This window comes from Crossiella sp. NPDC003009 (assembly GCF_053591555.1).
On record NZ_JBSFUA010000013.1, the window covers coordinates 1 to 56,676 of the forward strand.

The following is a 56,676-nucleotide window of genomic DNA, read 5'->3' on the forward strand; positions in this document are numbered from 1 at the left end:
CTTCCCCGTCTTCGTGCTCGGCGGCTTCGGCCTGCTCTCCGGCTTCCCCGTGCTCGTCCTGCTGATCGGCACCCTGCGCGACCCCCGGCTGCGCGAGCCGCCGGGGGTCCGCGCCGCGGAAGGTGAACACCGCCTGGTCCGGGTCCCCGGCCAGCAGGCACTCCTGCGCCGCGTCGCCCAGCCGGCGAATGAGCGTGTACTGCAACGGGTCCAGGTGCTGCCCGTCGTCCACCAGCAGGTGCCGCACCCGGGCCTGCTCGGCGGCCAGCAGCTCCGGATCGGTCTGCAATGCCAGCAGCGCGGAGCCGACCAGCTCGGCCGCGTCCAGCGCGGGCGCGGCGGCCTGCGGACCGGCCGAGCCGACCACCCCGCGCAACAGCGTCACCTGCTCGTACTGCAACCCGAAGGTGCCTGCCGCCACCCACTCCGGCCGCTCGTGCCGCTCGCCGAGCTCGATCAGCTCCTCCGGCCCCACGCCGCGCTCGGCCGCCCGCAGCAGCAGGTCCCGCAGCTCCGCGGCGAACCCCGGCAGCCCCAGCGCGGGCCGCAACCGCTCCGGCCAGTCCGGCGCGCCGGCCTCGATGTCCCCGGCCAGCAGCTCCCGCACCACGGCGTCCTGCTCCGGCCCGGACAGCAGCCGCGGCGGCGGCAGCCCGTCCCTGGCGGCCTGCAACCGCAGCACCGCGAAGGCGTAGGAGTGCACGGTGCGCACCAGCGGCTCCCGGATGGTGCGCAGCCCCTCCGGCTGGTCGGCGGTCAGCCGGGCGGTGATCCGGGCCCGCAGGGTGATCGCGGACTTCCGGCTCGCGGCCAGCACCAGCACCCGCTCCGGATCGGCCCCCCGCCGGATCCGGTCCGCCGCCACCTCGGCCAGCAGCGTGGTCTTGCCGGTCCCCGGCCCGCCCAGCACCCGCAGGAACCCGCTGGTGTGCGCGAGCACCGCACGGGCCGCGTCGTCCCACCTTGGCGGCGGAACCGGCTCGGCCGTCCGGCGAACCAGCGCAGGCGGACGGAGAGGCACCGTGGCATCGAATCACGCCGGGTGGTCGGGCGGGTGAACTGACCCCCGGCGCGTTCCGCTCGCGGCCGCGGCCAGTAACCGGCCGGGCACGCGGGGGCGCCGCGGCGGGGGCGCCGCACGTCCGGCTTTGCCCTTTTGGGCACTGTTGGCTCACTGATTGCACGCACAAGCGAAAAAACAGGGGTGGCGGATCATGGGATGTGTCCGCTCGCGATAACACACGATTTGCAACGCCCTCTGCGACATAGATCACGAAAGCTCGATTGGCGTAAGGGGAACTCGTTCTGTGCACCGTCGCATTCGCGCGTCTGCGGCAACCGGGTCCGGACTGCGCCGACTGTTCGCACAAAATGCCGATTGCTGGTCACAGCGCGCTGCATGAACCCCCGAATCGTGTGGTCATCCACCTTGCAAAACTTGTCGCCAGACAAAGAACAAGTCGCCCGGTCAGGTGACTTCACGCGGGCGAACGCGCGGTGCTAGCTTCGCCATGACCGGACGTGAATGCGTAGCCCACCCCACCAGGACCCCTAGTCGAGTGGCTGCGCCACGCCATTAAGCAGCGCAATTTCCCCAAACGTTCCCTTTTCTTTTCCGATCTATTCTGCCCTTTTTCGCATGCATAGAAATTGGTGGTGTACGCGGTGACTGAATCGTTGGAGTCCGACGTCCGGACCGAGAGCAACGGCAACGGCAACGGGCACGCCCAGCTCAGCCTCGGCACGGCTGCGGCGCGGAACCTGGCGACGACGACCAAGTCCGTCCCGCAGATGCAGGCGATCTCCTCCCGGTGGCTGCTGAAAGTGCTGCCCTGGGTGGAGGCCAAGGGCGGCGCGTTCCGGGTCAACCGGCGGCTGAGCTACACCGTCGGCGACGGCCGGGTCACCTTCACCTCGGTCGGCGACCAGATCCGGGTGGTGCCGCCGGAGCTGTGCGAGCTGCCGATCCTGCGCGGGTTCGGCGACGAGGAGGTGCTCACCGCGCTGGCCCTGCGGTTCCAGCAGCGGGAGTACCAGCCGGGCGACGTGATCGTGGAGTTCGGCAACGAGTCCAACGAGGCGTTCCTGATCGCGCACGGCAAGGTCAACAAGCTCGGCCTCGGCGAGTTCGGCGACCAGACCGTGCTGGGCACCATGGCCAACGGCGACCACTTCGGCGACGAGTCGCTCACCGACCCCAGCAGCATCTGGGACTACACCGTCAAGGCGGTCACCCCGGTGACCGTGCTGGTGCTGGAGCAGCGCGGCTACGACGAGATCTTGGACCAGTCCCCCGCGCTGCAGGAGCACATCACGGCCTACGTGGCGGGCCAGGCGCGCAAGGGCAACCCGCACGGCGAGGCCGAGATCGAGGTGTCCTCCGGGCACGAGGGCGAGGTCGCCCTGCCCGGCACCTTCGTCGACTACGAGCTGAGCCCGCGGGAGTACGAGCTCAGCGTGGCGCAGACCGTGCTGCGGGTGCACTCCAGGGTGGCCGACCTCTACAACCAGCCGATGAACCAGCTCGACCAGCAGCTGCGGCTGACCATCGAGGCGCTGCGCGAGCGCCAGGAGCACGAGCTGGTCAACAACAAGAGCTTCGGCCTGCTGCACAACGCCGACCTCAAGCAGCGCATCCACACCCGCTCCGGCCCGCCCACCCCGGACGACCTGGACGACCTGCTGGCCACGGTGTGGAAGGAGCCCGGCTTCATCCTGGCCCACCCCAAGGCGATCGCCGCCTTCGGCCGGGAGTGCAGCAATCGCGGCATCTATCCGACCGCGATCGACATGAACGGCAACAAGGTGCCGTCCTGGCGCGGGGTGCCCATCCTGCCCTGCAACAAGATCCCGGTCACCCGGAACAACACCAGCTCGATCATGCTGCTGCGGGTCGGCGAGCACAACCAGGGCGTGGTCGGCCTGCACCAGACCGGCATCCCGGATGAGTACCAGCCCGGTCTTTCGGTGCGGTTCATGGGGATCAGCGAGAAGGCGATCATCTCCTACCTGGTGAGCGCCTACTACTCGGCCGCGGTGCTGGTGCCGGACGCGCTGGGCGTCCTGGAGAACGTGGAACTCGGCCGGCACGATGGCTGACCAGCCCTTCGAGCTGCCGGACTTCTACCTGCCGCACCCGGCACGGTTGAACCCGCATCTGGAATCGGCGAGGGCCCACGACAAGCGGTGGGCGCTCGAGATGGAGATGATCGGGTCCACGAAGGACGGCGGACCGGAGATCTGGAGCGAGGCCTACTTCGACGGCATGGACATGGCCGGGCTGTGCGCCTGGGCGCATCCGGACGCGCCCGGCGACCGGCTCGACCTGGTGACCGACTGGTACACCTGGGTCTTCTACTTCGACGACCACTTCCTGGCGTTGTTCAAGAGGACCAAGGACCAGCAGGGGGCCAAGGCCCATCTGGACCGGCTGATGGCCTTCATGCCGCTGGACCTCTCCGACCCTCCACAGTGGACGAACCCGGTGGAGCGCGGACTGGCCGACCTCTGGACCCGCACCGCACCGCACATGTCGATGGACTGGCGTGCGCGGTTCGCGGTGAGCACGGAGAACCTGTTGGTGGACTGCGTGTGGGAGCTGGACAACATCGCCAACGGCCGGGTGCCGAACCCGATCGACTACCTCGGCATGCGCCGCAAGGTCGGCGGCGCGCCGTGGTCGGCGGGCCTGGTCGAGTACACCGAGAGCGCGGAGGTCCCGGAACGGGTGGCGCACAGCCGCCCGCTCCGGGTCCTCCGGGACACCTTCGCCGACGGGGTGCACCTGCGCAACGACATCTTCAGCTACCAGCGGGAGACCCAGCAGGAGGGTGAGGTGAACAACGGCGTGCTGGTGCTGGAGACCTTCCTCGGCTGCGGCCCGCAGCAGGCCGCGGACACCGTCAGCGACATCATCACCTCCCGGCTCAAGCAGTTCGAGCACACCGCGCTGACCGAGCTGCCGCCGCTGTTCGCCGAGCACGCGCTCAAGCCCGCCGAGCAGCTCGCGGTGGCCCGCTACGTCAAGGGGTTGCAGGACTGGCAGTCCGGCGGGCACCAGTGGCACCTGCGCTCCAACCGGTACATGAACAAGAACGCGCCCGTGCCCGGCGCGCGGCGGGCAGGCCGGTTCCTCAGCGGGGTCGGCACCGGCTCGCTGCCGATCGGGGGCGGACATGCCTGACGCCACCACCATGCTCGGCCTGACCGGCCCCGGCATGGGCCTGACCCGGATGTCGGCCTTCGCGCCGCCGGTCAACACCGAACCGGTGCAGCCGCACGGGGTGCACTTCGGCGGCGGCGCGCTGCCGGAGTTCTACCTGCCCTACCCGGCCAAGACCAGCCCGCACCTGGAGCGTGCCAGGAGCTTCGCCGCGGACTGGACCAGGCGGATCGGCATCGGGCGCTGCGGGGTGTGGACCGACCACTGGGCCGACGCCCAGGACTTCGGGCTGTGGGCCGCGCTGAGCGTGCCGCACGCCCCGGTCCAGGCGGTGGAGCTGGTGGCGGCCTGGGGTGTCTGGGCTTCCCACTACGACGACTTCATCGACGACCGGTTCAAGCGCACCCGCGACCTGGCCGGTGCACGGTCCTATGTGGACAGACTGATGACCTTCCTGCCCGGGAAGCTGTCCGCGATGCCCGCACCGGCGGACCCGGTGCAGGCCGGGCTGGCCGACCTGTGGACCCGGATGGCACCGACGCTGCCGCCCTCGGGCCGGGCCGCCTATCCCGGTCAGCTCGGGGAGTTCCTGCGCGGACCGCTGTGGGAGATCCACAACGTGCTGCTGGGCCGGGTCCCGGATCCGGTGGACTACCTGGAGATGCGCCGGCAGACCGGCGGCGGGATGTTCGCCTACGGGCTGGCCATGGCGGCCCTGGGCGGCGACCTGCCCGCGGCGGTGCGCGAGCACCGGACCATGCGCGCGCTGGCCGAGATCTTCGCCGAGGCGCCGGGGATCCGCAACGACGTCCTGTCCTACGACAAGGAGGTCCGGGCGGGTGACACGCACAACGCCGTGCTGATCACCCAGCAGTTCCTGGGCTGCGACCGCGGCCGGGCGACCGCGATCGTGAACGACCTGCTCACCGAGCGGATCAAGCAGTTCCAGCGGCTGGCCGCGGTGGACGTGCCGCGGCTGGCCAGGGAGCTGGAGCTGGACGCCATCGATCGGGCGGCGCTGACCGGCGTGGTGGACGCGCTGCGCGACTGGCTGGCCGGCGACCACGTGTGGCAGTCGGGCAGCCCGCGCTATCGATGAACGAGTTTCCTTTGCACCAGAACGACAATGGAGGAGTCGCACGATGACCACAGTCCAGCCACGGGAATCCGAGACGGCCAAGCCGGTGCTGCGCAGCGCCTACCAGCGCTCGGTCGCGGAGTACTGGAACGCCGAGCAGGACCCGGTGAACCTCCGGCTCGGCGACGTCGACGGCCTCTACCACCACCACTACGGCCTCGGCGACTACGACCCCGCGGTGCTGGAAGCCCCCGCCGACCGGCGCGACCAGGCGATCATCGACGAGATGCACCGGCTGGAGACCGCGCAGGCGGAGGTGCTGCTGGACCACCTCGGCGATGTCAAGCCCACGGACAAGCTGCTGGACGCGGGCTGCGGCCGCGGCGGCACCAGCATCATGGCCAACCTGCGCTTCGGCTGTGAGGTCGACGGCGTGTCCATCTCGCAGAAGCAGGTGGACTTCGCCAACGAGCAGGCCCGCAAGCGCGGGGTGGCCGACCGGGTGCGGTACCACTTCCGGAACATGCTCGACACCGGGTTCGAGACGGCCTCCCGCAAGGCCATCTGGAACAACGAGAGCACCATGTACGTGGACCTGCACCAGCTCTTCGCCGAGCACGCGCGGCAGCTGGAGATCGGCGGCCGCTACGTCACCATCACCGGTTGCTACAACGACGTCACCGGCGGACGGTCCAAGGCGGTCAGCCAGATCGACCAGCACTACACCTGCAACATCCACGCCCGCAGCCAGTACTTCAAGGCCATGCAGGCCAACAACCTGGTGCCGATCAGCGTGATCGACCTGACCGCGGCCACCATCCCGTACTGGGAGCTGCGGGAGAAGTCCTCGGTCGCCACCGGCGTGGAGGCCCCGTTCCTGCAGGCCTACCGCGAGGGCAGCTTCCACTACCTGCTCATCGCGGCCGACCGGATCTGACGCCATGTCCGAGGCAGTGGCCCCCGCCCCGACGCGCCCGGCCTGGCCGGCCGGGCCGTCGGGACTGGGCACCTCCGCGGCCCGCGTCGCCGCCGTGTTCGGCCAGGAACCGCCGCCGGTGGCGGTGGCCGAACCAGCGCCACCCCCGGTCCCGGAACCGGCGCCCAGCGGCGATCCCGCCTACGCGTACCGGTCCTGGGGCGAGGGGAACTTCTCGCCGGTGTACGTGCCGGTGGTGGAGCGGATCAACCCGGCGCTGGGCACCGAGGTGGACCTGCGGGTGGTGGACTGGGCGCTGGAATGCGGGTTCTCCGACGAGGAGAGCGAGCTGATGGGCAAGGGCGGGTTCGGCAGGCTGGCCATGCTCACCCATCCGGACTCCGAGGCCCCGGACCAGCTGCTGATCTCGGCGCGGCTGAACGCGGCCTGGTGGGCCGCGGACGACCTCTACGCGGACAGCACCGAGCACGGGGCCACCCCCACCGAGCTGCCCGGCAGGCTGATGCTGGCCATGGCCGCGATGGACCCGGTGCCCGACGCCAGGGAGTTCACCCCGCCGCTGGCGGAGAAGATCGCCAGTGAGCGGGTGCTGGTGGCGCTGCGCTCGGGCATCGAGCACCTGGCCGCGCGCAGCACGCCCGCGGTGGTGCAGCGGGTGAACTACTCGACCTTCGCCATGTTCGTCAGCTGGACCGCCTACGCGGCCTGGCGGCACACCGACTCCTACCCGCCGGCCTGGGAGTACCTGGCCGCGCGGCAGCACGACAACTTCTACACCTCGATGACGCTGATCGACGCGGTCGGCGGCTACGAGGTGCCGGCCAACCTGTACAACGCCCCGGAGGTCCGGGAGGCCGCGTTCCAGGCGGGTCTGGCCAGCGTGCTGGTCAACGACCTGTTCTCGGTGGCCAAGGACGCCGCGGACGAGCTGCCGGTGTGCAACATGGTCCTGCAGATCGCCGCCGACCGGGGCTGCTCCATCGAGGAGGCCACCGAGGTCACCGTGGAGCTGCACAACGAGGTCGTGCGCGACTTCGAGGCCGGGCACCGGCGGCTGGCCGCGGTGCCCTCGCCGGAGCTCCAGCGGTTCCTGCGCGGCCTGCGGGCCTGGATGGGCGGCGGATTCGAGTGGCACCACACGAACCCGCGCTACCGGACCTGATCCCCACTGTTTTCTCCAAGTTCGATTCCTGTTGACCTGTAACGAGACTTGGCGGTGTGCACGGTGACAGAAGCGTTGGAGTCCGACGTCCGGACCAATGGCAACGGGAACGGCAACGGCGCTCAACTGAGCCTGGGCACGGCGGCGGCGCGGAACCTGGCGTCCACCACCAAGTCCGTGCCGCAGATGCAGGGCATCAGCCCGCGCTGGCTGCTCAAGATGCTGCCCTGGGTGGAGGCCAGCGGCGGCGCCTACCGGGTGAACCGCCGGATGACCTACTCGGTGGGCGACGGCAGGCTCAGCTTCAGCAACGTCGGCACCCAGATCCGGGTGGTGCCGCCGGAGTTGTGCGAGCTGCCGCTGCTGCGCGGGTTCGAGGACCAGGAGGTGCTCGCCGCGCTGGCCGACCGGTTCGAGCAGCAGGGCTTCGAGAAGGGCGAGGTGCTCATCACCCAGGGCCAGCCGGCGGACCGGGTGATCCTGGTGGCGCACGGCCGGATCACCAAGCTCGGCGTCGGCAAGTTCGGCAACACCACCTCGCTGGGCACCCTGGTCGACGGCGACCACTTCGGCGACGAGGCGCTGCTGGGCGAGGCCACCTGGCAGTTCACCGCCCGCGCGGCCACCCCCGGCACGCTGTTGTCCTTGCCCCGCACCGTCTTCCAGCAGCTGGTGGAGCAGTCCCCCGCCTTGCGCGAGAAGGTGACCGCCTACCGGCTCAGCCCGCGCAAACCGCAGAACGCCAAGGGCGAGGCGGAGATCGACCTGGCTTCCGGGCACGAGGGCGAGTACGACCTGCCGGGCACCTTCGTCGACTACGAGCTCTCGCCGAGGGAGTACGAGCTGGCGGTGGCGCAGACCGTGCTGCGCGTGCACACCAGGGTCACCGACCTGTACAACCACCCGATGAACCAGCTGGACCAGCAGCTCCGGCTGACCATCGAGGCGCTGCGCGAGCGCCAGGAGCACGACATGCTCAACAACACCAGCTTCGGCCTGCTGCACAACGCCGACCTCAAGCAGCGGGTGCCCACGCACAGCGGCCCGCCCACCCCGGACGACCTGGACGACCTGTTGTGCCGCAGGCGCAAGACGAAGTTCATGCTGGCCCACCCCAAGGCGATCGCCGCCTTCGGCCGGGAGTGCAACAAGCGCGGGGTCTACGCCGAGACGGTGGACTTCGAGGGCACCAAGGTGCAGGGCTGGCGCGGGGTGCCGATCCTGCCCAGCAACAAGATCCCGATCACCGAGACCGGGTCCACCTCGATCGTGGCCATGCGCGTCGGCAAGGAGGACCAGGGCGTGATCGGCCTGCACCAGACCGGCATCCCGGATGAGTACCAGCCGGGGCTGAACGTGCGGTTCATGGGCATCAACGACAAGGCGGTCACCTCGTACCTGGTCAGCACCTACTACTCGGTGGCGGTGCTGGTGCCGGACGCGCTCGGTGTGCTGGAGAACGTCGAGATCGGGCACTGACGAACATGGCGAGTGTGGAAACGACCCCGGCTCTGGGCACGGACACCATCGGTGAGGTGCTCGCCTGGAGCCGGGGCATGATCGAACCCGCCATGCGGGAGGCGGTGGAGCGACTACCGCAGTCCATGCGGCGCATCGCCGGGTACCACTTCGGCTGGTGGGACGAGCAGGGCAGGCCGAGCGAGGGCAGCAGCGGCAAGGTGATCCGGCCGGCGCTGGTGCTGCTGACCGCGGAGGCGGTGGGCGGCATCCCGGCCGCCTCGGTGCCCGCCGCGGTGGCCATCGAGCTGGTGCACAACTTCTCGTTGCTGCACGACGACGTGATGGACGGCGACACCACCCGGCGGCACCGGGCCACCGCGTGGAGCGTGTTCGGGCTGAACGCGGCGATCCTGGCCGGGGACGCGCTGCTGGCGGTGGCGATGGAGGTGCTGGCCACCAGCAGGCAGCCCAGCGCGGCGGAGGCCAGCAAGGTGCTCAGCGGGGCGGTGCTCGACCTGCTGGACGGGCAGTACAACGACCTCTCCTTCGAGGACCGGGCCGATGTGGACGTGGCCGAGTGCGTGGCGATGGCCATCGGCAAGACCGCCGCGCTGCCCAGGGCGGCCTGCGCGCTGGGCGCCATGTTCGGCGGCGGCAGCGCGGAGGAGGTGGCGCACCTGGCCCGCTTCGGCGAGGACGTCGGGCTGGCCTTCCAGCTGGTGGACGACCTGCTCGGCATCTGGGGCGATCCGGCGGTCACCGGCAAGCCGGTCTACTCCGACCTGCAGAACCGCAAGAAGTCGCTGCCGGTGGTCTTCGCGCTGACCTCCGGCACCCCGGCGGCCCGCGAGCTGGCCGCGCTGTACCAGCGCACCGACCCGCTGGAGTCCGCCGAGCTGGCCAAGGCGGCCGGGCTGGTGGAGACCGCGGGCGGGCGGGCCTGGGCGCAGGAGAGGGCGGACGGCCTGCTCGCGCAGGGGTTGCAGCACCTGGCGGCCAGTTCGCCGCGGTCCCGGGCGGGCGGTCAGCTCACCATGCTCGCCCGATTGATCACCCAACGGGACCGGTGAGGCTTTTCGCCGCACACCAACGATTCTGGGCCGTTCGCGCGCTATCACCGCGCGGACGGCTCAGTTCCGTTTTGTCCCCCGATAGAGTGGATGGATGCTCAACGAGGCCGCGCTCGCGGTGGGGCGGCAGGTGGTCCGGCACACCGTGCGCACCTGGCTGGACCAGCGCAAGGCGCAGTCGGACCGGCACACGCCGCTGTCCGAACTGATCGCGGTCGCGGTGCCGGACGCCTTCACCCGGCGCAAGCTGGAACGTCGGCTGGCCGACATCGGCGACCAGGCCGCGCACCGGCTGCGGCCCTGGTACGACGTGGAGTTCCGGGACCTGCCAGAGCACGAGCGGCGGGCCGCGCTGGACGCGGTGGCCGACGCGCTGGCCGAGGCCGACCTGTCCGACCGGACCCTGTTCGAGGCGGACCTGGACCCGGCCAAGCTGGCCAGGCTGGTGCGCGACCGGGTGCCCTCGGCGGTGGTGCGGGCCGGGCTCAGCGACGCGGCCGCGGACCTGTACTCGGCGGTGCTGGACGAGAGCTGCATGGCGCTGGTCAGCGTGGTCCGGGAGCTGCCGGCCTTCAGCCAGCGCGCGGACGCGGAGTTCCTCAGCCGGTTCACCGCGGTGGCGGAGAAGATCGAGCTGGTGCTGCACCGGCTGCCCAGGACCTCGCTGGATGCCCCGCAGGGCAGCGCGCACGACGCGGAGTTCCGGCGGCGCTACCTGGGCTACCTGAGCGAGACGCTGGACGAGCTGGAGCTCTTCGGCGTGGACACCCGGCGGTACCGGCCGCACACCTCGGTGTCGGTGGCCTACCTGAGCCTGAGCGTGACCAGCTCCGGCGGGGAGGACGAGGACTTCTCCGCCTCGGGCTGGCGGGCGGCCGACGGCGGGCAGCGGGTGGAGTCCGCGCTGGCGGACCGGTCGCGGACGCTGCTGCGCGGGGACGCCGGGTCCGGCAAGACCACGCTGATGCAGTGGCTGTCGGTGTCCGCGGCCCGCGGCACGTTCACCGGGAAGCTGGCGCCGTGGAACAACCTGGTGCCGTTCCTGGTGCGGCTGCGCGGTTACGCCGACACCGAGCTGCCCGAGCCGCAGGACCTGGTGGCCGCCAACGCCGGGCCGATCGCCGGGCTGGCGCCGACCGGCTGGGTGCACCGGCTGCTCTCCGACGGCCAGGCGCTGCTGCTGGTGGACGGGGTCGACGAGCTGACCGCGGACCGGCGGCCCAGGGTGCGGCGCTGGCTCAAGGGCCTGCTGGCGGCTTACCCGGACCTGCGGGTGGTGGTCACCGCGCGGCCGAGCGCGGCGGACCGGAGCTGGCTGGACGCCGAGGGTTTCCGCGCGGTGCGGCTGGAACCCATGACGCCGCTGGACATCGCCGAGTTCACCCGCCGCTGGCACGAGGCCATCCGCGGCGCGGCCCTGCCCTGCGAGCCGGAGGAGCTGGACGAGTACCGCACGACCCTGTTGCGGCACTTGGAGTCCCGGCCCGCGCTGCGCATGCTGGCCACCAACCCGTTGCTGTGCGCGCTGTTGTGCGCGCTGAACCTGGACCGCCGCAAGCAGCTGCCACCGGACCGGATGAAGCTGTACGAGGCGGCCCTGGAGCTGCTGCTGGACCGCAGGGACGCCGAACGCGAGGTGCCCGCGGCGCAGGAGCTTTCACTGGAGCCGGCGACCAAGCTGGGCGTGTTGCAGTACCTGGCCTGGAGCCTGAGCATGTGCGGCCGCACCCAGCTGGACCTGGCGGATGCCTCGGGTCATGTGCAGCGGGCGCTGGCCAGGATGCCCTCGGTGGAGCTGCACCCGGCGACGGTGTTGCAGCACCTGCTGGAGCGCAGCGGGGTGCTGCGCGAACCGGTGGAGGGCAAGGTCGACTTCATCCACCGGACCTTCCAGGAGTACCTGACCGGCAAGGAGATCGCCGACCACCACCTGGTCGGATTCCTGGTCCAGCAGGCACATCTGGACACCTGGCGGGAGACCGTGGTGCTGGCCGCCGGGCACTGCTCGGTGCCGCTGCGGGCCGAGCTGCTGGACGGCATCCTGGACCGCGCGGACGCCGAGCGGCGGCACGCGCGCAAGCTGCGGCTGCTGGCGGCGGCCTGCCTGGAGACCACGCACACGGTGCCGGAGCAGGTGGCGGCGCGAGTGGACGCGGTGCTGGACCAGCTGGTGCCGCCGAGGGACAGCCGCGAGGTGCGCTCGCTGGTGCTGGCCGGGGAACAGGTGCTGCGCAAGCTTCCGTCCACTTTGGACGGTCTGAGTGACGCGGTGGCCACGGCCTGCGTGGAGACCGCGTCTCTGGTGAACGGACCGGCCGGGCTGCGGGTCCTGAGCAGGTACGCCTCGGACCCACGGCTGTCGGTGCAGCGGGACCTGGCCTGGGCCTGGCGGCACTTCGACCCCGAGGAGTACGCGGTCCAGGTGCTGGCCAACGCGCCATTGGCCGACGGCAGCGTGCTGGTGACCGAGTACAACCAGCTGCCGCACCTGCACCACCTGCGGCACCTGCGCTGGACCCGGATCAACGTGATCGGCTCGAACCGGACCGACCTGGACTTCCTGGCCGGGGTGCCGCACCTGCGCTCGCTCAGCCACACCAACGATCCCGGGGCCGACCTGCACGAGCTGACCGAGCACCCGCAGCTGGCCTACCTGCGGCTGCACGAGCGCTGCCACAGCCTGGACTTCCTCGCCGCGTTGCCCAGGCTGCGCACGCTGAAACTGACGCCGCCGGAGGGCCTGACCGACCTGTGGTTCCTGGCCGACCTGCTGGAGCTGCGCGAGCTGGACCTCAACGGCTGCCGCCAGCTGACCGACATCACCGGACTGGCCACCTGCAAGGACCTGGACACGCTGAGCCTGAGCCACGCGTGGGCGCTGACCGACCTCAGTCCGCTGGAGCTGCTGCCCAAGCTCACCGACCTGACGCTGGAAGAACTGCCCGCGCTGCCCGATCTGTCCGGGCTGAGCCCGCTGCTGCCCAGGCTCACCCGGTTGTGGCTCTCGGAGCTGAACGTGCCCGATCTCGAACCGCTGGCCGGGAGCTCGTTGACCGAGCTGTACCTGCTCGAGCTGCCCGAGGTGGACCTGAGCCCGCTGGTCGAGCTGCCCGGCCTACGGCTGCTCGACCTGGCCGACAACGTGGTGGTGCACGACCTGGCCCCGCTGGCCGGGCTGACCCAGCGGATGACGCTGCGGCTGTTCGTCCACCAAGAGGTCCGCAACGAGGACAAGCTGGGCCCGAACATCCGCGTCGTGCGGCACTGAGGCTGTCGGTGCCGTGCGCCAGAATGGCCGCGTGGACGAGGAAACCATGGAACGGGTGCGCAGCGCCGTGCAGTCCATCCCGGCCGGACAGGTGGCCACCTACGGCGATGTGGCCGATGTGTCGCGGGCGCCGTCGCCGCGGCTGGTGGGCCGGGTGCTGGCTGAGGACGGGCACGACCTGCCCTGGCACCGGGTGTTGCGCGCCAACGGGACCTGCGCCCCGCACCTGGCCCGCGAGCAGCTGGAGCTGCTGCGGGCCGAGGGGGTGCTGGCCGACGACGGGAAGGTCAACCTGCGCAAGTACCGCTGGGAGGCGGTGCCGGGGCCGGAGGAACCTCCCGGCCTGTTCTAGCTCCGTTCGTCGGTCGCGCCCAGGTGCGGCACGTGCTGCGGCTGGACCGTGGCCAGGCGACCCGCCTGGTAGTCCTGCACCGCCTCGATGATCTCGGCGCGGGTGTTCATCACGAACGGGCCGTAGCGCGCGACCGGCTCGTTGATCGGCCTGCCGCCGAGCACCAGCACCTCCCAGCCATGCCCGCTGGCCGGTGGCTGGGTGTCGGCCGCCCGCAGGGTGACCGCGGCACCGTGGCCGAGCACCGCGAGCTGACCCTCCTCGAGGGGCTTGGCCTCCGCGCCGACCGTGCCGCGGCCGGAGAGCACGTAGACCAGCGCGTTGAAGTTCTCCGGCCAGGGCAGGTCGAGGCGGGCGCCGGGGCTGACCGTGGCGTGCAGGTAGGTGATCGGGGTCCAGGTGACGCCCGGACCGGCGTGCCCGTCCAGCTCACCCGCGATCACCCGCACCAGCGCACCACCGTCCACACTGGACACCAGGCCGACGTCTCGCGCGCCGATGTCCTGGTAGCGCGGCGGTGTCCACTTCAGCGAGCGGGGCAGGTTCACCCACAGCTGCACCCCGTGGAACAGCCCGCCCCTGGTCACCAGTTCCTCGGTGGGCAGCTCGCTGTGCAGCACCCCGGCGCCCGCGGTCATCCACTGGGTCTGGCCGTCCGCGATAACCCCGCCGCCACCGGTGGAGTCGGCGTGCTGCCAGGCCCCGTCGATGACGTAGGTGACCGTCTCGAACCCGCGGTGCGGGTGCCAGGGCGCGCCCTTGGCCTCACCCGGCGCGTACTCCACCGCGCCGAGGTGGTCCAGCATCAGGAACGGGTCGGCCATCGCCAGGTCCACCCCGGGGAAGGGCCGCCGGACCGCGAAGCCCTCGCCCTCCACCGAGTGGGTCGCGTGCACCGTGCGCAGCACCGGCCGCCAGGCGGTGAGCTCCTGGGGCAGCTCGGGCAGGCGGGGCAGAGTCAGGGTGTCGGCGGTGACGGCTGGCATGGCTGCCTCCTCGGTCCCCGGCCGCCTGATCCGGCGGCCGCTGCCCCCGTCAACTAAGTTGATGGTTCAACTATTCCATCCTGGTCTGGGTGAGCCGCCAGTGGTTGCCGAACGGGTCGCGCAGGCCGACGTCGATGCCGTACTCGTGCTGTTCCGGCTCGCCGATGAACTCCACGCCCTTGGCCGAGAGCTCCCGGTAGGTGGCCCAGACGTCCTTGGTGCCGAAGCCGCCCGGACACAGCAGGCCGGCCGCCATCAGCTCGCGGAGCTGGACGGAGCTGGCCTCGTCCACCAGCGGCGGCACCGGGAGGTTCAGCGCGATCGGCACCTGCGGGGCTTCCGGGGCGGTGACCGACACCCAGCGCATGTGCTCGAACTGGACGTCGCCGTGCGGCGCGAAACCCAGCTTGTTGACGTAGAAGTCCAGGGCCTGGTCCTGGTCGGCGACCCAGACGTGCACCATGTTGACGGCAGTGATCATGCGGTCACGGTAGCCAGGCCGGGTGCGCCGGGGCTTCTCCAAAACTGCTCTTCGCGCGGACGGCTCATGGCCCGGACGAAACAGCCGGGCACCGGGCCGTAGCCGGGGTGCGCGCGGGCACGGTAGGCGCTCGGGCTCTCCCCGACGAAGCGGCGGAACTGGGTGCTGAACGAGCCGAGGCTGGTGAAGCCAACCGCGAGGCAGACCTCGGTGACGCTGGTCCGGCCCGCGCGGAGCAGGGTTTTCGCCCGTTCCATCCGGCGGGTGAGCAGGTACCGGTGCGGGGTCTCGCCGAAGGCGGCCTTGAAGCGGCGGCTGAAGTGGGAGGGGGACACGGTGGCCGCCCTGGCCAGGGCCGGGATGTCCAGCGGCTCGGCGTAGGCGGTGTCGATCAGGTCGCGGGCCCGCAGCAGGTGGCGGGTCAGCGGGGCGTCCATGCGGGCATTGTCGCGCCGGGGTCAGACAGTCGCGGCCAGGTAGCGCTGCACGACCAGGTCGACCACCCGGTCGTGCGCGCCGAGTGGTTGTGCCACCACCGCGTGCCCGGCCACCCGCAGCGCCTGGTGGAACAGCCCGGGGGCGAGCAGCCAGGAGGCCACCGAGACCCGGCGGCCGGTGCGGCGGGCCGCCTCCAGCGCGGTGCCCAGACCGGGGGCGGCGGTGGTCACGTAGCCGACCTCGACCTGATCACCCAAGCGGTCGCTCAGCTGGGCGGCGGCCGCCCGAACCTCGGTCAGCGCGCCCTCGTCCGAGGAGCCTGCCGCGCCGAGGACCACCGCGTCGCCTGGTCGCCAGCCCGCTTCGACCAGGCGCAGGGCGGCCAGTGCGACCAGTTCGGGGGCCGCGCCGAAGGCCGGGGTCACCGTGACGTTCCGGCAGCCGCTGGCCACCACTTCGGCAGGCACGTCCACCCGGACGTGGTAGCCACTGGCCAGGAACGCGGGCACCACCACCGCGTCGTCCACCAGCACCTCGGACAGGCGGGGGTCGCGGACGTCGGCGTAGGCGACGGTGACCGGCTGCCCGAGCCTGCGCGCGGTGGCGGCGGCCAGCGCCTCGGTGACCAGTGCGCCCGCCGGGTCCTTGGTGCCGTGCGCGATGAGCACCAGGGGTCTCATCGCAGCGCTCCGGCCGGGGTGTCCAGCGGGATCCGGTAGCCGCGCTTGACCACGGTCTGGATCAGGCGGGGTTCGCCGAGGGCGGTGCGCAGCCTGCCCACCGCGGTCTCCACCGCGTGCTCCTCGCCGCCGGTGGGCAGCGCGGCCAGCAGCTCGGCCCGAGGCACCACCTTGCCGGAGTGCCGGACCAGTGCGCGCAGCACGGCCATCGGGGCGGGCGCCACCGGGCGGTACTCGCCGTCGACCAGCACCGCCTGGCCGCGCAGCTCCAGGTCCTTCCCGGCCGCCCGGAGCCGGGGCGCGCGGGCGGCCAGCTCGGTGCCGAGGTGACGGGCCAGCGCGCCGATCCGGCCGCGGTCGGGGGCCACCACCGGGACGCCGGCGGCGACCAGTGGGGCGGCGGTGATCGAGCCGACGCAGGCGACCAGCACCTCGGTGCGCAACGCGTCGATCAGGTCGGCGCGGCGGCCGCGGAGCTCGGCGTGCGCCAGCAGGTTCGCCGCGGCCGGTGCGCTGGTGAAGGCCAGCGCGTCGACCTGGCCGAGGCCGATCGCGTCCAGCAGGCGGTCCAGCGGGGCCAGGTCGGTGGGGCGGGACCAGCGGTACACCGGCACCGGCACGACTTCGGCTCCCGCCGCGCGCAGCGGTTCGACCACCTCCGGCACGGGCGCGCCGTGTTCCTGCACCGCGATCCGGCGGCCGCGCACGCCAGTGGCCAGCAGGTGGGCCAGCAGGTCCGCGTTGGACTCCGAGGCGGGCGAGAAGGCCTCGGTCAGTCCGGCGGCCCTGATCGCGCCACGCGCCTTGGGGCCGCGGGCGAGCACGGTGGCGCCGGCCAGCCGCTGCCGCAGCGCGGCGGCCAGGCCCCAGCCCTCCGCGGCCTCCAGCCAGCCGCGGAAGCCGATCGCGGTGGTGGCCACCACCACGTCCACCGGGTTGTCCAGCACCGCCCTGGTGGCACCGATCAGCTCGGCGTCATCGGCCAGCGGGGTGATCCGGATCGCCGGGGCGTGCAGCACGGTGGCGCCCCGGCGTTCCAGCAGTGCGGCCAGTTCCTCGGCCCGGCGAGCGGCGGTCAGGCCGATCGTGAACCCGGCGAGGGCGGGCAGCGCACCGTCCACAGAGGACGGTGTGCTGTTCACGGCAGCTCCACGTAGACGGTGCCCGCGTCCACTTTCACCGCGTAGCGCGGCAGCGACACCGCCGCGTTGTCCAGGCACTCGCCGGTGCGCAGGGCGAAGGGCTGCTTGTGCATGGGCGAGGTGACCACCGGCTCGCCCGCCCGGTCGCCGACGATGCCGCGGGAGATCACCGCGGCCTGGCTGAACGGGTCCACGTTGCCCAGCGCGTGCACCTCCCCGTCGTGCGTGCGGAACAGCGCGACCTGCGCGCCACCTGGCAGCAGGGCGGCGACGCCGCGCTCGGGAAGCAGTGCGGTGTAGCGGCACACCGGCACCCAGGCGTCGATAGCGGTCATCGTGCAGTCACCTCCGGTATACCCAGCCGCACGGGCACCGGCTGCCCGCGCTCGCTGCGGAACGAGATGCTCGGATCGGGTGTGCCGGGCGCGTTGACGAAGGAGGCGAAGCGGCTCAGCTTCTCCTCGTCCTCCAGCACCCCGCGCCACTCGTCCGCGTAGTTCTCGACATGCCGCGCCATCGCGGTTTCCAGCTCCTCGGCGATACCGAGGCTGTCCTCAACGACCACCGCGCGCAGGTGGTCGAGGCCACCGTCCATGGCCTCGATCCAGCCCGCGGTGCGTTGCAGGCGGTCCGCGGTGCGCACGTAGAACATCAGGAACCGGTCGATCAGCCGGATCAGCGTCTCCCGGTCCACGTCGGCGGCCAGCAGTTCGGCGTGCCGGGGCGTGAAGCCGCCGTTGCCGCCCACGTAGAGGTTCCAGCCCTCCTCGGTGGCGATCACGCCGAAGTCCTTGCTCCTGGCCTCCGCGCATTCCCTGGCACAGCCGGAAACCCCGGCCTTGATCTTGTGCGGGGAGCGCAGGCCGCGGTAGCGCAGCTCCAGCTCCACCGCCAGGCCGACGGAGTCCTGCACGCCGTAGCGGCACCAGGTGTCGCCCACGCAGGACTTCACCGTGCGCAGCGCCTTGCCGTAGGCGTGCCCGGACTCGAACCCGGCGTCCACCAGCCGCCGCCAGATCAGCGGCAGCTGGTCCACGGTGGCCCCGAACAGGTCGATCCGCTGGCCGCCGGTGATCTTGGTGTAGAGGTCGAAGTCCCTGGCCACCTCGGCGATGACGAGCAGCTTGGCCGGGGTGATCTCGCCGCCGGGGATGCGCGGCACCACCGAGTAGGTGCCGTTGCGCTGGATGTTGGCCAGGAAGTGGTCGTTGGTGTCCTGCAAGGAGGCCTGCTCGCCGTCGAGCACGTGCGGGGAGCCCAGCGAGGCCAGGATGGAGGCCACCACCGGCTTGCAGATGTCGCAGCCGCGGCCGGAGCCGTGCTTGCCGACCAGCTCGCTGAAGGTGCGGATGCCGGTGGCGCGCACGATCTCGAACAGCTCGGCGCGGGAGTGCGCGAAGTGTTCGCACAGCGCGGTGGACTGCTCGACCCCGCAGGCGGTGAGCAGCTGCTTGAGCATGGGCACGCAGGAGCCGCAGCCGGTGCCCGCCTTGGTGCAGGACTTCAGCGAGGGCACGTCCGCGCAGCCATTTTGTGTGATGGCGCAGCGGATCTGCGCCTTGGTCACCGCGTGGCAGGAGCAGACCTGGGCGTCCTCGGGCATCGCGCCGATGCCGACCCCGCCGCCGGAGTTCGGCCCGGCCAGCAGCGCGCCGGGTTCGCCGGGCAGCGCGCGGCCGACCAGCGGGCGCAGCAGCGCGTAGGCCGAGGCGTCGCCGACCAGCACGCCGCCGAGCAGGGTGGACGCGTCGTCGGAGACCACGAGCTTCTGGTAGCGGCCGGACACCGGGTCGCTGTGCACGACCTCCAGGGCGTTCGGCGCGGTGGCGTGCGCGTCGCCGAAGCTGGCCACGTCCACGCCGAGCAGCTTGAGCTTGGTGGAGGTGTCCGCCCCGGTGAACTCGGCCGCGCCGCCGAGCAGCCGGTCCGCGACCACCTCGGCCATCGCGTAGCCGGGCCCGACCAGGCCGTAGACCTGACCGCCGGCCAGCGCGCACTCGCCGATCGCGTAGACGTGCGGATCGCTGGTGCGGCAGGCGGAGTCGACCGCGATCCCGCCGCGCGGGCCTACTTCCAGTCCGGCCGCGCGGGCCAGCTGGTCCCTGGGCCGGATGCCTGCGGAGAACACCAGCAGCCCGGTGTCCAGCTCGCCGCCGTCGGAGAGGGCCAGCCGCAGACCGGGTTCCACCCGCTGCACCGACACTCCACAGTGGACGGTGATGTCCAGGCTCTCGATCTTGCGCCGGAGCAGCGCGCCGCCGCCCTCGTCCACCTGCACCGGCATCAGCCGCGGCGCCAGCTCGACCACCGAGGTGGCCAGGCCGAGGCCGCGCAGCACGTTGGCCGCCTCCAGGCCGAGCAGCCCGCCGCCGACCACCACGCCGGAGCGCACCCCCTCGGCGGCGAGGCGGATCTCGTCCAGGTCGGCGATGGTGCGGTAGACGTAGCAGCCGGGCAGGTCGTGGCCGGGCACCGGCGGCACGAACGGGGCCGAGCCGGTGGCCAGCACCAGCGCGTCGTAGCCGATGATCCGGCCTGCGCTGGTGACCACCGTGCGTTCGGCGGTGTCCACCGCGGCCGCCGGCTCGCCGAGGCACAGCTCGACGCGGTCGTCGCCGTCGAACTCCGCGCCGGGCAGCCGCAGCGCCAGCTCGTCCCAACCGTCCACATAGGACGAAAGTGCGACCCGGTCGTAGGCGGGGCGCGGTTCCTCGGCGAGCACCACGATCCGCCAGGTCCCGGCCAGGTCGCGTTCCCGGACCGCCTGCACCAGGCGGTGGCCGACCATGCCGTTGCCGACGACGACGAGCGTGCGAGTCATGCACTTCCTCCTCATCCGCCGGTGCCGGGTCCTGCCGCCATGGTCACGAGCGGCCGTGTCGGGCCCGGGTCACCGGTGTTGCACCCGCGTTACGAAAAGCTCCCGCTCCAGGTCAGAGCGGCGTGCGTCACACTCCGGCGTGCGCGAGGCTGGGCACCCGCACGGCGAGCACCCGTCGCCGCAGGTAGCACCACCAGGTCACGGCCAGGCAGAGCCCGTAGAAGGCCAGGAAGGTGTACAGCGCCGGGGCCAGCGAGCCCGAGCCGGTCAGCGACATGGCGAAGGCCCTGGTGATCAGGAACCCGCCCAGCGCGCCGACCGCGCCCGCGATGCCGATCACCGCCGCGGCCTGCCGTTTCGCCTGTGCGGGCTCGGCCACCCTGGCCGCGAAGATGGCCGGGATCATCCGGTAGGTGGAGCCGTTGCCCACGCCCGCGGTGACGAAAAGCCACAGGAACGCGCCCAGGAACAGCGGGAAGCTGTGCTGCGCCAGCCCGGCCAGCACCCCGGCCACTCCGATGCCCATCGTGACGAAGGTCCACAGCGTCACCCGCCCGCCGCCCCACCGGTCGGCCAGCCAGCCGCCGAAGGGCCGGGACAGCGAGCCGACCAGCGCGCCGAGGAAGGCGAAGTACCCGGCCTTGGACTCCGGGAAGGTGGAGTTGATCAGCAGCGGCAGCGCGGCCGAGTAGCCGATGAAGGAGCCGAAGGTGCCGATGTAGAGGAAGGACATCACCCAGGTGTGCGGCTGGAACACCGCGGCGGCGTAGGAGCGGAAGTCCGAGCGGGCCACGGTCAGCGAGTCCATGAACAGCCAGGCGCAGGCCGCCGCGATGATGATCACCGGCAGCCACATCAGCCCAGCGTAGGCCAGGTTGATCCCGGTGCTCGCGGAGATCACCAGCGGCACCGCCAGCTGCACCACGGCCACCCCGAGGTTGCCGCCGGCCGCGTTCAGCCCGAGCGCGAACCCCTTGCGCGACTCCGGGTAGAAGAAGGAGATGTTGGCCATCGAGGAGGCGAAGTTGCCGCCGCCCAGCCCCGCGGTGCCGGCCACCACCAGGAACATCCAGTACGGCGTGGTCGGGTCGGAGACGCACCAGGCGAGCAGCCCGGTGGGGATGAGCAGCAGCGAGGCGCTGATCGCGGTCCAGGCCCGCCCGCCGAAGCGCGGCACCGCGAAGGTGTAGGGCAGCCGGAGCAGCGCGCCGAGCAGGTTGGGCACCGCGACCAGCCAGAACAGCTGGTCGACGGAGAAGTCGAAGCCCGCGGCGGGCAGGCTGACCGCCACCACGCTCCACAGCAGCCACACCGAGAAGCCCAGGTGTTCGGCCAGGATGGAGAAGACCAGGTTCCGGTTCGCCACCCGGCGCCCGGTGCGCGCCCAGAACCCGGGGTCCTCGGGTTCCCAGTGGTCGATCCAGCCTCGTCGGGCGGTGCGGTCAGCGGTGGTCACGGCGGCCTCCGGTGGTTGGGGACGCGCCGAAGTTAGGCAGCGCGGGTTACCCGGGGCGTCGCCGCGTGTGACACGGCCGCGAACTCCTCCGCACGGCAGCGGGGTGCCGGGTGTGAGGTCGGCACGGCACGATCAGGTGATTCAGCCAGGTTTGAACTCGTTGCCGAGGCCGCTGCCGGTAGTGATACTCGCTGACTGTCCATTGTGTACACAGCAGATGAGGATCTTGTGATGATGCGGAACCTGGGTCGCCTCGGCGCCGGCCTGGCCCTGCTCGCGGCCTTCGCCGGCACCGGCGTGGTCTCCGGCGGCGAGGCCGCCGCGGACCCGTGCGGGCACTGGCGCAAAGAGACGATCTTCACCATCGACCACTACTACACGCACTGCGGCCCGACCAGGGTGTGGGTGAACATCAACGACCAGAAGGTCGGCATGCGCCCGAGCACCTGCTTCGACGCGTGGGAGACCCGCTACATCGGCAAGCTGGTCACCTACGCGCACTCCACCGGCGCACCGTGCTGAGGTAGCTCCTGGACAGGCCCTAGGCCTCCTTGGCCGGGGCCTGCTCCTCCACCACCTCCTCCAGCGGACCCGGCTGGCGCTGCCACTTCAGCTTGACCTCGAAGTGCCCCTGCACCCCGGTCCGCGCGATCACCGCGCCGGCCTGGGCGTCCAGCTTCACGCCGAACTTCAGCTCCACCTCATCCGGCCCCAGCTCCTGGAACTGGCGCAGCGCCGCCTCGGCCGCGGTCCGCACCTCGCTGAGCGCGTCGGTGAAACCGGCCCGCGCCTTCTGCAGCACCTGGCCCGGCCGGGCCGCGCGGACCACGCCGGGCTGCTCCTCCAGCTCCACCGTGACCTCGCCGCCCCCGGCCAGCTCGAAGCGCACCAGCTCGCTCATCCGCACTCCCTCGTCTCACCGTCCACAAGAGACGGTAACCCAGCTGTAACGGCGGTCCTGGTCGTCCTGCAGGGTCCGGCGCACCTGTTCCAGCCGCCTCAGCAGCTCGTCCAGCTTGGTCCGGTCGGCAACGTACTCCAGCGCCGCGCGGTAGAACATCGTGCGCAGCTCCACCGGCATCAGGTCGGAGCCGTCGAAGCACAGCGTGTCCGGACCAGCCAGCCGCTCGCGCAGGCGGTCGGCCAGCGCGGACGGGCCCGGTTGCGGCCAGGAGTGCTCGGCCAGGTGCTGGAGCAGCAGGGTGGCCGCCGGGTTGTCGGTGAAGCGGGCGGCCAGGTCAGCGGAGAACGGGCTGGCCGACGCCGCCCCGGGGAAGGCGGGGAACGGGCGGAAGTCGAAGTGCTCGCCGTAGACCGGGGCCGGGGCCGGGCGGCCGCTGTAACCGGTGGCGATAAAGGAGGCCTGGTGTTCGCGGCGGCAGCCGGGCGGATCGTCGAACATGGCGCGGCCGGCGTCCCAGAAGTCGGTGAACAGCGCGGCGGGCGCGCGCGGGCCGAGCACCCGGCCGAAGTCGGTCCAGGCCTGGCGCACCCGCTGGTCGGTCCACGGCAGGTCACCGGCCACCCAGCGCTGGTAGACCTCCGCGCCGGCGCGTTGCAGCAGCAGGTTCTCCACCCAGTCGGTGCCCGGCCAGCCCGAGGTGGCCCCCGACTCCAGGCCGAGGCACCAGTCACCGGCGGCCAGCAGCTCCTCCGCGCGCTCCGGGCCGGGAGCCCGGGAGAAGACCAGGCCCTTGAGGTCGATCTTGACCGGCACCGCGTACTGCTTGGCCAGCCCGCCCTGCCGCAGCCGCCGCCACTGCTCGTTGTCCGCCGCGGGCGCGGTCTCCACCGGCCGGACCTGCCCCTGGCGGATGTAGGGCATGAGATCGCCGAAGCCCGGCAGCACCGCGATGTCCGGCGGCCGCCCACCCGCGACCTCGGCCTTGAGCACCTGCCCGAGCGCGCGGGTGCCCCGGTACTCGACCCGGATGCCGGTGCGCTTGCGGAACTCCCCGAGGATCTTGGTGAAGGTCGCCTCCTCCGGGCCGGTCCAGGAGGCGAGCAGGCTCACCTGCACGTCGACGCGCGGCGCGGTGCAGCCCGCGGCCAGCAGCAGGGTCGCGAGGAACAGCAGCAGTGCCCTGGTCATCGGCGCACCCACGTCCCGTACTCGGCCAGCCTGGCCCGGAAGCCCAGCGCCACCAACAGCATCACCAGCACGGCCAGCCCGGGGATGGCCGGCCACCAGGCCCCGCGCCCGCCGACCTCGCGCACCTCACCGGCCAGCTCACCGGCCTTCCTGGTCAGCTCCGGCTCCTCAAGGCCGTCCGGGGGCTGGCGCTGCTTGGCCAGGAAGGCGCGCACGGTGGGGCCGCAGTCGGGGCACTGCCGCTGGACCAGCTCGGCCAGCCAGCGCTGCCCCTCGGCGTCGATCTCCTCGTCGTGCCGCTTCCGGTCCTCGGTGAGCCGGTCCAGCCCAGCCTCGGCGGCGTCCATCCGCTGCTGGGAGCTGAACACCACGCTGGTCAGCGTCAGCAGGGCGAGCACGGCCAGGCTCGCGCCGAGCAGCCACGGGTTGAGCCTGCGGCGGAACCGCCTGGCCAGCACCAGCTGGGTGGCCAGCAGCAGCAGGAACAGCAGCCCGCCCGGCACCGCCCAGGACAGCACCCGGACCGCGGTCGGCTCGGCCGCGTCCAACGCGGCGCCGAGGGCCTGCCGCTGCAACTCCGCGACCTCGTCCAGCTGGCCCAGCACGCCGTCGCGGCTGTGCAGCAGGCGCGATGCCTGCCACAGGTCGGCGGCGCCGAGCACCGGTCCGTTGCCGGGCAGCCGCTGCTGGGTGGCGGCCTGCTCCACCGAACCGGAGTAGGCGGCGAGCAGGCTGTCCACCAGTTGCAGCTGCCGCAGGCCCTCGTCCCCGGCCAGGTTCAGCCCGGCCACCCTGGTCAGGCTCTGCGCGGCGATGGCGAGCTGGTCCCGGTAGCCGTCCCCGGCCCCGGTCAGCGCGGCCGCGCCGGTGCGGAAGCTGCGCATGGCCTCCCGGTCGGCGTTGAGCAGCGCGGTGCGCGCGGTGCCGACCTCGCGCAGCACCGGCACCGCCTGGCCGCTGGCCCGCTCGGCCGCGGCGTGCACCTCCAGGTAGGCCAGGGTGGCGGCGAGCAGGGTGAGCAGGGTCAGCCCGAGCAGCGCCGAGCGCAGCGCGAGCAGCAGTCGCCGGGTGTCCAGCCGCATCAGCCCAGCGCCCCCTTGCACTCCTCGCAGAACCGGTGCGAACCCGGCCAGACCAGCTCGCACACCGGGCAGGCCCGGTCCGGCAGCTGCTCGCTCGCGGGTTCGGGCAGCCGCTGGCCGGGCGCGACCGAGATCCCCGAACCGCCGTCCAGCCAGCGAAGGTCCACTTTGGACAGTTCGTCCGTCAGCCTGATCCGCCCGGCCACCGCGTCCTCGATCTGTGCCACCTGGCCGATCCGGTCCAGCTGCTCGGTGTTGCCGGAGGCGGCGGCCAGCCGCACCGCCTCGCCGAGCAGGTCGGCGGCCGCGGTCCGGTCGCCGGCATCGAGCGCCTCGCAGCCCTCGATGACCAGCCGCCGCAACCGCTCCTGCCCCCGGTAGTGCCCGACGTAGTGGTCAACCTGGCTGAACCGGGCCTCGTCCTCGGTCCAGTGCACCAGCAGCGGTTCCGGCTCGCCGACCTCCTCGGCCGCGGTGGCCCCCGGCGGGACGGCCAGCAGCCGCACCGAGCCGACCGGGATGTCCTGCTGGTGCGGCGCGCCTGCCGGGTTCACCGTGAGGCCGAGGTTGAAGTGCCGGAGGTCCGCGCTCCACGAGCCGGTGCTGAACTCGGTGACGCCCTCGCCCACCACCACCGCCTCCGCGGTCAGGTCGGCCGCGACCGGGAACACCTGCCGCAGGAACCGGATCTCCGTGCCGGGCCTGGTCTGCACCCGGATGCGCACCTCGGGCACCACCTTGCGCATCGCCTCGGCGACCATGCCGGTGAAGTCCTCGGCCAGGTCGGCCTCGGCGCGCACCGCGTCCGCCCGGCCGCGCAGCGCGGCGGTGATCCGGCGCAGCTCCGCGGGTTTCCAGTCCGCGCCGATTCCCCTGGCGTCGCAGGTGAACTCGCCCGCGCACGCCCGCAGTGCCGCTTCGAGCTGCTCGGGGGTCTCGCCGACGTTCTGGCCGTCGGTGAGCAGGATCGCGTGCCGGATCGCGCCGGGATGGGCGGCGAGCAGGTCGCGGGCCAGCAGCAGCCAGCTGCCCATCGCGGTGCCGCCGCTGGCCACCATGGCCGCCGCGGCTTGCCGCGCCTCGGCTCTGCTCCGCGCGTCGGCGGTGGCCATCCTCGGCGCCAGCGGGTACAGCAGGCTGGCCGTGTCGGTGCCCGCGACCAGGGCGAAGCGCACGCCGTCGCGCAGCGCGTCCACCGCGGCCGCGGTGGCCCGGCGGGCGGCGGCGATCTTGGTGGGCGGCAGCGACATCGAGCCGGAGCAGTCCACGATGATCACCTCGGCCGCGGCGGGCGGGGTGTCCGGGCCGGCCAGTCCGGTGCCGTCCACCACCAGCACCACCGAGAGCAGGTCGTCGGTGCTGGACAGCCAGCGGTGGGCGTGCACCGTGGTCCGGAAACGCATGCTCACCTCCAGGATCTCGGTCGGACCGCGTTGGCCAGGTCGACCAGCCGGACCACCTCGGCGGTGCTGCCCGCGTGCCCGGCCAGCCGCCGGTAGGAGCTCTCCAGCATCCGGCGCAGGCTGGCCTCGGTGGGCGCGGGGCCCAGTGTCCTGCTCTCGCCCAGTTCGGCGAACTCCTTGCCGCGCAAGGCAACCGCCTGCACCAGCGCGGTGAGCCGGGTCCGGCCGGAGCCGGTGGGCTCGCCCGCGTCCAGGTACAGCTCGGGCAGCCGGGCCGCCGCCTCGCGCACGTCCGCCGCGGCGGGCGGCACGGAACCGATGACACCGCACAGGATGCGCAGCGCGGCGATCCGGGCGGCCGCGTGGTGCTGGGACACCTGCGGCACCTCGTCCAGCACCCGCACCGCGTCCGCCCGCTTCCCGGCCCGCAGCCGCAGCCTGGCCAGCCCGAAGGCCGCGCTCACCCGCAGCCGGTCGCGCTGCCACACCGCCTGGTAGCGGCCCTCGGCCTCCTCGGTCTCGTCCTGGTGCTCGGCGCAGAAACCCAGTGCCAGCTTGGGTGCGGCCTCCCCTGCGAGCAGTCCGGTGATCTCCCGCAGGCAGGCGGTCGCGGCCGGCAGGTCGGCGCGGGCCAGCGCGACCAGCGCCTGGTGCCAGGTGATCCGCCAGTTCGCCCCGGCCGGCCGGTCGTCCGCGCGCACCGCCTCGGCCAGGGTGTCCGCGGCCAGCTCCGCCCAGCCCAGCTCCAGCTGGGCCCGGCACTCGGCGAGCAGCACCCCGGCCGAACGGTGTTGCGCGGTACCGAGCTTGGCCAGCAGCGCTCTCGGCTCCTCCGCGCGCACCGCGGTGAGGAAGGCGGCCGCCGGGTCGGCGGGATCGGGCCGCGGCACCGGCAGCCTGGTGGCCCCCTCGGCCAGGGTGGGCAGGCCGAAGTCCAGTGGCGCCAACGGATCCTGCCCGGGATCGGTCCACACCGCCAGCAGCGGCACCGCGCCCAGTCCGGCGTCGAGCACCCGGGGGCTCGGCCGGAACAGCGACCCCGGCAGCGAGCGCTCCCGGCCGTCCCGCAGCGACTGCACCTCGAACAGCAGCCCGGTGAGCTGGTCGGCCAGCTCGGCCGCGGAGCCGAACCGGCGCTCCGGCACCGGATCCGCGGCCCGCCCGATCAGCGCGAGCAGCGAGTCCACCGGGTGCGCCAGCGGCCCGCGCGGACGGCGGCGCGTCTCCAGCGCCTTGCCCTCCGGGGTCACCTTGAACAGGCTCTCCAGGGTCTTGCCCACCGAGTACAGGTCGGAGGCGACGCTGAGCCCGCGCGTCAGGCGTTCCTGCTCCGGCACTTGGTACCCGCTGGTGCCCACCTCGGGCGTGCTGTGGTCGCCGATCCGTCGCACCCCGCCGAAGTCGATCAGCTTGATCCGGTCCACCCCGCGGATCACGTTGCTGGGCTTGAGATCGCAGTAGAGCAGCATCCGGTCGTGCAGGTAGCGGAAGGCGGCCAGCACCTCCAGCAGGTACATCAGCACGTGCTCCAGCGGCAGCGGCTCCTCCTGCCGCAGCGCGCGCAGCCGCAGCTCGTGCAGGGACAGCCCGCCCACGTGCTCCATCACGATGTACTGGTTGTCCTGCCCGGCAACGGGATCGGGGTGCCGGACGAAGTTGATGATGCGCACGATGTTCGGGTGGTCCAGCACGGTCAGCGCGTGCCGTTCCCGCTCCGAGAGCGCCGCCGCCGCGGCCGCCGCGCCCCCGGTGTTGATCAGCCCCTTGAGCACCACGTGGCAGCCGAGGTGGTTGTCCCAGGCCAGGTACACCCAGCCCTGGCCGCCGCGGGGCAGGCAGCCGCGCACCTCGTAGCGCTGCTCCACCACCACGCCAGGGGCCAGCTTCGGCGAGAAGGAGTAAGGCGCCCCGCAGCTGCCGCAGTAGCCCTCGGTGCGGCCGGGCCTGCCCGCGTAGCCGCGGCCGACCGGTTGGTGGCACTTCTCGTTGCCGCAGTGCCGATCCTTTTCGGGCACCGGCCGCGGCTCGGCCAGGGTGGACTCCGGGTCCGGCACGCTCAGCCGGGGCAGCTGGAGGAAGTCGCCGCTGGTCCAGCGCATGCCGGGATCAGTCATCGCGCACCCGCCGCACCACCGCGCGCAGGTAGTCCTGCACCGCGGCCTCCGCCTCGGCCAGCACGCACGGCCGGATCATGGTGCGCCGCAACGCCTCCCGGTACCGCGCGTCCAACCCGGTGTCCTCGGCCAGCCCGTGCTCGGCGGCCATCCGCTGGTAGGCCTGGATGAGCCCGCGCAGCTCGCGCAGCCGCTGCCGCAGCACCAGCAGCCGGTTGCGCGCCTCGGTGGCCTTGCGCAACGCCCGGTCCACCCTCGGCGCGCACTCGGCCAGCCGCGGTCCGCGCTCGGCTTCGGGCAGCCTGCGCACCGCGCTCAGCCAGGGCCGCAGCCGCCCGGCCCGGTCCGGCGGATCCGGCTCCCCGGCGAACCGGGGCCCGTCCTCGCCCCACAGCCGCCGCACATCCGCCTCCAGCGCGGCCAGCGCGGCGATCCGCGCGCCGAGGGTGTCGGTCCGCGGCGGGGAGACCTGGGTGCCGGAGACCGTGCCGGGGGCGCGGATCGCGGCCAGGCTCGGCGAGTCCGCCGCCCGGTACCCGGCGACCACCGCGACACCCCGCTCCGCCAACGGGTTCAGCACCTCGGTGACCAGCGCTGCCGGCTCGGCGGAGGCGTCCACCCCGACCAGCACCACGGTGATCCCGCCGACCGGTGGCTGCCCGGTCCGCTCGGCGATCAGCTGGGCCGCCTCGGCCGCGGTGAGCCCGGCCACGTCGATGACCACCAGCGCCGAGCCCAGCCGGGCGGCCAGCGCCAGCAACGCCTCCGACCGCGCCGAACCCGCCTCGCCGGTGATCACCACCAGCACGTCACCCGGTCCCCGGTGCGGCAGCCAGCCGTCCAGCTCGGGCAGGCGCACCGGCGGCAGCGGCGCGCGGTCCACCCACTCGGTGACCACCGGCAGGTACCGGGCGATGGTGCGCACCGGCTGCATCCAGGCCACCACCGAGCCCTCCGCGCTGTACTCGCTGACCACCAGCCCGACCACATCGCCACTGGCCTCGTCCAGCACCCCGGCCCCGCTGAACCCGAGCCGCACCCGGTTGCCCGGCTGCAGCGCGTCCAGCTGCACCCACTCCGCGCCCGGCCCGGCCGCCCTGGACAGCTCGGCCCGCGCCCACATCCCGTGCGGGGCGCCGACCGGGAACCCGTAGGCGGCCACCGGACGACCGGGCGCGAGGTGTCCGTCCCGCAGCCGCGCGCCCCAGGCCGCGGGCAGCTCCTCGGCCAGCTCCAGCAGCGCGAGGTCGCCGGTGCCGTCCTCCTCCAGCGGCGCCAGCTGGTCGTCGACCACCGTGGCGGGCAAGGGCTCCCGGCCGCCGTGACCGCTGAGGTCGACCAGCACCTGGCGTCCTGGGAGGACGTGCGCGCAGGTCAGCACGTACCTGCCGCCGAGCAGGGCGCCGGCGCCGAGCACCCGGCCGTCCTCGGCACACAGGCGCAGCCGCCAAGGCTGCTCCGCCCGTGTGCCGACCGCCTGGTCCCCAGTGCCAGCCCCCACTCGCCTGACAATACGTTGGGTAGCCGACCGATGTCGGTCGGTCAGCGAAACCGCAACACTCAGGCGGCCACCGGCATGCCGGTCAGCCCCCGGAACGCGGCCGATCGGCGGAACACCGGCTGGCCGGTGCGCCGCAGGTTCGGCATCCGCTCCACCAGCGCGCGCAGCGCGATCTCCCCTTCCAGCCGGGACAGCGGCGCGCCGATGCAGAAGTAGCGCCCCGCGGTGAAGGTGAGGTGCTCGGCCGCGTTGGCCCTGGTGATGTCGAAGCGCTCCGGCTCGGCGAAGACCTCGGGGTCGTGGTTGGCCGCGGCCAGCAGCACCAGCACCGGGGTGTCCGGTGGCAGCACGTGCCCCTCGATCTCCACCTCCTGGTGGGTGAGCCGGGGGACCATCAGCGTGGAGGAGTCGAACCGCATGGTCTCCTCCAGCGCGTTCGCCGACAGCGCGGGATCGGCCTTCAGCCTGGCCCACTCCTCGGGGTGGTCCAGCAGCGCGTTGACCGCGTTGCCCATCACGTTCACCGAGTTCTCCGAACCGGCGATCAGCGCGGTGACCAGCAACGCCTGCATCTCGCTGACCGGCACATCCTGCTTCGTCGCGGCAAGCAGGAGACTGCCGATCATGTCCGTGGGCTTGTCCTCGACGCCCTCGGCCCTGCGCTCGGCGATCAGGGTGGCGAAGAGCTCCTTCAGCTCGACCAGCAGCGCGCGCAGCTCGCGGATCTTGGCCACGCCGTTGAGCTGGTCGGTGACCAGGCCGACCCGCATCGCGCACCAGCCGAGCCGTTCGCGGTGCCGCTCCGGCACGCCGAGCACGTCGGCGATCACCAGCAGCGGGATGGGCTGGGCGAAGTCGCGGACCAGGTCGAAGGAGCCCTGGCGCTGCGCCTTGTCCAGCACCTCGGTCACGATCCGCTCGATCCGCGGCCGGTACATCGTGTTGGCGCTGGGCGAGAAGCTCGGGTTCATCAGGCCGCGCATCCTGGTGTGCACCGGCGGATCCACGCCCATGAACGGGTCGAGGTCCAGCCCTTCCAGCGCGGTGGCGATGGTCCCGGCCGAGGACCGGTTCTGGGTGTCCCGGACGCCGAAGCGCCGGTCGCGCAGGATCGAGTTGGCGGTGCCGTGCCGGGCCGTGGTCCACAGTCCGGCCTTGCTGCGCACCAGCGGCGCCTGCGCGCGCAGCCGGGCGAAGTAGGGATAGGGCGAGTCACCGGCGCGCGGTCTGGTCAGTTCACCGGCCGGATCCCCGAACTGGCGTAGCAGCCAGGCCCCGAAGCGGTCGGTCTGGAGACCGGCGGCAAGTCGGAGGTCGGTCGCGAAAGTCATCTGGCTCCCCTTTTTCCAGGCAGCTGCCAGCGCTGGACGTGCTCCCCAGAAAACGTGTCAGAATCGGCGGAAGAAATCGTACGCAAATTGACCCGGATTGGTGTAAATGCGTACTACTTCTGTATAGCAGGGGAGCCTGAAGCTAAAAATGGCACGGAAGAGTGGGACCCGGGACGATCTCCGGCCCGGGTCCACTCGGGTGTGTCACACCTTTCGTCGGTATCAGGCTGCGACCGGAAGTGCTTTGAGGCCGCGGAAGCCCACTGAGGTCCGGTACACCGGGCTGCCCGCCCGCCGCAGGTTCGGCATCCGCTCGGCCAGCACGCGCAGCGCCACCTCGCCCTCCAGCCTGGCCAGCGGCGCGCCGATGCAGAAGTACCGCCCGGCGGCGAAGGTCAGGTGGTCGCTGGCGTTGGCCCTGGTGATGTCGAAGGTCTCCGGGTCGGCGAAGACCACGGGGTCGTGGTTGGCCCCGCCGATGAGCGCGATCACCGGGTCGTTGGCCTTGAGCCGGAAGCCTTCGATCTCCACGTCCTCGTGCGGGTAGCGCGAGGTGAACAGCGTGGTGGAGTCGTAGCGCATGGTCTCCTCCATCGCGCCCAGCGCCAGCGAGGGGTCGGCCACCAGCTTCGCCCACTGCTCCGGGTGCTCCAGCAGGTTGTGCACCGCGTTGCCGAGCAGGCTGACCGTGTTCTCGGTGCCCGCGACCAGGGTGGCGATCAGCAGCGCCTGGATCTCCCGCAGCGGCACCTCCTGCTTGGTGGCGGCCAGCAACAGGGTGCCGATCATGTCGGCAGGCTTGTCGTCGATGCCCTCGGCCCTGCGCTTCTCCACCATCTCGCCGAACATCGCCTTGGTCTCGGTCATCAGCGTGCGGATCTCGCGCAGCCGGGAGAACCCGACCAGCGGGTCGGTCAGCAGGCCGATCTGCTTGGCGATGCAGGCCATCCGGGCGTGGTAGTTCGCCGGCGCGCCGATGATGTCCGCGATCACCGCGTGCGGGATGGGCTCGCCGAAGTCCTGGACCACGTCGAACGGGCCGCGGCTGGGCACCCGGTCGAGCACCCGGCGCACGATGGCCTCCACCCTGGCCCGGTAGATCTTGTTGGCGCTCGGTGAGAACGAGGGCGCCATCAGCGCGCGCATCCTGGTCTGGCCGGGCGGGTCCAGGCCGAGGAACTCGTCGATCTCCAGCTCGGCCAGCGCCTTGGCCAGCACCGCCGCCGAGGACTCGCCCTCGTTGGTGCGGACGCCGAACCGGCGGTCCCGCATGATGGCGTTGGCCGTGCCGTAACGCCCGGTCACCCAGATCCCCGACTTGCTGCGCACCAGCGGCGCCTGTTCCCGCACCGTGGCGAAGAACGGATACGGGGACTCGCCGGTCAGCGGCCTGGTCACTTCCCCGAGCACATCGCCGAACTGGCGCAACAGCCAGGCGCTGAGCTGCTCGGCCCGCAGACTGGCGGCCAGGCGTGCGTCACCCATGATTGTCATGCATTCCCCCAGAGGAAATCAGCCATGGGCGGGCTGAGTCCTGTATAGCACGGGGAAAGTCGCGCGGAAAATAACGCGATTAGGTTATGCGGACCTTTCTGCCGGTCCGCCGTCCTGGGCGCCGAGCCAGTCCAGGATGCCGCAGACCGCGTCCGTGCAGCCGCCGCAGCCGGTGGTGGCCCTGGTGCCCTTGGCCACCGCGCCCAGGGTGCGCGCGCCGGTTTTCCAGGCGGCCACGATGCGGCCCTTGCTGACCGTGTTGCACCGGCACACCACCGCGGCGGCCGGCAGGTCGGCCGGGCTGGCCGCGCGCGGGGTCTCCAGCGCGGCGCGGCCGAGCAGCAGGCCGAGCCGGTCGGCGGGCGCGGGCAGGCCGCGGTCGTAGAGCTGGGTGATCAGCGCGGCCGCGTCCGGCGCGCCGAGCACGATCGCGCCTGCCACCTTGTCCTCGCGCAGCACCAGCTTGGCGTAGCGGCCGCGGGCCGGGTCCTCCAGCCGCAGCACCTCCGCGCCGGGCGCGTCCACCTCGCAGTGCACCTCGCCGAGCGCGGCCAGGTCCACGTCCCTGGCCTTGAGCCGGGTGACCACCGGGGTGCCCCGGTAGCGGGCGGCCGGATCGGTCCCGGTGAGCAGGTCGGCCAGCACCGCGGCCTGTTCCCAGGCGGGCTGGACCAGGCCGCCGACCGTGCCGGGATGGCTGGCGCAGTCGCCGATGGCGTGGATGCGCGGATCGTTGGTGCGCAAGGAGTCGTCGATGAGCACGCCGCGGTCGCAGGCCAGTCCGGCCGCCTCGGCCAGCCTGGTCTCCGCGCGCACCCCGGCCGAGACCACCACCAGGTCGGCGGGCACGCTGGTGCCGTCGTCCAGCTTGAGCCCGTCGCCCGGCACGTAGCCCGCGGCCAGCACGCCCAGCCGGAACTCGATCCCCAAGGCCCCCAACGTCTTGCTCAGCACCCGCCCGGCTCCCGGGTCGAGCTGCCGCTCCATCAGGTGGCCGACCGGATGGATCACGGTGACCAGGTTGCCGCGCCCGGCCAGGCCCCTGGCCGCCTCCAGCCCGAGCAGGCCGCCGCCGAGCACCGCGACCGGCGCGCCGGGCTTGGCCGCGGCCACGATCCGGGCGCAGTCGGCCAGCGTGCGGAAGGCGACCACACCTTCGGCGGGCCTGCCGTGCTCGTCGGTGAGCCCGTCGGTGGGTGGCAGCCAGGCCCGGCTGCCAGTGGCCAGCACCAGTGCGTCGTAAGGAAGTTCCGCGCCGTCGGTCAGCCGGACCACCCGGTTCGGGCGGTCGATCGCGGTGACCGTGACCCCGGCGCGCAGGTCCACGTGGTGGGTGTGCGCCCAGTCCTCGTCGTGCAGCCGGACCGCGGCGGCATCCAGCGAACCGGCCAGCACGCTGGAGAGCAGCACCCGGTTGTAGGCGGGCTCGTCCTCCTCGCCGACCACGGTCAGCGCGATCCGCTCACCGGCGGGGTCGCGGCGGCGGATCTCCTCGGCCACCCTGGCCCCGGCCATCCCGTAGCCGATGACGATCACCCGGCGTGCGTTCATGTCAGGGCCTCCAGTCGAACCGCACAGACCTTGAACTCGGGCATCCGGCTGGTCGGGTCCAGCGCGGGGTTGGTGATCAGGTTGGCGCGCTGGTCGCCGGCGAAGTGGAAGGGCAGGAACACGGTGTCCTGGCGCAGGCTGGGCACCGTGCGCACCGCGGCCAGCACCACGCCGCGCCGGGACACGATCCTGGCCCGCTCGCCCTCGCGCAGCCCGGCACGGGCCGCGGTGTCCGGGTGCACCTCCACGAACACCTCGGGCACCGCGTCGTTGAGCTCGGGCACCAGCCGGGTCTGCGCGCCGGACTGGTAGTGCTGCAACACCCGTCCGGTGGTGGCGTACAACGGGAACTCCTCATCCGGCGGCTCGGCGGGGCCCCGGTGGTCGACCGGGATGAAGCGGGCCCTGCCGTCCGGGGTGTTGAACCGCTCCAGGAACATCCGGGGGGTGCCGGGGTGCCCGGCCGAGGGCACCGGCCAGTACAGCTCCTCCCCGGCGCGCAGCCGGTCGTAGTCCACGCCGGAGTAGTCGGCCGGTCCGCCCTTGCTGGCCGCGCGCAGCTCGGTGAACGCGGTCTCCGCGTCGGTGGGGAAGCGTTCGGCTGGCTGACCGAGCCGGATGGCCAGCTCGGCCAGCAGGTCCTGGTCCCCGCGGACCCCGAGTGGCGGGCGCAGTGCCTTGCGGCGCAACAGGATCCGGCCTTCCAGATTGGTCATGGTGCCGTCCTCCTCGGCCCACTGGGTGACCGGGAAGACCACGTCCGCGCGGGCCGCGGTCTCCGAGAGCACGAAGTCGGCCACCACCAGCAGATCCAGCGCGGCCAGCCGCTCGGCGACCCGGTTCGAGCGCGGCGCGGAGACCAGCACGTTGCTGCCGAAGACCAGCAGCGCCTTGGGTCCCTCCGGTTGACCGAGCGCGTCGAGCAGCTCGTAGGCGGAGCGGCCGGGTCCTGGCAGCTCCTCGGGGTCGATCCCCCACACCCCGGCCACGTGCGCGCGGGCGGCCGGGTCCGTGATCAGCCGGTAGCCGGGCAGCTGGTCGGCCTTCTGCCCGTGCTCGCGGCCGCCCTGCCCGTTGCCCTGGCCGGTGAGGCAGCCGTAGCCGGAGCCGGCGACGCCGGGCAGGCCGAGGGCCAGGCACAGGTTGATCCAGGCGGAGACGGTGTCCGCGCCGCTGGCGTGCTGTTCCGCGCCCCGCCCGGTGAGCACGTAGGCGCTGGTGGCCTGGGCGAGCAGCCGGACCGCGGCCCGCTGGTCGGCCACGCTGACCCCGGTGACCCGCTCCACCTGCTCCGGCCACCAGCGCGCGGCCAGCCGCCAGGCCGCCTCGAAGCCGGTGGTGCGCGCGGCCACGTAGTCGGCGGCGAAGTGCCCGTCGGCCACCGCGAGGTGCAGCAGGCCGAGGGCCAGCGCCAGGTCGGTGCCGGGGGCGGGTTGCAGGTGCAGGCTGGCCAGCTCGGCGGTGGGCGTGCGGCGCGGGTCGATGACGATCAGCCCGCCCCGGTCGGCGGCGTTGCGCAGGTGCTGGGTGAACGGCGGCATTGTTTCGGCCACGTTGCCGCCGACCAGCAGCACCGCGTCCGCGTTCGCCAGATCGGTCACCGGGAACGGCAGCCCCCGGTCCAGCCCGAAGGCCCGGTTGCCGGCCGCGGCGGCCGAGGACATGCAGAACCGGCCGTTGTAGTCGATCTGCGAGGTGCCCAGCGCGAGCCTGGCGAACTTGCCCAGCAGGTAGCTCTTCTCGTTGGTCAGCCCGCCGCCGCCGAAGACCGCGACCGAGTCCGGCCCGTGCTCGGCACGCAGCGCACGCAACTTGTCAGCGACAAGATCCAGGGCATAATCCCAGGTCACCGGCCGCAGCACGCCGTCTTCCCGGACCAGGGGGGTGGTCAGCCGTCCGGGGGTGGTGAGCAGGCTGCCCGAGGTCCAGCCCTTCTGGCACAGGCCGCCCCGGTTGGTCGGGAACTCCCTCGGTTCGACCACGGGAGCCGTTCCGGTCCCGCTGACCGCCATGCCGCACTGCAGCGCGCAGTACGGGCAGTGGGTCGCGGTGGCGATGGCGGTGACAGTCACCCCCACGACGCTAGGTCCGGCCGGTAACCCGCGGATGGCCCCCGGTTTCGTTTGTGCCACCAGCACCGCACAGTCCGGGGGTGCGCCCGGTGAGGCTCAGATCAGGTCGAGCAGCACGTTCGCGGCGCGGTCCAGGCCGGTCAGGGACTGGGCGGTGGAGCGCGGGTGCAGCGCGTGCACGGCCAGCCGGAACAGCAGCGCGCGCAGCAGCACCTGCGGCCAGTCGATCAGGTGCGACCAGCGCTGCGGCAGGCCGTTGTCCGCCCCGCCCCAGGCCAGCGCGTCCACCACGACCACCCCGGCGGCCCACTCAGCGGGTCGCCAGTACGGGCTGAAGTCCATGATCCCGGGCGGCGCGTTCCCGGCGAAGAGCACGTTGCCGAACAGGTCGCCGTGCACCACCTGCGGCGCCAGCTTGATCGTCCGCCGCGACCCGGCCAGCGCGCCGAAGAGCCTGCCGCCCTTGTCCGGGGCCAGCGGCACGCCGTCCTCGCCCCAGGCCATCCGGTCGGCCATCGCGTAGATGTCCCTGCGCTCCTCGAGGAAACGCGGCTTGGGCAGCTCGGCGGTGGCGTTGTGCAGGCGCAGCGAGACCGAGACGACCTCGTCGTGCCGGGGCTCGGGCTGCCCGGCGAGGTGGCGGGTGGCCGACCAGCCGGAGACCACCCAGCGCCCGTCGCTGGAGCGCAACGGCCTGGCCAGGCGCAGGTTCTCCACGTCGAGGCTGTCCAGGGTCTGCGCGACCCAGGCGGCCTCGGACGGGTTCATGGCCGGGCGGATCACCGCGTCACCGCACAGCCAGGCCGGGCCGGAGCCGACCAGCTCGGGCTCCGCGGTGCGGGCGCCGAAAGCCGCGCGCACGTGGGCGGGCGGCGGTTCCGGGGTGGCTGTCACGCCAGGGACGCTACCCGCTGGCGCGCGAGTTGTGTGGGAGGCGATGTGACGTTCCCGTTGACCCACAGTGGGAAAGTCACACCGCCATGATCACGTACCGTCAGTAGGTCGGCAAGCTCGGGTCGATCTGCCGAGCCCAGGCCAGCACCCCACCGCCGACGTGCACCGCGTCCCGGAACCCGGCCTGGTGCAGCGCGGCCAGCGCCTCCGCGGATCGCGCGCCGGACTTGCAGTGCAGCACGATCTGGCGGTCCTGCGGCAGTTCGGAGAACGCCTCGCCGGAGAGGATGCGGTCCTTGGGGATCAGCACCGAGCCGGGGATGCGCACGATCTCGAACTCGTGCTGCTCCCGCACGTCGACCAGCAGGAACTTGTCCTCCCGGTCGAACTTGTCCTTGAGCTCCTGCGGCGTGATGGTGCTGCCGGCGGCCGCGTTCTGCGCCTCGTCGGAGACCACCCCGCAGAAGGCCTCGTAGTCGATGAGCCCGGTGATCGGGTCACCCTGCGGGTCCTTGCGGATCTTGATCGTCCGGTAGGTCATCTCCAGCGCGTCGTAGACCATCAGCCGCCCGAGCAGCGTCTCGCCGATGCCGGTGATCAGCTTGATCGCCTCGGTCACCATGATCGACCCGATCGAGGCGCACAGCACCCCCAGCACGCCACCCTCGGCGCAGGAGGGCACCATGCCCGGCGGCGGCGGCTCCGGGTAGAGGTCCCGGTACTGGATCCCCTCCCGGCCGTCGCTCGGCTCCGCCCAGAACACGCTGGCCTGGCCCTCGAAGCGGAAGATCGAGCCCCACACGTAGGGCTTGCCGAGCAGCACGGCCGCGTCGTTGACCAGGTAGCGGGTGGCGAAGTTGTCGGTGCCGTCCAGGATCAGGTCGTAGTCCCGGAACACGTCGAGCACGTTGCCGGACTCCAGCCGCAGCTGGTGCAGGTTGACGTTGACGAACGGGTTCAGCTCCGCGATGGCGTCCCGGGCCGACTCGGCCTTGGGCCGGTCGATGTCGGACTGCCCGTGGATGATCTGGCGCTGCAGGTTGGACTCGTCCACCACGTCGAACTCGACGATGCCCAGCGTGCCGACACCCGCCGCGGCCAGGTACATCAGCGCGGGGCTACCGAGCCCACCGGCGCCGACCACCAGCACCTTGGCGTTCTTGAGGCGTTTCTGCCCGTCCACCCCGACATCCGGAATGATCAGGTGGCGGCTGTAGCGGGCGACCTCTTCCTTGGTCAGCTCCGCGGCTGGCTCCACCAGGGGCGGCAACGTCGAGCCCGACATGGGCGCTCCTCCTAGTCCGGTGCACGGGGGCCCGGGTTCCGGCCTCCTTCGGGTGCAACGACCTGGATACACCACTTCTTCCGACCTGGGACGTCATCCCAGTGGGTGGACGTCGAGTTATCCACAATCTCCGTGACCCTGCGTGTTGAGTCGATCGCAACGGGCTACGGTTGTCTGATGCTCACCGCCCACGTCGACGAGGCGGGCGCTGCCATGCCCACAGGCGATCGGCTCTACGTGGTGGCGGCCGTGCTCAGCTCCGCCAGCAACCACCCGGCGATGGCCGAGGCGCTACGCGAGCACCTGGTGAACGTGCCGGTGCTGCACTTCCACGCCGAGTCCGGCGCTCGGCGACTGGAGATCGCCAAGACCATCGCCGACTTTCCCCTGCACGGCGCGATCCTGGTGACCACGCCGACCTCGCACCGCGAACAGGAACTCGCCCGGCGACGCCTGATGTGCGAGTTGCTGCCGCGCCTGTGCCACGTCGAGGAGGTCCGGCAGGTGGTGGTGGAAAGTCGCGCGGGCAGCGATGTGCACGACCGCAAGGTGTTGAACCGGCTGCGCCGAAGCCACCAGGTTCCCGGTGAGCTTCGCGTGGACCACCGGGGCAAGGACGAGCCCATGCTGTGGGTGGCCGACTGGGTGGCCTCCAGCTACGTCGCGGCCATCCGGCACGCGGTGACCGAGCCGTGGGAGCTGATCAACGCCGCCCACACCATCGAGGTCACCCACATCAAGCCCTAGACAGCGCGAAACCGGGGGTCCCGTCATCCGGCGGGCACTTTCCCCGGTTCACTTCTGGCCGCGTCCGCGGACCGACCAGCTCACCACCACTGTACCGCCCCCCACGCAAGACTCGTCAACTCCATCCACAGCCGAGCCGCCACCGGCGCTCAGGTGACCGGCCAGGGGTTGGGGCGGCAGACCTTGCCGTCCTTGGGCACGGCGTTCTTGTCGCCGCCGTCCACCTGGTTCAGCTCCCACACGTAGTCGTTGGCGGTGCCGAAGGACTGCTGCATCATCACCGGGGCCAGCGCGCCGTTCTCCGCGCACGGCTTGTGCCGCTGGCCGAAGGCGTGCCCGATCTCGTGGTTGATCGCGTACTGGCGGTAGAGCAGGAAGTCGCTCTCGAAGGCGACCGCGCCGTAGCGCCAGCGGGCCAGGTTGATCACCAGGCGCTTCTTGCCGCTGTTCCAGCAGGACGCCTCGTACTTGATGGAGAAGTTGCAGTAGTCGGGGCGGCGCGCGGTGTCCGAGGTGGTCAGGCTGATCCTGATGTCGGCGTTGCCGGAGTCGACCCGCTGGAGGCGGACGTTGCCGCCGCCGATCCAGCTGCGCTCGTCCTGCAGGGTGCCGTCCACGGTCTTGGCGAAGGCGTCGTCGCCGCCGTAGGTGGAGGCGTCGATGCCGTTCTCGATCTCGACGGTGTACTTGTACAGCTTCCCGCCCTTGCCGAAGACCGGCGTCGTGCCGCGCAGCACGTTCCAGGTGCCGCTGCCCTTGTCCTTGTAGTCCTTCATCCCCGGCAGCTCCGCGCTGGGGATGTTCGCGGTGAGCTTGCCGGAGGGGGCCTCGCCCATGATCTGCGGCTCCGGCTCCTCGCCCGCGGGGCCGGTCGGGATGGTCTCCTTGGGCTGGGCCGAGTTGTCCCGGGCCGGGTCGTTGACGTTCATCAGGGCCAGCACGGTGAGCACCACCAGCACCGGCACCGCGTAGATCCGCCAGCCGTAGGTGCCCAGGATCCCGCTCTTCTTGCGCTTGGGCGGCGGGGTGTCCTGTTGGGCGGGGTCGGGGCGCCAGGAGGCGGCCAGCGGCTCGCCGCCGGTGCGGCGCTGGCCACGCTGGTACCGCCCGTCGTCGGGGCTGCCACCACGCCGGGTCACGGCGTCACGGGGTCCTTGCGTCGTCCGGGCCACGCTCCCCAGATTGCCACACCTGGCAGCCCGGACCGGTACTCACCACACCCGCACGTACGGGTGCCGGTCACAGGTACCCGTCCAGCTCGCGGCCCAGCAGCTGGGAGAACTCCAGGCGCAGCGTGCCGAGGTAGGCCAGCACCACCTGGTCGACCTCGGCGTCGGAGACCGGTCCGCTCCACGAGCCGGGGGCGAACACCGAGCCGAACCGCCAGCCCGCCGGCACCCGGTCGATCAGCAGCACGCCTTCGGGCTGCTCGAAGGCGTCGTCGTCGAAGCTGAAGCTCGGCCGGTTCGCCACCGGGGTGGCCAGCCAGTGCCGCAGCGCGCCGGCCAGCTTGACCACCGGGAAGTCCTGCTCGGCGTAGAGCTCCCTGCCGTCCTCGCACAGCCGCAGGTCGCCCTCGACCAGCTCTTGCACCTCAGCGACGGAATGCCCGTTGAGGCCCGCGCTCTGCAACGCGGTCAGCTCCAGCTCGACCATCACCACTCCCCGCGGTCAACGGCCTCCATCATGCCCAGGCTGGCCCGCGCCACGGTCAGCGGCTTCTCCATCTGCGCCACGTGCCCGGTGCGCGGCAGCACCAGCAGCCGGGCCCTGGGCAGCAGCCGCACCGTGCGCGGCGCCTTGCGCACGCTGACCAGCCGGTCCTCATCACCCCAGATCACCAGCGTGGGCGTGCTCACCTTCGGCAGCAGCCGCCACAGCGAGCCCTGGCTGAACTCCAGCCAGCTGCGCAGCAGGCCCATGGTGGCCCGGCCCAGCGCCTCCCCCGCCCAGCGCATGTCCCGGCGTTCCAGGTACTCCGCCTCGGCCTCGGCCATCCGGTGCTCCGGCACCAGCTCGGGCTGGGCGAAGCACAGCCGGACCAGCTGTTCGGCCCGCTGCCTGGGCGTGACCTCGGCCAGCTGCCTGCGCACCCTGCGGCCGACCAGGGGCAGCATGGCCAGCACGAACCTCGGGTCGGAGAGCCTGCGCGGGTCCGGCCGCAGGTCCGGCACGGCCGGGGAGACCAGGGTCAGCGTGCGCACCAGGTCCGGGCGGCCCGCCGCGACCAGCAGCGAGACCACGCCGCCGAGGGAGTTGCCGAACAGGTGCACCGGGCCGCGGTCCAGGCCCTCGATGAACCTGGTCATCAGGGCCGCGGTGGCGCGGACCGAGTAGTCGTGGCCGTCCAGCGGCTCGGTGCGGCCGAAACCGGGCGCGTCCGGCGCGAGGCCGTTCATCCGGCCGGACAAAAGATCGGACAGATCGGTCCAGTTGGTGGAGGAGCCGCCGAGGCCGTGGATGTAGACCGCGGTCTCCTCGGCGGGACCGGGCGTCTCGCGCACGTGCAGGCTCACCCCGCCCGCCGTGCGCACCCGCCCTGGCCAGGGCTTTCGGCTGAAGTCGGGCTCCGGCAGCTGGGTAGTGGACAGCGGAGCGCGGCCGAGAGTCGCCCGTACCGCGCCACCGGCCGTCGTCAGGGACGGTTTGGTCATCAGACCAGGATGCGTCACGGACCTGAGATCCGCCTGAGTGGGAAAGGCATGCCCAACCGGGGACTACTTGCGAGTAAGGTTTCCCTTCGAACGAGCACCAGGGTGTGGAGGGCAGCATGACCGACACGGCGCAACCGGGCACCGACCAGGTCGTGCGCGGCGTACGACTGCCGCGTACCGCGCGACGCGCCCAGTTGCTGGCCGCCGCCCAGGACGTCTTCGTGGCCAACGGCTACCACGCCGCGGCCATGGACGAGATCGCCGAGCGCGCCGGGGTCAGCAAGCCAGTGCTCTACCAGCACTTCCCCGGCAAGCTGGAGCTGTACCTGGCGCTGCTGGAGACGCACACCGACGCGCTGGTGCAGCGGGTCCGCGGCGCGATCGAGTCGACCACGGACAACAAGCTGCGCGTGCACGCCGCGGTGGCCGCCTACTTCGAGTTCGTCGACGGTGAGGGCCAGGCGTTCCGGCTGGTCTTCGAGTCCGACCTGCGCCGCGAGCCCGCCGTGCAGGACGCGGTGGACCGGGCGACCGCCTCCTGCATCGACATCATCGCCGAGGTCGTGGTCGCCGACGCCGGCCTCACCGCCGACCAGGCGAAACTGGTCGCGGTGGGCCTGGTCGGGCTGAGCCAGGTGACCGCGCGGTACTGGCTGGACGGCGAGCGGGCGATCCCCAAGGACGAGGCCATCGGCCTGATGTACACGCTGGCCTGGAAGGGCATCGGCGGCGGTTTCCCGCTCCAGCACTGAGACAGACGGCACGGTGCGCGCCGAGGTCCTCGGCGCGCACCGTGGGTCACACCCGCTCAGGGACCTCGCTGACCACGTTGACCAGTCGCGCGATCCGCTCGGTGACCTGCACCGAGCGCTCCAGCGGCAGCATGTGCCCCGCGCCGGGGAAGACGATCAGCTCGGCCTGCGGCAGCTCGCGCGCGATCACCTCGGCGCAGCGCTGCGGGGTCAGCCGGTCGTTGCTGCCGGCCAGCACCACCACCGGCAGCCGCCGGAACGCGGCCAGCGCCGCCCGGCGCTCGTGCCGGAACAGGTCTTCCAGGTAGCCGGTGAGGGTCAGCGGGCTGCACCCGGCGATCACCGCGGCGGTCTCCCGCACGTCGGCCTTCTCCGGCTGCCGCCCGAACAGCATCCAGCGCAGCGCGGGCCGCATCACTCCCGGGTACCGGCTCAGCCGCCGCACCTTGCGCTTGACCAGCACATTCCCGAACGCGGTCTGGCCGCGGATGACGGTCCGGCCCAGTGGTGCGGGCAGGCCGAGGTTGCCATTGCGCAGGTCGCCGCAGGCGGTGGCCACCAGCGCGACCGCCGCGACCCGCTCGGCGAACAGCTCGGGGTGCCGGTCGGCCAGCGCCATCGTGGTCATGCCGCCCATCGAGTGCCCGGCCAGCACCACGGTCCCGTGCGGGACCAGCTCGGTGAGCACCTCGGCCAGGTCGTCGGCGAGCTGCTCGATGGTGGTGCCGCCGGGTGTGGCCTGGTCGGACTGGCCGTGGCCGCGCAGGTCGTAGCGGAGCACGCGGATGTCCCCGCACCGGCCGGGCAGCGCGTGCGCGACCCGCCGCCAGCTCTGCCGGTCCAGGGTCCAGCCGTGCACCAGGACGACCGTGACGGGGGCATCCGCGCGCCCCTGCTCCTCGACGGCAAGGCAGGCGCCGTCGCGGGTGGTGAAGGTGAACACGCCCATCTCACTCACTTCCCGAGGAATCCGGAGGCCTGCCACAGCTTGCGGCCGGGGTTGCCGATCAGTCCGGCCTCGTCCAGGAAGCTGACGATCCGCTCCCCCGCCCAGCCCATCGTCTCCCGGAAGTGCGGGTTGCCCAGCGCGGCCCTGCGCGCTTCCTTGGGGTCCAGCCCGACCTGGCGGTAGACCTCCGGGTGCACCAGCGAGCGGGAGACCACGAAGGCGGCCCGCGCGGTGACGAAGCGGTGGTAGCGCAGCGCGGCGCCGGAGCAGCTCTGCATCGAGCGCAGCAGCTCCTCGCGGGCGTAGCGCACGTGCCGGGCCTCCTCCAGCACGTGGATGCGGTTGACCATGCGCACCAGCGGCTGCACCGACTCGTCCGCGGTGGACTCGCGCTGCAGGCGGTCCAGGATCTCCTCGGCGATCAGGATGCTGGCGAACATGGACGGGCCGCGGCCGATGGTCTTCATCAGGTTGCCCAGCGCGTGCGGCAGCCGCTGCGGGCCGTAGGCGGGCACGTCCAGCTTCTCCACCAGGCGGGCGAACATGATCGAGTGGCGGCACTCGTCGGCGATCTCGGTCAGCGCGTACTGCACGTGCCGCTGCTTGGGGTCGAGGTGGTAGACGTGCCGGACCAGCAGCTCCATCAGGATCACCTCGAACCAGATCCCGACGCTGGCCACGCAGCCGACCTCGTGCTTGGACAGCTCGATCCGCTGCTGCCTGCTCATCCGCTCCCACAGCGGGGTGCCGTAGAGCGAGACCCGGTGCTCGGGCACGAAGAACTTGTCCTCGGCCAGCGGGGCGTCCCAGTCGATGTCGACGTCCGGGTCGTAGGAGTTCTTGGCGGATGAGTTGAGCAGCCGCTCGGCGGTCTTCTCCCGGTCCGGCACCTGCAAGCTCCGGCTCATGGCGTCGTCACCCTCCTACTGGATGAAGTGTTACCCGAAGTAACAGCTACCAGTGGTAACGTCTCGTGTATGGCGGATTCTGTCAAGGGCCAACCGAGCAAACGGGGCGACGCCCGGCGCGAGCGCTGGAAGGAACACCGCAGCGTGCGCCGCGCGGAGTTCGTGGAGGCGACCATCAAGGCGCTCGCCACACACGGCCCTGACGTGGGCATGGACGAGATCGCGGCCGAGGCCGGGGTGACCAAGCCGGTGATCTACCGGCACTTCTCGGACAAGGCCGACCTCTACCTCGCGGTCGGCGCGCGGGCCACCGAGATGCTGATGGAGCGGATCGTGCCCGCGATCGAGCGCAGGGGCAGCCCGCGCGAGCGGATCGCCGCGGTGGTGGACGCCTACCTGAGCACCATCGAGGAACAGCCCGAGCTGTACCGCTTCATGACCCGCCGCTCCTTCGCCGACCGCCCGGTCGACGCGGACCCGGCCAGCCGCACCGAGGCGATGATCGCCTCCCGGCTGGCCCGGCTGCTCGGTGAGTACATGCGCCTGCTCGGCCTGGACTCCGGCGCGGCCGAGCCGTACGCCTTCGCCGTGGTCGGCGCGGTGGAGAAGGCCGGTGACTGGTGGCTGGAACGCCAGACCATGAGCCGGGAGAACCTGCGCGACTACCTGGTCAACATCGTCTGGCACGCCATCGACGGCTTCACCAGGATCAGCGGCGTGATCATCGATCCGGACCTGCCGCTGGACTTCGACCTGCCCTCCGCCCAGTTGCGGATCGTGCGCGGGGACGGCGAGACCGAGCAGCGGGAGACCTCATGAGCGAGCACGAGCACGAGGAAGAGGGTTACCAGGGCGCGGCCACCCTGCTGGTGGAGGGCGCGGAGCTGCCGGTGGAGGTGCGCTTGCGCGGGCACTTCGAGCCGATCGACGGCCGCTACCACTGGTACGGCCGGATCGCCGCGCACACCGAGCTGACCGAGCTGGTGCAGCAGCGCCGCCCGGCCGCCACCCTGCGCACCCCGGCCGGCGAGGCCGAGGGCGGCCTGTCCGACCCGGACCCCTGGGGCCGCTACCGGATCACCGGCCTGGGCCGCCCGCCGTTCGAGGTGGACGACCTGAACAAGGTCCCGCCAGCCGAGTAGAACCCGGACACAGCGCGGCCCGGTGACCGAGTTCACGGTCACCGGGCCGTTCGCTGGTTTTGCCTGGCCTCAGCTGCCGACGGCGAAGCCCACCCGGCGGCCGTCGGAGACGCCGATCTCCACGTAGGCGACCCTCGCGGAGGGCACCACGTAGCGCTTGCCCTTGTCGTCCACCAGGCTCAGCAGGCCCTTGGTGTCGCGCAGCGCCTCGGAGACCACGGCCTCGACCTCGTCCTGCGACAGCGCGCTCGAGACGACGAGCTCCCGCGGGCTGTCCGCGACGCCGATCTTGACCTCCACACCGACCTCCGTGTGCTCAGAGTATTTGTACTGATCGTCAGCCTAGTCGCGTCCGCCTGGCGTGCGGGGACCGCCCGCTCCGCCCTCGGCGAACACGATCGCGCGTCAGCCCAGGCCGAGCGCGGTCATCCGCTGCGAGTGGCCACTCTGCAACCGCTTGAACAGCGCCGCGATCCCGGACAGGTCGCCGGAGGCGCGCACCAGCAGCTCGGCCAGCGCGTCCCGCTCGGCCACCACGTACTGGGCCTGGGTGAGCGCCTCGCCGAGCAGGCGGCGGCCCCACAGCGCGAGCCGGTCGCGCACCTTGCGGTCGGCCGCGCAGGCGGCCTGCACCTCGCGCTCGGCGAAGGCGGAGTAGCCGGTGTCGGTGAGCACCTCCAGCACGAGCTCCTTGCTCGGCGACTCCAGCCAGCCCGCGATCTCGCGGTAGAAGTCGGCGGCCAGTCCGTCGCCGACATAGGCCTTGACCAGGGACTCCAGCCAGTTGTGCGGGGCGGTGGAGGCGTGGAAGGCGTCGAAGGGGGCCACGAACGGGGTCATCGCCGTCTCCACGGCCACCCCGCGCAGCGCGAGGTGCTGCTCCAGCAGCCGGTAGTGGCCGATCTCGGCGGCGGCCATGGTCGCCAGCGCGGCCCGGCCGGACAGGGTGGGGGCGGTCCGCGCGTCCTCGGCCAGCCGGTCGAAGGCCGACAGCTCGCCGTAGGCCAGCACACCCAGTAGATCGACGATGCCGGCGTCGGCACTGCCCGTCTCGGTCATGCGGGAGAGCGTATCCGGCCACGACACCCCCTGGAGAAGCGTTCCAGCGGCTAGAATGCCTCCGGACGCCCTGTGCGCGCTGCCGAGAAGAACGATGAGGACACTGCGCGGCGCGGGGCCACGTGATGACGGCGACAGCAGTCGCCCAACGGAAAGGTGCGCGTACGCCTCGCCCTCCCGTGCCGCTGGCAAGAGTGACCGACCCTGGTCACCGCCCGGCTCGGTCGAGCGCAAACGCTGGCTGTACGTGCTGGTATGAGAGAGGCGATCACGCTGACCTTCGACAACAACACCGCCGACCTACGCGAACTTGATCACAGCGAGGCCGGCCTGCCCGAGGAGGACAACACCTCCCACCCGCTCCGCGGAGACGCCCCGGTCACGCCGGACGCGCCCACCTTCGCCGAGCTCGGCGTGGACGAGCGCATCGTCCGCGCGCTGGCCGAAGCCGGCATCGAACGGACCTTCGCGATCCAGGAACTGACGCTGCCGCTGGCCCTGCGTGGTGAGGATCTCATCGGCCAGGCGCGCACCGGCACCGGCAAGACGCTGGGCTTCGGCGTGCCGCTGCTGCACCGGCTCACCCTGCCGGGCGATGGCACCCCGCAGGTGCTGGTCGTGGTGCCCACCCGCGAGCTGTGCCTCCAGGTCACGCAGGACCTCAAGGACGCGGGCAAGCACCTCGGTGTGCGGGTCCTCGACGTCTACGGCGGCCGCCCGTACGAGCCGCAGGTGGCGGCGCTGCGCAAGGGCATCGACGTGGTGGTCGGCACCCCCGGCCGCCTGCTCGACCTGGCCGAGCGCCGGGACCTGGTGCTCGGCAAGGTCCGCGCCCTGGTGCTGGACGAGGCCGACGAGATGCTCGACCTGGGCTTCCTGCCCGACATCGAGCGGATCCTGCGGATGGTCCCCGACCAGCGGCAGACCATGCTGTTCTCGGCCACCATGCCGGGCCCGATCATCACCCTGGCCAGGACCTTCCTCACCCAGCCCACGCACATCAGGGCCGAGGAGGTCGACGCCGGGCAGACGCACGAGCTGACCGAGCAGTTCGCCTACCGGGCGCACTCGCTGGACAAGATCGAGGTCGTCGCCCGGGTGCTCCAGGCCACCGACCGCGGCCTGACCATGATCTTCACCCGGACCAAGCGCACCGCCCAGAAGCTCGCCGACGACCTGGCCGAACGCGGTTTCGCGGTTGCCCCGGTGCACGGCGACCTGGGTCAGGGCGCGCGGGAGCAGGCGCTGCGGGCCTTCCGCAGCGGCAAGGTGGACGTGCTGGTCTGCACCGACGTGGCCGCGCGCGGCATCGACGTCGGCGGGATCACGCACGTGATCAACTACCAGTGCCCCGAGGACGAGAAGGCCTACGTGCACCGGATCGGCCGCACCGGCCGCGCGGGCCGTACTGGTGTCGCGGTCACGCTGGTCGACTGGGACGAGGAGGCTCGCTGGAAGATGATCAGCGACACCCTCGGCCTGGGCAAGCCGGAGCCGGTGGAGACCTACTCCACCTCGGAGCACCTGTTCACCGACCTGAACATCGACCCGAAGTCCTCCGGCAGGCTGCCGCTGTCCCAGCGGACCAGGGCCGGCCTGGACGCCGAGCACCTGGAAGAGGACGCGCCCAAGCGCGGCCGCGGCCGCAAGCGCGTCGGCCGGACCACGGGCAGCGACAAGCCGGCAGGCGGCACCCCGGACAAGCCGGAGTCGGACGACACTGGCGCCCGCCCGGCCACCAAGCGCCGCAGCCGCAGGCGCACCCGCGCCGGTCAGAACGTGGAAGGCGAGGCCACCCCCGCCGAGACCACCGACCCGCCGGAGGCCGCGGAGACCAAGACGCGGACCCGCACCCGCACCAGGTCCCGCGCCAAGACCGAGCCCAAGGCCGAGCCCGTGACCGAAGCCCCGGCTCCGGTCGAGGCCCAGGCCCCGGCCGAAGCTCCGGCCCCGGTCGAAGCTCCGGCAAAGGCCCCCGCCGAGCCCAAGGCCCCCAGGAAGCCGAAGGCGACCAAGGCCACCACCACGGTCACCTTCGCCGCCCCGGAGCTCCCGGCCGAGGCCCCGGCCGACGCCGACGCCGAGGCCCCCGCCCGCAGGCGGCGGCGCCGCCGGACCGGCGAGACCCCGGCCGAGTAAGCACGCCACCAGGAACGGCCCTTCCCGTCGGGGAGGGCCGTTCCGCGTACCCGAGCAGCCGAGGAGGCTACGGTGGTCCCCGTGCCGCCCGAGCAGAACGCCGCGCCCGAGGACCCCACCAGCGCCGCCTCCGAGCAGCCCAGCGCCGCCGCGACCCCGGCCCCGGCCAAACCCCGGGACGACACGCCCAGCGCCGCCACCCCGCCGGTACCGGCCAAGCCCCAGAGCGAGCCGCCCAGCGCCGCCGCGCCCGCCGCGCCCCAGAGCGCCGCCGAGGCCCCGGACCAGGCCCCCACACCGCCCAGCGAGCCTCCCAGCGCCGCCGCTTCGCAGGCCGTGGCCGCCGTTCCGCCGAGCGAGGCCGTCAGCACTGCCGTGGCACAGAGCGCGCCCCGCGACGCCGCCGCGTCGAGCGAGGCCTCCAGCACTCCCGCGCCCCAGGACGCCGCCGAACCGCCGAGCCAGGCCCCCGAAGCCGCCGCGCCCCTCGCCGCCGCGCCCCTGGACACCCCCGCCGCGCCGACCGAAGCCCCCGAGACCACCCCCAACGCCGCAGCTGTTGAGGCCACCTCCAACGCCGCGGCCCCTGAGGCCGCCCCCAGCGCCGAGGCCGCCGAAGTCACCTCCAACGCCGCGGCCGCAGCCCCCGACACCGCTCTCCCCGCCCCAGCCACCACCGCGCCCGCCCTCGCCGCCCCGGCCAGCACCCCACCCCCCCTCGCCGCCCCCACCACCCCCGGCGCGCTGCTCGTCCCCTCACCCACCGCCCCCACCGCACCTCCACCCCAGCCCCGCTCCTTCACCACCCGCTGGGACCTCATCGCCGCCGCCCTGGTCACCGTCGCCGTGCTCGTCGCCGCCACCGTGATCTGGGCCTTCAGCGACGCCCGAGCCACCGTCTCCCAGACCGCCAGCCCACCGCTCCCCTTCCTCGACGCCCCCACCACGCCGCCGCCCACCCTGGGCGAGGTCTGGCGGGCGCCGAGTCCGGCGACCCAGACCGTGGTGGCCACCGCTCAGGTGGTGGTGACCGCGGAGAACGGGGCGGTGCTGGGGCGGGATCCGCTCAGTGGGCAGGAGAAGTGGCGGTACCAGCGGGATCTGCCGTTGTGCACGGTGGCGCCCGCGTTCGGGCAGATCCTCGCGGTCTACCAGCGCGGGGACACCTGCAGCGAGGTGACCGCGCTGGATCCGGCCACCGGCAAGCGGGGCGCGCAGCGCAACGGCGACGCCGAGGCGGGCACCCGGCTGCTCTTCGACGGGGTGCACCTGACCACCACCGGCAAGACCTACCTGGAGGGCTGGCGCTCCGATCTGGTCAAGACCCAGGAGTACGGCCAGGTCAGGGCCATGATCCAGCCCGGCAAGCAGCCGAGGACCGGATGCACGTTCGGCTCGGTGGCGGTGGCGCCGAACCGGGTCGGGGTGATCGAGCGCTGCCCGGACGACCCCGGTGACCGGCTCAGCGTGTTCAAGCCGAACCCGAAGGACTGGGACAAGCCCGAGGTCTCGGTGAGCGTGGTGCTCAACGGGTCCGGGGCCAGGGTGGTCGCGCTCGGGCCGGACCGGGTGGCCGCGGTGCTGCCCGACCCGGCGCGGCTGGCCATCTACGACGGCAACGGGGCCCCGGTCTCCGAGCAGCCGCTGGACCTGCCGGCCAGTGACCTCCAGGGTGATCCGGACGGTGGCGTGGTGCCGACCACCACGGTGCTCAGCGCGCGCTGCGCGGACGGCTCGGCCACCCCGCTGACCTTCGCCGCCACCTCGACCTGCCCGACCGGCGAACCGGCCACCACCTCGCCCGCGGTCATCTACTGGTGGACCGGGTCCCGCACCATCGCGCTGGCCTCGGCCACCACCGCTCCACTGTGGACGATGGAGGACACGCTCGGCCCCGGCACGCTGTTCGCGGGCAGGCTGGTGGTGCCGACCCCGGCCGGGCTCACCGTGGCCGACCCGAACACCGGCAAGGTGCTCGGCCGGATCCCGGTGGGCCGGCGCGGTTACCGCGGGCTGGTGACCTTGTCCAGCTCCGGTCCGGTACTGGTGGAACAGCGGGGCGGCACGCTGGTGGCGTTGCGCTGAAGTCCGCGCGCTTTCCCGGCTTCGGTGAGGCAGACTCAGCACGTGAGCGTGTTGCCGTACTCCCAGCTCAGCCCACACCGAGCGCGCCGGGTCGACCTGCAGGGCGACTACGGGCCGATCGCCGCGCTGCACGCGGTCCCGGCGGCCGACGCCGACCGCGGTGCGACCGCGTTGCTGGTGCCGGGCTACACCGGGTCCAAAGAGGACTTCGCGCCGCTGCTGGACCCGTTGGCCGAGGCCGGGTTCGCGGTGCACGCCATCGACCTGCCCGGCCAGTACCAGTCCCCTGGCCCGGACGACCCGCAGGCCTACCTGCCTGCCGCGCTCGGCGCGGTGATCGCGAAGCTGATCACCCAGCTGGGCGCGGGCGGCCGCAAGGTGCTGCTGCTCGGCCATTCCTACGGCGGCCTGGTCGCCCGCGGCGCGCTGCTCTCCGGCGTGCGGGTGGACGGCCTGACCCTGTTGTCCTCCGGCCCGAACGAGCTGCCCGAGGGTGAGCGCCGCCGCGCGCTGGAGGCCGGTGAGCCGCTGCTGCGCTCCGGCGGCGTGCCCGCGGCCCAGCAGCTGCGCGAGGCGCGGGACGCGGCCTCACCGAACTGGGAGCAGACGCCGGAAACGTTGAAGGAGCTGCTGCGCGCCCGGTTCCTGGGTTCCAGCGCGGCCGGTCTGCTCGGCATGGCCGAGGGCCTGCGCCGGGAACCGGACCTGGTCGGGCGGCTGGCGGCGGCGCTGCGCACCGCGGGCACCCCGGCGCTGGTGGTCTGCGGGGAGCACGACGACGCCTGGTCGGTGGCCAGCCAGCGGGACATGGCCGACCGGCTGGACGCCGACTTCGCGGTGGTCTCCGACGCGGCCCACTCGGCCAACACCGAGAACCCGGAAGCCCTGCTGGCCACCCTGCTCCCCACCTGGCGGGCCTGGCTCGCCTAGAGTCGCGGGCGTGCTCCGCCACGTCACCGCGACCCGATATGTCACCCCGCTGCGGGAGGGTGGTTCGCTGCCCGGCCTGATGGAGGCCGACGACCTGGGCACCTACGTGGTGAAGTTCCGCGGCGCGGGCCAGGGCCGCAAGACGCTGGTCGCCGAGGTGGTGGTCGGGGAGCTGGCGCGGGCGCTGGGCCTGCCGGTGCCGGAGCTGGTGACCGCGCAGGTGGACAAGGCGATGGCGCCGAGCGAGCCGGACGAGGAGGTCCAGGAGCTGCTGCGGGCCAGTCACGGGTTGAACCTGGGCATGGACTTCCTGCCGGGCGCGCTGGACTTCGACCCCGGCGCGTTCACCGCCGAGCCGGAGTTCGCCGGGCGGGTGCTGTGGTTCGACGCGTTCACCGGCAACGTGGACCGGTCCTGGCGCAACCCGAACATGCTGTACTGGCACGGAAAACCGCAGTTGATCGACCACGGCGCGACGCTGATCTTCCACCACAACTGGCCAGGCGCGCCGGACTGGGCGAGCCGCCCGTACAACGCCGCCGACCACCTGCTGATCGGCTTCGGCCCGGAGGTGGCGGCCGCGGACGCGGCGCTGGCCCCGCTGGTCACCGAGGAGCTGCTGACCGAGGTGCTGGCCAAGGTCCCCGACGACTGGATCGAGGACGAACCCGGCTTCCTGGGCACCGACATCGTCCGCGAGGCCTACGTGGCCGCACTCACCGGACGTCTCGCCGCCCGCGAGGCCTGGCTGCCCGGCCTGGTGGAAGCGGCGCTGAACCGGGGAAACGACCGGGTGGTCCCAGAACGGGGCCGCAACCGGCCGGAGTGGCTCAAGCACCTGCCGGGAGACGCGACATGACCGGGCGGCGCTATCCGTTCGAGTACGCCGTGCTGCGCGTGGTCCCCAGGGTCGAACGCGGCGAGGCGATCAACGCGGGCGTGCTGGTCTACTGCCACCGCCTGGACTACCTGGGCTCCCTGGTGCACCTGGACCACGACCGGCTGCGCGCCCTGGATCCCAGCGCGGACCCCGAGGCGATCACCTCGGTGCTGCGCTCGGTGGCCGGGGTGTGCGCGGACCCGGCGGTGGGCCCGGCGGCCGGGCAGAGGCTGGGGCAGCGGTTCCGCTGGCTGACCGCGCCGAAGAGCACGGTGGTGCAGCCCGGCCCGGTGCACACCGGCCTGACCACGGACCCGGCGGCGGAGACGGAGAGGTTGCTGCGCCTGCTGGTGCTGCCCTGACGGCCCGGCGGTGCTGCCCGGCGACGCCACCGCACCACCCGACGACCCGGCCACGCCACCCGCCGACCGCACCGCCCGACGACCCGACCGCACCGCCAGCCGCCCCGGCCCGACTCGGCTAACGCCCCAGCGCCGCCGTCAGCTCCGCCCGCCCCGACACCCCCAACTTCCGGTACGCGTTGGTCAGGTGCATCTCCACCGTGCGCACCCCGACCGTCAGCTCCGCCGCGATCTGCGGGTTCGACCGCCCGTCCGCCGCCAGCGCGGCCACCCGCCGCTCGGTCCCGGTGAGCGCGGCCGGCCCCGTGTGCTCAGCCCGCCGCTCCCGGCCGCCCGCCGCGCGCAGTCCCGCCCGCGCCCGCCGTCCGGTCCCGGTGGCCCCGCACTGCTCGGCCACGGCCAGCGCCCGGCGCAGCGTCTCCCTGGCCGACTGTTCCGCGCCCAGCCGGTGCCGCAGCAGGCCCAGCTCGGTGAGCACCTCGGCGTGCACCAGTCCCACCTCGGCCTGCTCGACCACGGTCAGCGCCTCGGCCAGCAGCGCCTCCCCGGCCCGGCCGCCGGTGACCGTGCCCGCCATCCGCAGCACCGTGCCCAGCGTCCACGGCAGGCCCCACTCGCGGGCCGCGGCCAGTTCCGGCTCGATGGCGCGCAGGGCCTCGGCCTGCCGGCCCGCGGCGTGCAGGGCCAGGGCCTGGTAGCCGCGCCAGGGGATCACCGCGGGGTTGCGCACGCCCCAGGCGGCCAGCCGCCTGCCGCACTCGGTGAAGTCGGCCAGTGCGCCGTCCAGGTCGCCCATGGCCAGCCGGAGCCTGCCGCGCACGTCCAGCACGTGGTTGAAGTGCCACAGCTCCGGTAGCTCGCCGTCCAGCCGCATCCGGTAGAGCAGCTCCAGCGCGTCCTCGGTGCGGTCCAGGGCGAGCAGCACGTCCAGGTAGTGCGCGTACCGGTGCGCGGCCAGCGGCTGCCAGCCGGGGTCGCGGTCGCCGATGGACTCCTCCGCGTCCGCCAGCGCCAGGTCCAGCCTGCCCTGCCGGTGCCGGACCTGCACCCGCAGGCAGGTGGAGAGCGCGTAGCGCAGGAACGAACCCTGCCGCCGCGCGTGCGTGACCGCCTCGCTGGTCACCGCGGCCGCCCGGTCCAGGTCGTCGCAGCGGATCAGGGTCATCACCGCGGACATGTGCGGGCCCCAGTGCTCGGTGTAGAGCGCCTGCCCGGCCAGCGCGCGCCGGGCCTGCGCCAGGGCTGCCTCGGGCGAGCCGAGCCGGAACACCTCGTGGCAGGCGCGCATGCCGAGCAGGCCGGAGTCGGCGTCCCCGGTCGGCTCGGCCAGCCGTGCCGTGATCATCGGCGCGGTGGCCGCGTGCTGCCAGGCCAGGAAGTACAGCTCGCTCTGCAGGTAGCCGTGCGTGCTGGTGCCCTCGGCCTGGGCGACCGCCGCGGTGATCAGCGACAGGCCCTCCGCGCCGCGGCCGACGGTGAGCAGCGCCCGCGCCAGGTCCACGGTGACTGCCGCACCGCGCTCGTGCGCGGTGGTCAGCGAGCGCACCGCGGCGACCCCGTCGAAGTGCAGCTGCGCGCGACCCAGCTCGGCGTAGAGCTCCGGCCCGGCCGCCGGTCCCTCCTCGATCGCCCTGGCCAGGTAGGTGGCGCTGGTCTCCGGCGCGCCCCTGGACCTGGCCAGCGCGGCCGCCGAGCGCAGCGCCGCCACCCGCCAGCCCTGGCCGGCCGGCGCCACCGGCAGCAGGTGGGCGGCCACCTGGTCCGGCCCGGCCCGCTCGAACCCCGGCGCGCGCGCCTGCATCAGCTCGGCCACCCGCTCATGCAGGGCCGAGCGGGTGGCGGCGGACAGGTCCCGGTAGACCACCTCGCGCACCATCGGGTGCACGAACCGCGGCCCGTCCACCGCGAACAGCCCCAGCGCGACCAGCCGTCGCACGCACGCCTCGACCTGCGCCGCGCCCAGCCCGGTCAGCCGCCGCACCTGGGCGGTGGTGGCCGCGGGGCCGAGCACCGCGACCGCCTCGGCCACCGTGCCGGTCTCCGGTGGGCTGCGCCGCAGCCGCCCGAGCACCCCGGAGGCGATCGCGGCCACGCCGAACTCCGGCACCAGTCCAGCCTCCGCCGCCGCGCCGGTGACCCGGTGCGCGCGCAGGCCGCGCAGCAGCTCGGTCAGCAGCAACGGGTTCCCGCCGGTGGAGTCCAGGCAGGCGGCGGCGAACTCCGCGGCCACCGGCCCGCCCAGCTCCGCCCGCGCCAGGTCGGCCACGGCCACCGCGCTCAACGGCTCCGGCCGCAGCACCTGGCACAGCGGACTGGCCAGGATTTCCTCCACCGCACGCGGATCGGCCGGTGTCTCGCCTTCCCGGACCGCGAGCAGCAGGCCCACCGGCAGCCCGTCCAGCCGCCGGGCCAGGTAGGCCAGCCAGCGCAGCGAGGACAGGTCGGCCCAGTGCACGTCGTCGACCACCACCAGGAACGGGCCGTGGTCGGCGAACCCGGCCAGCAGCCAGTACAGCCCGTGCAGCGCCGCGCCGAGCGCGTCCGGCGGCACCGCGTCCACCGGGCCCGGCGCCTCCTCCAGCACCGGCCGGGCGAACCGCGCCGGTCCGGCGAACAGCTCCGCCCGCCGCGCCGCCCCGGCCGCGGCCAGCCTCGGCTCGATCAGCTGCCGCACCACGCCGAAGCCGAACTGCCGCTCCAGCTCGCTGCCCACCCCGCTGACCACCGGCAGCCCGGCCTCGCCCGCCCGCGCCCGCACCGAGCGCAGCAGGGTGGTCTTGCCGATGCCGGCCGGCCCGTCCAGGACGACCAGCGCCGAACCTCCGTCCCGCACCCGGCGCACCAGGTCGTCGAGCACGGCGAGCTCCGCCCCGCGTTCCAGCACGGTCCGTTCCGGCATGCAGTCCCCTCAGCTTTGTGCCGATGTTAGTGAGCAGCCGTTCGTGATGCCGATCACATTCGTTTTTCGAGTCGCCGCCGGCCCGAAGGACTTACCGAACGGATAACCCCTCGGCCGCAGGTCAGGTCCTTGGTCTCGGACCGAGGGAATTCCTTCTGCCACAACGGCAAACCCCACGGTTGCCAGCGGGGGCGAGCACTGTCTGGATGGGACTCGACCGTGGCAGCAGCGACCGGGCGCGGGGAGGGCGACCGGCATTCGGGAGGGACGACCGGGGTGCAGGTGGCAGTGACCGGGGGTACCGGGTTCGTCGGCGTCCGCCTGATCCGGCGGCTGCTGGCCCAGGGCCACACCGTGCTCGCCCCCGCCCGCACCGCCTCCGCCGCCACCCGGCTGCGTGCCCTGGGAGCCACCCCGGTCCCGGTCCTCGCCGCGCTGGGCAGCGCCGAGGTCGTCTTCCAGACCACCCGGTCCGCACTGCCCCGCCACCCCCGCCTGGTGCTGCTCAGCTCCGACGCCGCCGTCCAGCACGGCCGACCCCTGGTCAACGCCACCGAAGACCTCCCGCTCCGCCCGCGCTCGCCCTCGCCGGTGGCCGCCGCCCAGGCCCGCGCCGAGTCGGCCGCGCTGGCCCGCGGCGCGGTGATCGTCCGGCCGAGACTGCTGTGGGGCGCGGGTGATCCGGCGCTGCCCCGGCTGTGGGCCGCGGTGCGCGCGGGCCGGTTCAGCTGGGTCGGCGGCGGCTGTCAGCTGACCGACACCACGCACGTGGACAACGCGGTGCACGCCCTGCTGCTGGCCGCCCGGCACGGCCGGCCCGGCGAGACCTACTTCGTCACCGACCAGGATCCGGTGGC

At 72.7% G+C, this 56,676-nt stretch carries 49 protein-coding genes (1 of these 49 only partly in view); 20 read left to right on the top strand and 29 right to left on the bottom strand.

The annotated features are described in order from the left end of the window. On the bottom strand, positions 1–1,021 hold a 1,021-nt coding region (locus ACWDY5_RS16775; RefSeq protein ID WP_449723089.1), incomplete at its 3' end, for a UvrD-helicase domain-containing protein. Positions 1,022–1,665: 644 nt separating this feature from the next. Here ACWDY5_RS16775 and ACWDY5_RS16780 point away from each other — a divergent pair. The 9 genes from ACWDY5_RS16780 (at position 1,666) to ACWDY5_RS16820 (ending at position 13,490) form a co-directional block, all read left to right on the top strand. Continuing rightward, the gene (locus tag ACWDY5_RS16780) at positions 1,666–3,099 is read left to right on the top strand and encodes a family 2B encapsulin nanocompartment shell protein (protein ID WP_449723090.1); all 1,434 of its coding nucleotides are present in this window, start codon (positions 1,666–1,668) and stop codon (positions 3,097–3,099) included. After that, positions 3,092–4,183: a terpene synthase family protein gene (locus ACWDY5_RS16785; RefSeq protein ID WP_449723091.1), complete on the top strand. Its 1,092-nt coding sequence runs from the start codon at positions 3,092–3,094 to the stop codon at positions 4,181–4,183. The genes ACWDY5_RS16780 and ACWDY5_RS16785 overlap by 8 nt, the downstream gene beginning before the upstream one ends. After that, the gene (locus tag ACWDY5_RS16790; RefSeq protein WP_449723092.1) at positions 4,176–5,261 is read left to right on the top strand and encodes a terpene synthase family protein; all 1,086 of its coding nucleotides are present in this window, start codon (positions 4,176–4,178) and stop codon (positions 5,259–5,261) included. The genes ACWDY5_RS16785 and ACWDY5_RS16790 overlap by 8 nt, the downstream gene beginning before the upstream one ends. A gap of 43 nt (positions 5,262–5,304) precedes the next feature. Beyond that, positions 5,305–6,177: a geranyl diphosphate 2-C-methyltransferase gene (locus tag ACWDY5_RS16795; RefSeq protein WP_449723093.1), complete on the top strand. Its 873-nt coding sequence runs from the start codon at positions 5,305–5,307 to the stop codon at positions 6,175–6,177. A gap of 4 nt (positions 6,178–6,181) precedes the next feature. Beyond that, complete coding sequence (locus ACWDY5_RS16800) at positions 6,182–7,339, top strand: family 2 encapsulin nanocompartment cargo protein terpene cyclase (protein ID WP_449723094.1); 1,158 nt, start codon at positions 6,182–6,184, stop codon at positions 7,337–7,339. Positions 7,340–7,402: 63 nt separating this feature from the next. After that, a complete protein-coding gene (locus tag ACWDY5_RS16805; protein ID WP_449723095.1) occupies positions 7,403–8,818 on the top strand; it encodes a family 2B encapsulin nanocompartment shell protein in 1,416 nt (471 codons plus the stop codon). A gap of 5 nt (positions 8,819–8,823) precedes the next feature. Continuing rightward, positions 8,824–9,870 (top strand): family 2 encapsulin nanocompartment cargo protein polyprenyl transferase, encoded by a 1,047-nt coding sequence (locus ACWDY5_RS16810; protein ID WP_449723096.1) that lies wholly within the window; start codon positions 8,824–8,826, stop codon positions 9,868–9,870. Positions 9,871–9,964: 94 nt separating this feature from the next. Next, positions 9,965–13,138 carry an NACHT domain-containing protein gene (locus tag ACWDY5_RS16815; protein ID WP_449723097.1) on the top strand — a complete coding sequence of 1,058 codons (3,174 nt, stop codon included), beginning with the start codon at positions 9,965–9,967 and terminating at the stop codon, positions 13,136–13,138. 31 nt (positions 13,139–13,169) lie between these two features. Beyond that, positions 13,170–13,490 (top strand): MGMT family protein, encoded by a 321-nt coding sequence (locus tag ACWDY5_RS16820; RefSeq protein WP_252482267.1) that lies wholly within the window; start codon positions 13,170–13,172, stop codon positions 13,488–13,490. Here the strand turns inward: ACWDY5_RS16820 and ACWDY5_RS16825 are convergent. The 8 genes from ACWDY5_RS16825 to ACWDY5_RS16860 form a co-directional block, all read right to left on the bottom strand. Then, complete coding sequence (locus ACWDY5_RS16825; protein ID WP_449723098.1) at positions 13,487–14,476, bottom strand: pirin family protein; 990 nt, start codon at positions 14,474–14,476, stop codon at positions 13,487–13,489. The genes ACWDY5_RS16820 and ACWDY5_RS16825 overlap by 4 nt on opposite strands. A 70-nt stretch (positions 14,477–14,546) precedes the next feature. Then, complete coding sequence (locus tag ACWDY5_RS16830) at positions 14,547–14,957, bottom strand: VOC family protein (protein WP_449723099.1); 411 nt, start codon at positions 14,955–14,957, stop codon at positions 14,547–14,549. Further along, positions 14,954–15,394 (bottom strand): helix-turn-helix domain-containing protein, encoded by a 441-nt coding sequence (locus tag ACWDY5_RS16835; RefSeq protein WP_449723100.1) that lies wholly within the window; start codon positions 15,392–15,394, stop codon positions 14,954–14,956. Before ACWDY5_RS16835 ends, ACWDY5_RS16830 begins: the two co-directional genes overlap by 4 nt. Before the next feature lie 21 nt (positions 15,395–15,415). Then, positions 15,416–16,075: a sirohydrochlorin chelatase gene (locus ACWDY5_RS16840; RefSeq protein WP_449723101.1), complete on the bottom strand. Its 660-nt coding sequence runs from the start codon at positions 16,073–16,075 to the stop codon at positions 15,416–15,418. Beyond that, a complete protein-coding gene (locus ACWDY5_RS16845; protein ID WP_449723226.1) occupies positions 16,072–17,196 on the bottom strand; it encodes a uroporphyrinogen-III synthase in 1,125 nt (374 codons plus the stop codon). The genes ACWDY5_RS16840 and ACWDY5_RS16845 overlap by 4 nt, the downstream gene beginning before the upstream one ends. A gap of 17 nt (positions 17,197–17,213) precedes the next feature. Then, positions 17,214–17,552 (bottom strand): nitrite reductase small subunit NirD, encoded by a 339-nt coding sequence (gene nirD, locus ACWDY5_RS16850; protein WP_449723102.1) that lies wholly within the window; start codon positions 17,550–17,552, stop codon positions 17,214–17,216. Next, a complete protein-coding gene (nirB, locus tag ACWDY5_RS16855) occupies positions 17,549–20,038 on the bottom strand; it encodes a nitrite reductase large subunit NirB (RefSeq protein WP_449723103.1) in 2,490 nt (829 codons plus the stop codon). Before nirB ends, nirD begins: the two co-directional genes overlap by 4 nt. A gap of 127 nt (positions 20,039–20,165) precedes the next feature. Further along, positions 20,166–21,494, bottom strand: coding sequence for a NarK family nitrate/nitrite MFS transporter (locus ACWDY5_RS16860; RefSeq protein ID WP_449723104.1), 1,329 nt, complete (start codon positions 21,492–21,494; stop codon positions 20,166–20,168). Positions 21,495–21,725: 231 nt separating this feature from the next. Here ACWDY5_RS16860 and ACWDY5_RS16865 point away from each other — a divergent pair, with 231 nt between their 5' ends. Continuing rightward, complete coding sequence (locus ACWDY5_RS16865; RefSeq protein WP_252482275.1) at positions 21,726–22,016, top strand: hypothetical protein; 291 nt, start codon at positions 21,726–21,728, stop codon at positions 22,014–22,016. Positions 22,017–22,035: 19 nt separating this feature from the next. On the opposite strand, the gene ACWDY5_RS16870 is transcribed toward ACWDY5_RS16865, so the two are convergent. The 12 genes from ACWDY5_RS16870 to moeZ all read right to left on the bottom strand — a co-directional run bounded on the left by ACWDY5_RS16870 (position 22,036) and on the right by moeZ (position 38,313). Beyond that, positions 22,036–22,395 (bottom strand): CU044_2847 family protein, encoded by a 360-nt coding sequence (locus ACWDY5_RS16870; protein WP_449723105.1) that lies wholly within the window; start codon positions 22,393–22,395, stop codon positions 22,036–22,038. A gap of 15 nt (positions 22,396–22,410) precedes the next feature. After that, positions 22,411–23,586, bottom strand: a complete 1,176-nt coding sequence (locus ACWDY5_RS16875) for an ABC transporter substrate-binding protein (RefSeq protein WP_449723106.1) — start codon at positions 23,584–23,586, stop codon at positions 22,411–22,413. Continuing rightward, positions 23,583–24,668, bottom strand: coding sequence for a hypothetical protein (locus ACWDY5_RS16880; RefSeq protein WP_449723107.1), 1,086 nt, complete (start codon positions 24,666–24,668; stop codon positions 23,583–23,585). Before ACWDY5_RS16880 ends, ACWDY5_RS16875 begins: the two co-directional genes overlap by 4 nt. Next, complete coding sequence (locus ACWDY5_RS16885) at positions 24,668–26,071, bottom strand: VWA domain-containing protein (RefSeq protein ID WP_449723108.1); 1,404 nt, start codon at positions 26,069–26,071, stop codon at positions 24,668–24,670. Before ACWDY5_RS16885 ends, ACWDY5_RS16880 begins: the two co-directional genes overlap by 1 nt. 2 nt (positions 26,072–26,073) lie before the next feature. Next, positions 26,074–28,185 (bottom strand): tetratricopeptide repeat protein, encoded by a 2,112-nt coding sequence (locus tag ACWDY5_RS16890; RefSeq protein WP_449723109.1) that lies wholly within the window; start codon positions 28,183–28,185, stop codon positions 26,074–26,076. After that, positions 28,178–29,686 carry a S1 family peptidase gene (locus ACWDY5_RS16895; protein ID WP_449723110.1) on the bottom strand — a complete coding sequence of 503 codons (1,509 nt, stop codon included), beginning with the start codon at positions 29,684–29,686 and terminating at the stop codon, positions 28,178–28,180. The genes ACWDY5_RS16890 and ACWDY5_RS16895 overlap by 8 nt, the downstream gene beginning before the upstream one ends. Positions 29,687–29,745: 59 nt before the next feature. Continuing rightward, entirely contained in the window at positions 29,746–31,017 is a 1,272-nt protein-coding gene (locus tag ACWDY5_RS16900; RefSeq protein WP_449723111.1) for a cytochrome P450, read from the bottom strand. Positions 31,018–31,239: 222 nt separating this feature from the next. Then, positions 31,240–32,502 carry a cytochrome P450 gene (locus ACWDY5_RS16905; RefSeq protein ID WP_449723112.1) on the bottom strand — a complete coding sequence of 421 codons (1,263 nt, stop codon included), beginning with the start codon at positions 32,500–32,502 and terminating at the stop codon, positions 31,240–31,242. Between the two features lie 93 nt (positions 32,503–32,595). Next, positions 32,596–34,062 (bottom strand): FAD-dependent oxidoreductase, encoded by a 1,467-nt coding sequence (locus ACWDY5_RS16910; protein ID WP_449723113.1) that lies wholly within the window; start codon positions 34,060–34,062, stop codon positions 32,596–32,598. After that, positions 34,059–36,134, bottom strand: coding sequence for a molybdopterin oxidoreductase family protein (locus ACWDY5_RS16915; protein WP_449723114.1), 2,076 nt, complete (start codon positions 36,132–36,134; stop codon positions 34,059–34,061). Before ACWDY5_RS16915 ends, ACWDY5_RS16910 begins: the two co-directional genes overlap by 4 nt. Positions 36,135–36,230: 96 nt before the next feature. Beyond that, complete coding sequence (locus tag ACWDY5_RS16920) at positions 36,231–37,028, bottom strand: TIGR02569 family protein (protein WP_283661456.1); 798 nt, start codon at positions 37,026–37,028, stop codon at positions 36,231–36,233. Between the two features lie 100 nt (positions 37,029–37,128). Then, positions 37,129–38,313 carry an adenylyltransferase/sulfurtransferase MoeZ gene (moeZ, locus tag ACWDY5_RS16925; RefSeq protein WP_449723115.1) on the bottom strand — a complete coding sequence of 395 codons (1,185 nt, stop codon included), beginning with the start codon at positions 38,311–38,313 and terminating at the stop codon, positions 37,129–37,131. Between the two features lie 177 nt (positions 38,314–38,490). On the opposite strand from moeZ, the gene ACWDY5_RS16930 reads away from it, so the two are divergent. Beyond that, complete coding sequence (locus ACWDY5_RS16930) at positions 38,491–39,060, top strand: hypothetical protein (protein WP_449723116.1); 570 nt, start codon at positions 38,491–38,493, stop codon at positions 39,058–39,060. A gap of 149 nt (positions 39,061–39,209) precedes the next feature. Here the strand turns inward: ACWDY5_RS16930 and ACWDY5_RS16935 are convergent, their stop codons facing one another. The 3 genes from ACWDY5_RS16935 to ACWDY5_RS16945 all read right to left on the bottom strand — a co-directional run bounded on the left by ACWDY5_RS16935 (position 39,210) and on the right by ACWDY5_RS16945 (position 41,714). Beyond that, positions 39,210–40,199 (bottom strand): DUF3152 domain-containing protein, encoded by a 990-nt coding sequence (locus tag ACWDY5_RS16935; protein WP_449723117.1) that lies wholly within the window; start codon positions 40,197–40,199, stop codon positions 39,210–39,212. 100 nt (positions 40,200–40,299) lie between these two features. Further along, positions 40,300–40,716: a DUF7878 domain-containing protein gene (locus ACWDY5_RS16940; protein ID WP_449723118.1), complete on the bottom strand. Its 417-nt coding sequence runs from the start codon at positions 40,714–40,716 to the stop codon at positions 40,300–40,302. Beyond that, positions 40,716–41,714: an alpha/beta fold hydrolase gene (locus ACWDY5_RS16945; protein ID WP_449723119.1), complete on the bottom strand. Its 999-nt coding sequence runs from the start codon at positions 41,712–41,714 to the stop codon at positions 40,716–40,718. Before ACWDY5_RS16945 ends, ACWDY5_RS16940 begins: the two co-directional genes overlap by 1 nt. 116 nt (positions 41,715–41,830) lie before the next feature. On the opposite strand from ACWDY5_RS16945, the gene ACWDY5_RS16950 reads away from it, so the two are divergent. Next, positions 41,831–42,466 carry a TetR/AcrR family transcriptional regulator gene (locus ACWDY5_RS16950; protein WP_283661461.1) on the top strand — a complete coding sequence of 212 codons (636 nt, stop codon included), beginning with the start codon at positions 41,831–41,833 and terminating at the stop codon, positions 42,464–42,466. Positions 42,467–42,512: 46 nt separating this feature from the next. Here the strand turns inward: ACWDY5_RS16950 and ACWDY5_RS16955 are convergent, their stop codons facing one another. Next, the gene (locus ACWDY5_RS16955) at positions 42,513–43,415 is read right to left on the bottom strand and encodes an alpha/beta fold hydrolase (RefSeq protein ID WP_449723120.1); all 903 of its coding nucleotides are present in this window, start codon (positions 43,413–43,415) and stop codon (positions 42,513–42,515) included. A gap of 5 nt (positions 43,416–43,420) precedes the next feature. Continuing rightward, entirely contained in the window at positions 43,421–44,323 is a 903-nt protein-coding gene (locus tag ACWDY5_RS16960; RefSeq protein ID WP_449723121.1) for an AurF N-oxygenase family protein, read from the bottom strand. A 69-nt stretch (positions 44,324–44,392) separates the two neighbouring features. Between ACWDY5_RS16960 and ACWDY5_RS16965 the strand changes: the two genes are divergently transcribed. Both ACWDY5_RS16965 and ACWDY5_RS16970 read left to right on the top strand, forming a co-directional pair. Further along, on the top strand, positions 44,393–45,142 hold the full coding sequence (locus tag ACWDY5_RS16965) for a TetR/AcrR family transcriptional regulator (protein WP_449723122.1): 750 nt from the start codon (positions 44,393–44,395) through the stop codon (positions 45,140–45,142). Next, on the top strand, positions 45,139–45,465 hold the full coding sequence (locus ACWDY5_RS16970; RefSeq protein ID WP_449723123.1) for a DUF4873 domain-containing protein: 327 nt from the start codon (positions 45,139–45,141) through the stop codon (positions 45,463–45,465). Before ACWDY5_RS16965 ends, ACWDY5_RS16970 begins: the two co-directional genes overlap by 4 nt. Before the next feature lie 69 nt (positions 45,466–45,534). Here ACWDY5_RS16970 and ACWDY5_RS16975 read toward each other — a convergent pair whose 3' ends face one another. Beyond that, positions 45,535–45,765: a DUF3107 domain-containing protein gene (locus ACWDY5_RS16975; protein WP_283661466.1), complete on the bottom strand. Its 231-nt coding sequence runs from the start codon at positions 45,763–45,765 to the stop codon at positions 45,535–45,537. Between the two features lie 105 nt (positions 45,766–45,870). Further along, complete coding sequence (locus ACWDY5_RS16980; RefSeq protein ID WP_252482297.1) at positions 45,871–46,524, bottom strand: ferritin-like fold-containing protein; 654 nt, start codon at positions 46,522–46,524, stop codon at positions 45,871–45,873. Positions 46,525–46,779: 255 nt separating this feature from the next. Between ACWDY5_RS16980 and ACWDY5_RS16985 the strand changes: the two genes are divergently transcribed. From ACWDY5_RS16985 to ACWDY5_RS17005, 5 genes are all read left to right on the top strand, one after another. Further along, entirely contained in the window at positions 46,780–48,663 is a 1,884-nt protein-coding gene (locus ACWDY5_RS16985; protein ID WP_449723124.1) for a DEAD/DEAH box helicase, read from the top strand. A gap of 72 nt (positions 48,664–48,735) precedes the next feature. Then, entirely contained in the window at positions 48,736–50,748 is a 2,013-nt protein-coding gene (locus ACWDY5_RS16990) for an Rv3212 family protein (protein WP_449723125.1), read from the top strand. A gap of 48 nt (positions 50,749–50,796) precedes the next feature. Then, positions 50,797–51,678 (top strand): alpha/beta fold hydrolase, encoded by an 882-nt coding sequence (locus ACWDY5_RS16995; RefSeq protein WP_449723227.1) that lies wholly within the window; start codon positions 50,797–50,799, stop codon positions 51,676–51,678. Positions 51,679–51,688: 10 nt separating this feature from the next. Next, positions 51,689–52,537 carry a HipA family kinase gene (locus ACWDY5_RS17000; RefSeq protein ID WP_449723126.1) on the top strand — a complete coding sequence of 283 codons (849 nt, stop codon included), beginning with the start codon at positions 51,689–51,691 and terminating at the stop codon, positions 52,535–52,537. Beyond that, a complete protein-coding gene (locus tag ACWDY5_RS17005) occupies positions 52,534–52,920 on the top strand; it encodes a DUF3037 domain-containing protein (protein WP_449723127.1) in 387 nt (128 codons plus the stop codon). The genes ACWDY5_RS17000 and ACWDY5_RS17005 overlap by 4 nt, the downstream gene beginning before the upstream one ends. A 118-nt stretch (positions 52,921–53,038) precedes the next feature. Here the strand turns inward: ACWDY5_RS17005 and ACWDY5_RS17010 are convergent, their stop codons facing one another. Then, entirely contained in the window at positions 53,039–55,819 is a 2,781-nt protein-coding gene (locus ACWDY5_RS17010) for an ATP-binding protein (protein WP_449723128.1), read from the bottom strand. A gap of 288 nt (positions 55,820–56,107) precedes the next feature. On the opposite strand from ACWDY5_RS17010, the gene ACWDY5_RS17015 reads away from it, so the two are divergent. Further along, positions 56,108–56,676, top strand: the 5' portion of a protein-coding gene (locus tag ACWDY5_RS17015; protein WP_449723129.1) for an NAD-dependent epimerase/dehydratase family protein. It continues 286 nt past the right edge of the window; only the first 569 of its 855 coding nucleotides appear in the window; it begins with the start codon at positions 56,108–56,110; its stop codon lies off the right edge, out of view.

Excerpts from the sequence above, each read along its gene's own strand:
- ACWDY5_RS16785 (WP_449723091.1), top strand. The coding sequence starts at position 3,092 with ATGGCTGACCAGCCCTTCGAGCTGCCGGACTTCTACCTGCCGCACCCG.
- ACWDY5_RS16790 (WP_449723092.1), top strand. The coding sequence starts at position 4,176 with ATGCCTGACGCCACCACCATGCTCGGCCTGACCGGCCCCGGCATGGGC.
- ACWDY5_RS16795 (WP_449723093.1), top strand. The coding sequence starts at position 5,305 with ATGACCACAGTCCAGCCACGGGAATCCGAGACGGCCAAGCCGGTGCTG.
- ACWDY5_RS16800 (WP_449723094.1), top strand. The coding sequence starts at position 6,182 with ATGTCCGAGGCAGTGGCCCCCGCCCCGACGCGCCCGGCCTGGCCGGCC.
- ACWDY5_RS16810 (WP_449723096.1), top strand. The coding sequence starts at position 8,824 with ATGGCGAGTGTGGAAACGACCCCGGCTCTGGGCACGGACACCATCGGT.
- ACWDY5_RS16815 (WP_449723097.1), top strand. The coding sequence starts at position 9,965 with ATGCTCAACGAGGCCGCGCTCGCGGTGGGGCGGCAGGTGGTCCGGCAC.
- ACWDY5_RS16825 (WP_449723098.1), bottom strand. The coding sequence starts at position 14,476 with ATGCCAGCCGTCACCGCCGACACCCTGACTCTGCCCCGCCTGCCCGAG.
- ACWDY5_RS16830 (WP_449723099.1), bottom strand. The coding sequence starts at position 14,957 with ATGATCACTGCCGTCAACATGGTGCACGTCTGGGTCGCCGACCAGGAC.
- ACWDY5_RS16835 (WP_449723100.1), bottom strand. The coding sequence starts at position 15,394 with ATGGACGCCCCGCTGACCCGCCACCTGCTGCGGGCCCGCGACCTGATC.
- ACWDY5_RS16840 (WP_449723101.1), bottom strand. The coding sequence starts at position 16,075 with ATGAGACCCCTGGTGCTCATCGCGCACGGCACCAAGGACCCGGCGGGC.
- nirD (WP_449723102.1), bottom strand. The coding sequence starts at position 17,552 with ATGACCGCTATCGACGCCTGGGTGCCGGTGTGCCGCTACACCGCACTG.
- nirB (WP_449723103.1), bottom strand. The coding sequence starts at position 20,038 with ATGACTCGCACGCTCGTCGTCGTCGGCAACGGCATGGTCGGCCACCGC.
- ACWDY5_RS16865 (WP_252482275.1), top strand. The coding sequence starts at position 21,726 with ATGATGCGGAACCTGGGTCGCCTCGGCGCCGGCCTGGCCCTGCTCGCG.
- ACWDY5_RS16870 (WP_449723105.1), bottom strand. The coding sequence starts at position 22,395 with ATGAGCGAGCTGGTGCGCTTCGAGCTGGCCGGGGGCGGCGAGGTCACG.
- ACWDY5_RS16875 (WP_449723106.1), bottom strand. The coding sequence starts at position 23,586 with ATGACCAGGGCACTGCTGCTGTTCCTCGCGACCCTGCTGCTGGCCGCG.
- ACWDY5_RS16880 (WP_449723107.1), bottom strand. The coding sequence starts at position 24,668 with ATGCGGCTGGACACCCGGCGACTGCTGCTCGCGCTGCGCTCGGCGCTG.
- ACWDY5_RS16885 (WP_449723108.1), bottom strand. The coding sequence starts at position 26,071 with ATGCGTTTCCGGACCACGGTGCACGCCCACCGCTGGCTGTCCAGCACC.
- ACWDY5_RS16890 (WP_449723109.1), bottom strand. The coding sequence starts at position 28,185 with ATGACTGATCCCGGCATGCGCTGGACCAGCGGCGACTTCCTCCAGCTG.
- ACWDY5_RS16900 (WP_449723111.1), bottom strand. The coding sequence starts at position 31,017 with ATGACTTTCGCGACCGACCTCCGACTTGCCGCCGGTCTCCAGACCGAC.
- ACWDY5_RS16905 (WP_449723112.1), bottom strand. The coding sequence starts at position 32,502 with ATGGGTGACGCACGCCTGGCCGCCAGTCTGCGGGCCGAGCAGCTCAGC.
- ACWDY5_RS16910 (WP_449723113.1), bottom strand. The coding sequence starts at position 34,062 with ATGAACGCACGCCGGGTGATCGTCATCGGCTACGGGATGGCCGGGGCC.
- moeZ (WP_449723115.1), bottom strand. The coding sequence starts at position 38,313 with ATGTCGGGCTCGACGTTGCCGCCCCTGGTGGAGCCAGCCGCGGAGCTG.
- ACWDY5_RS16930 (WP_449723116.1), top strand. The coding sequence starts at position 38,491 with ATGCTCACCGCCCACGTCGACGAGGCGGGCGCTGCCATGCCCACAGGC.
- ACWDY5_RS16940 (WP_449723118.1), bottom strand. The coding sequence starts at position 40,716 with ATGGTCGAGCTGGAGCTGACCGCGTTGCAGAGCGCGGGCCTCAACGGG.
- ACWDY5_RS16945 (WP_449723119.1), bottom strand. The coding sequence starts at position 41,714 with ATGACCAAACCGTCCCTGACGACGGCCGGTGGCGCGGTACGGGCGACT.
- ACWDY5_RS16950 (WP_283661461.1), top strand. The coding sequence starts at position 41,831 with ATGACCGACACGGCGCAACCGGGCACCGACCAGGTCGTGCGCGGCGTA.
- ACWDY5_RS16955 (WP_449723120.1), bottom strand. The coding sequence starts at position 43,415 with ATGGGCGTGTTCACCTTCACCACCCGCGACGGCGCCTGCCTTGCCGTC.
- ACWDY5_RS16960 (WP_449723121.1), bottom strand. The coding sequence starts at position 44,323 with ATGAGCCGGAGCTTGCAGGTGCCGGACCGGGAGAAGACCGCCGAGCGG.
- ACWDY5_RS16965 (WP_449723122.1), top strand. The coding sequence starts at position 44,393 with ATGGCGGATTCTGTCAAGGGCCAACCGAGCAAACGGGGCGACGCCCGG.
- ACWDY5_RS16970 (WP_449723123.1), top strand. The coding sequence starts at position 45,139 with ATGAGCGAGCACGAGCACGAGGAAGAGGGTTACCAGGGCGCGGCCACC.
- ACWDY5_RS16980 (WP_252482297.1), bottom strand. The coding sequence starts at position 46,524 with ATGACCGAGACGGGCAGTGCCGACGCCGGCATCGTCGATCTACTGGGT.
- ACWDY5_RS16985 (WP_449723124.1), top strand. The coding sequence starts at position 46,780 with ATGAGAGAGGCGATCACGCTGACCTTCGACAACAACACCGCCGACCTA.
- ACWDY5_RS17005 (WP_449723127.1), top strand. The coding sequence starts at position 52,534 with ATGACCGGGCGGCGCTATCCGTTCGAGTACGCCGTGCTGCGCGTGGTC.
- ACWDY5_RS17010 (WP_449723128.1), bottom strand. The coding sequence starts at position 55,819 with ATGCCGGAACGGACCGTGCTGGAACGCGGGGCGGAGCTCGCCGTGCTC.